Source organism: Actinorhabdospora filicis (assembly GCF_030269765.1).
GTDB lineage: Bacteria > Actinomycetota > Actinomycetes > Mycobacteriales > Micromonosporaceae > Actinorhabdospora > Actinorhabdospora filicis.
Window position 1 is genome coordinate 971,412 of sequence record NZ_BSTX01000003.1, and the last position, 42,965, is coordinate 1,014,376.

Below are 42,965 nucleotides of genomic sequence, written 5' to 3' on the forward strand. Positions count from 1 at the left end.
CCTCACCGCTCCAGGCGAAGTACGGTGCCGAGATCGACCGCGAGTCGGCCTACGAGATCCTGGCCGCGCGGGTCGCCGCGCCCGCCCCCGTCGCACCCGAGGCGGCCCCGTCGGAGGCGGCCCCGTCGAAGGTTCTGCGCTACGAGCCGATCCCGCCGCTCGACCCGCCGAAGAAGACCAGGGCGGCGGCGAAGAAGACGAAGGAACCCGACAGCGTCGTGGACACCTTCCTGACCAGCGCCGCCCGCACCTTCGGCCGCGAGATCACCCGGACCCTGTTCGGCACCGCCAAGCGGCGCTGAGACCACGCCGTCCGGTGTGACGGCGCCCGGCCGGCCGTACGCCCGAAAGATCCGTTCGGGACGGCCCGCCGCTCCGCTTGACTCCACGGGCCACCCTGCACGGTGGGCCGTCGCCGACGCGTCCGCATTAGTCCTTGTCCGATGTGCGGTCGGAGTTCCACCCGGGCGTACGTGATCTCGTCCACAGCACGTGGTCCGCCCATGTCCGAAGGCGGCATAGTGATCAAAGCCTGCCATCGAGAGCCGTCAATCTCGATACCCGTGCGTGGAGAGCCGTCATTCTCGATGCCCGGGACCCTTTCGGCCCGCCCGCGAGGGTCGTCCGGCCGACGTTCTGAGAGGTATGTCCGTGACCAATCCGTTTGAGGACGCCGACCGCTCGTACCGGGTGCTGGTCAACGCCGAGGGGCAGCATTCGCTGTGGCCCGCGGGCCTGGACGTGCCGCCCGGCTGGTCGGTTCGCTTCGAAGGCTCACGCGAGGACTGCGTCGCCCACGTCGAGGCGAACTGGACGGACATGCGTCCCGCCGGCCTGGCCGCGCTCGACAACTGATCACGCACCGCGGCATTCCTGGGGAGGAAATGTGGACCGCACGCTGCCCGCGTTGTTCGAGGCGCAGGTCCGCCGGACGCCCGGGGCGACCGCCCTGGTGTACGGCGGCGAGCGGCTGAGCTACGCCGAGCTCGACGCGCGCGCCGGCCGGCTCGCCGACCGCCTGCTGGACGCCGGTGTGGGCCCGGAGGACGTGGTGGCCGTCGGCCTGCCGCGCACCCCGGCGATGATGGCGGCGATCCTGGCGGTGGTCAAGGCGGGCGCGGCTTTCCTGCCGCTGGACATCGCCTACCCGGCCGAACGGCTCGCCTACATCCTCGGCGACGCGCGCGCGAAGATGCTGATCACCGACGAGGCGACCGGGGGCGTCCTCCCCGCCGGTACCGAGCGGCTGCTCGTCGACGCCGTCGCGCAAGCGCCCGCGGGGGAGCGCGTCGCGCCCTCCCCGGCGCACCCGGCCTACGTGATCTACACGTCCGGTTCCACGGGACGGCCGAAGGGCGTCGTGGTCACCCACGCCGGTGTCCCGCACCTCCTCGCCGATCAGCGGGAGCGGCTGGAGCTCGGGCCCGGCGCGCGCGTCCTCCAGTTCGCCTCGCCGAGCTTCGACGCCTTCGTGTGGGACCTGTTCATGTCGGTCTTCTCGGGTGCCGCGCTCATCCTGCCGCCCCCGGGACGCCCGATCGTCGAGGTCCTCACCGAGGTCGCCGTTACCTACGAGGCCACCCACGCGTGCCTGCCCCCGGCCGTCCTCGCGATCACCGACCCCGCCTCGGTACCGGGCCTGCGCACCGTCATCTCCGGCGGTGAGGCGCTGCCCGCCGAGGTCGCCGCGCGCTGGTCGGCGGACCGCCGCCTCATCAACGCCTACGGCCCCACCGAGTCCACGATCTGCGCGACCATGACCGGCCCGCTCTCCGGCGCGGCCACCCCGCCGATCGGGCGGACCGTCACCGGCACCACCGCACACGTCCTCGACGCCGGGCTGCGGCCGGTCGCGCCGGGCGAGACCGGCGAGCTGTACCTGTCCGGGCCCGGCCTCGCGCGCGGCTACCTGGGACGTCCCGGGCTCACCGCCGAACGCTTCGTGGCGTGCCCCTTCGGCGAGCCCGGCGGGCGCATGTACCGCACCGGCGACCTCGTGCGCCTGGGCGACGACGGAGAATTCCACTACCTCGGGCGCTCCGACGACCAGGTGAAGATCCGCGGCTTCCGCATCGAGCCCGGCGAGATCGCCGCCGTGCTGGCCGAGGCGCCCGGAGTCGCGCAGTCGGTGGTCACCGTCGTCGAGGACCGTCCCGGTGAGAAGCGGCTCGTCGGCTACGTCGTCCCCGCCGGGGACGCCGTGATCGAGCCCGCGGCTACCCTCGCGGCCGTCGCCGCGACCCTGCCCGCGCACATGGTCCCCTCCGCGCTGGTCGTGCTCGACGCCTGGCCGCTCACCCCCAACGGCAAGATCGACCGCGCCGCCCTGCCCGCCCCCGACCGCGGCGCCGGGGGCCGTGCCGCGCGGACCGGCGCCGAGGCCGTCCTGTGCGGACTGTTCGCCGAGCTCTTCGGCCTCGCCGAGGTCGGCGTCGACGCCGACTTCTTCGCCCTCGGCGGCCACTCCCTCCTCGCCACACGCCTCGCCGGCCGCGTGCGCGGCGTCCTCGGCGTGGAACTGCCGGTCTCGGCCCTGTTCGAAGCCCCGACCCCGGCCGCGCTCGCACCGCTCGTGGAATCGGCGGCGGGCAGCCCCCGGCCGCGACTGGAACCCAACGGCGACCCCAGCGACGGTCCGCTGTCGGCGGCGCAGCGGCGGCTGTGGTTCCTGCACCGCCTCGACCCGCGCAGCGCCGCCTACAACCAGCCCATCCGGCTGGACCTGACCGGCGCGCCCGACCGCGCCGCCCTCCGCGCGGCCCTCGGCGACCTGACCGCCCGGCACGCCGCGCTGCGCACGGTCTACCTCGACGACGACGGTGAACCCCGCCAGCACGCCGCTGGGCCCGCCGACGTCCTCACCCTCGCCACCGTCGCCCCGGACGCGCTCGACGACGCCGTCGCCACCGTCGCCGCCCGCCCGTTCGACCTCGCCGCCGAACCGCCGTTCCGGGCAGCCCTGCTCACCACCGCCCCCGACCGGCACACCCTGCTCCTCGTCCTGCACCACATCGCCGCCGACGGCTGGTCCCTCGCGCCGCTGGCCGCCGACCTCGCCACCGCCTACGCCGCCCGCCGCGCGGGCCACGCGCCCGCCTGGACGCCGCTGCCCGTCGGCTACCTCGACTACACCCGCTGGCAGGAGCGGCTGCTGACCGAAGGCGGCCTCGGCGAACGCCAGCTCGACCACTGGCGGACCGCGCTCGCCGGGCTCCCCGAGGAACTGGCGCTGCCCTACGACGGCCCGCGCGCACCGGGCGCGGCCGAGGGCGCGCGCCTGGAGTTCACCGTCCCGGCGGGCCTGCACCGCGATCTCGCCGACCTGGCCATGCGCCACGGCGCCACGCTGTTCATGGTCCTCCAGGCCGGTCTGGCGACCCTCCTGCACCGGCTCGGAGCGGGCGCCGACATCCCGATCGGCACGCCCGTCGCGGGCCGCCTCGACGAGGCCATGGACGGGCTCGTCGGCTTCTTCGTCAACACGCTCGTGCTGCGCGCCGACCTGTCCGGCGATCCGGAGTTCGCCGCGCTGCTGGCGCGCGTCCGCGACGCCGACCTGGCCGCCTACGCCCACCAGGACGTCCCCTTCGACCGGATCGTGGAGGACCTCGACCCGGCGCGCTCGGCGGGACGGCACCCCCTCTTCCAGGTCATGCTCGCCCTCCAGAACAACAGTGCCGCCGCCTTCCGCCTCGACGGGCTGGACGTGCGGGCCCGCCACATCGGCACCGGCACCGCGAAGTTCGACCTGTTCGTCGAACTGACCGAACGCGACGGCGGCGAAGGGCTCGACGGGGTCGTCGAGTACGCCACCGGGCTGTTCGACGCGAGCACCGTCGCAGCCTTCACCGGACGCTTCCTGGAGGTCCTCGCCCGGGTCGCCGCCGACGAGCGCGTCCGCGTCGGGCGCCTCGACGTCATCACCGCCCGCGAGACCGCCGAGGTCCTCACCGGCTGGAACGACACCGCCGCGCCCCTCGGCGCCATCGACGTCGCCGCCCGCGTCGCCGCGCGTGCCGCCGCCGGGCCGCGCGCGCTCGCGGTCGCCACCGACACCGACCGTCTCGACTACGGCGCCCTCGACGCCGCCGCCGACCGCCTCGCCCGCCACCTGATCGGCCTGGGCGTGGGCCCGGAGAGCATCGCCGCGGTGGCGATGCCGCGTTCGGCGGCGATGTTCCCGGCCGTCCTGGCGGTGTTCAAGACCGGCGCGGCCTACCTGCCGATCGACGTCACCCACCCCGCCGAGCGGATCGCGTCGCTTCTGGAGGACGCCCGTCCCGCCGTCGTGCTCACCGCCGGGGGCGCGATCCCCGCCGGGCCGGGCGTCGTCGACCTCGACGCCCTCGACCTCGGCGGCACCCCCGCCACGCCCGTCACCGACGCCGACCGCACCCGCCGCCTCGACCCGCGCCACCCCGCCTACGTCATCTACACCTCCGGCTCCACCGGCCGCCCCAAGGCCGTCGTCATGCCCTACGAGGGACTCAGCCGCATCCTCGACTGGCACGAGCGGGCCCTGCCCCTGGCCCCCGGCAGCCGGATCGCGCAGTTCACCGCGGTCGGCTTCGACGTGTCCGTCCAGGAGATCCTGACGACCCTCACCGGCGGGGGCGCGCTGTACGTCCCCGACGAGGCGACCCGCAAGGACGCCGCCGCGCTCACCGCGTGGCTCGCGCGGCACGCGATCACCGGGCTCTTCGCGCCCAACCTGGTCATCGAGGCCGTCGCGGTCGCCGCGGCCGAGGCGGGGGAGAGCCTGCCCGCGCTCACCGAGATCGCCCAGGCGGGCGAGGCCCTGCGGCTCGGGGCCCCGGTCCGTGCGCTGCTGGCCGCCGCGCCCAGGAGCCTGCACAACCACTACGGCCCCGCCGAGACCCACGTCGTCACCGCCGCCACCGTCCCGGCCGGCGCGCCGGACCTGCCGGGCATCGGCCGTCCCGTGGAGAACACGCGCGTCTACGTCCTCGACGCCGGACTGCGGCCGGTCCCGCCCGGCGTCACCGGCGAGCTCTACCTCGCGGGCGTCAACCTCGCCCGCGGCTACCTCGGGCGTCCCGGGCTCACCGCCGAGCGCTTCGTGGCCTGCCCCTTCGGGGAGCCGGGCGAGCGGATGTACCGCACCGGCGACCTGGCGCGCTGGACCCGCGAGGGCGAACTGGAGTTCCTGGGCCGCGCCGACCGGCAGGTGAAGGTCCGCGGCTTCCGCATCGAGCCCGGCGAGATCGAGGCCGCGCTGGCCGCGCGGCCGGGCGTGGAGGGCGCGGCGGTCGTCGCGGTGCCCGACCGGCACGGGCAGGCGCGCCTCATCGGCTACCTCGTCGCCGACGCCAGCCTCGACACCGCCGCCGTGCGCGCGGCCCTGGCCGAGCGGCTGCCGGACTACTGCGTCCCCTCCGCGCTGGTGGTGCTCGACGCGCTCCCGCTGACCCCCAACGGGAAGCTGGACCGGGCCGCGCTGCCCGAGCCCGCGCCCGCCGGGCCGTCCCGGGCGCCCCGCCTGCCGGGCGAGGAGATCATGTGCGGGCTGTTCGCCGACGTGCTGGGCCTGGCCGCCGTCGGTCCCGAGGACGACTTCTTCGCCCTCGGCGGGCACTCGCTGCTGGCCACGCGCCTCGTCGGGCGGATCCGCTCGCTGCTGGAGGCCGACCTCGACGTCGGCGACCTGTTCGGCGCCCCGACCCCGGCGGGCCTCGCCGCCCGGCTGGCCGCCGCCGACGCCCGCGCGGTGCGGCCGTCCGTCCGGCCGGTCGCGCGTCCCGAGCCCGTGCCGCTGTCGGCGGCCCAGCGGCGCCTGTGGTTCCTGCACCGCCTGGACGGCCCCAACGCCGCCTACAACCTCCCCCTGGCCACCCGCCTGAGCGGTGAGCTGGACCCGGCGGCGCTGCGCGCGGCCGTCGGCGACCTCGTCGCCCGCCACGCCGTCCTGCGCACCCGCTTCGCCGAGAGCGGCGACGAACCGCGCCAGGTCATCGCCGACGAGACGGTCCCGTCGTTCCACGTCGTGGCCACCTCGCCCGGCGCGCTGCCCGCCGCGCTCCACACGGCGGCCTCGCACGCCTTCGACCTGGCCGGTGAGGACCCGCTGCGGGTGACGCTCTTCGAGCTCTCCCCGCGCGAGCACGTCCTGCTGCTGCTCGTCCACCACATCGCCGCCGACGGCTGGTCCATGCCGATCCTGGCCACCGAACTCGCCGAGGCCTACGCGGCCCGGCTCACCGGCGAGGCCCCGGACTGGAGGCCGCTGCCCGTCGACTACGTCGACTACACCCTCTGGCAGCGCGACCTCCTCGGCGAGGCCACGGAGGCCGCGCTCGGGCACTGGCGGCAGAACCTGCGGGGGCTCCCCGAGGAACTGAACCTGCCCTACGACCGGCACCGCACCACCGGCGACCTCCGCGGCGCCCTGCACGAGTTCACCGTGGACGCCGGACTCCACCGCGACCTCACCGCCCTCGCCCGCGGCCACGGCGCCACCCTGTTCATGGTGCTCCAGGCCGGGCTGGCGGCCACGCTGTCGCGTTTCGGCGCGGGCACCGACATCCCCCTCGGCGCGCCGATCGCCGGGCGCCTCGACCCGGCGCTGGAGAACCTCGTCGGGTTCTTCGTCAACACCCTCGTCCTGCGCGCCGACCTGTCCGGCGACCCGAGCTTCGCCGAGCTGCTCACCCGCGTCCGGCGGACCGCGCTGGCCGCCTACGCCCACCAGGACGCGCCCTTCGAGAAGATCGTGGAGACCGTCGACCCGCCGCGCGTCCTCGGCCGCCACCCGCTCTTCCAGGTCCTGCTGTCCCTGGGCGCGCCGGGCGCCGAACTCGCGCTGCCCGGCCTCGACGCCCGGCCCGAACCCGTCGCGTGGAGCACCTCCCGCTTCGACCTGAGCTGGAACGTCGAGGAACACCACGACGCCGACGGCACCCCGGCCGGTCTGACCGTCCAGCTCGAATACGCCACGTCCCTCTTCGACGCGAGCACCGTCGCCCGGCTCGCCGCGGGGCTCGTCCGCGTGCTCGGCGGAGCCGCAGCCGCCCCATCACGGCCGGTCACCGAGCTCAGCCCGCTCGGCGAGGACGAGCGGCGCGCGGTCCTGTCGGACTGGAACGGCACCGCCGTCGAACTGCCCGCGCGCACCTGGCCGCGGCTCCTCGAAGCCGCGCCCGGCACCGCGACCGCGATCGTTTCCGACGCCGGCGAGGTCAGCTACGCCGAACTGCGCGAGCGCGCCGCGGGTCTCGCCCGGCGGCTCATCGCCGCAGGCGTCGGACCCGAGGACGTCGTGGCGGTGGCGCTGCCGCGCTCGGCGCGCCAGGTCGCCGCGATCTGCGCCGTCCTCGCCGCCGGGGCGGCCTTCCTGCCGGTCGACGTCGCCTACCCGGCCGAGCGGATCGCCTACCTGCTCGAAGACTCCGGCGCGAAACTCGTCATCACCGACGCCGCCGGGGACGCCGCGCTGCCCGCCGGCGTGCCGCGCCTCATCCCCACCGGGACCGAGGCCAGCGCCGACCCGGTCACCGACGCCGAGCGCGTCCGGCCCCTGTCGCCCTCGCACCCGGCCTACGTCATCTACACCTCCGGGTCCACCGGCCGCCCCAAGGGCGTCGTCGTCACCCACACCGGCCTGACCTCGCTCCTGAACGCGCAACGCGAACGCCTCGCCATCGAGCCGTCCAGCCGCGTGCTCCAGTTCGCCTCGCCGAGCTTCGACGCCTCGGTCTGGGACCTGGTCATGACGCTGCTGTCCGGCGCGACGCTGGTACTGCCCCCCGAGGGCCGCCCGGTCATGGAGACCCTGGCCGAGACCGTCACCCGGCACCGCGTCACCCACGCCACCCTGGCGCCCTCCGTCCTGGCCGTCACCGACCCGGCGAGCCTGCCCGGCCTCGGCACCGTCATCTCCGGCGGCGAGGCGCTCCCCGCCGAGACCGCCGCGCGCTGGTCGCGGGGCCGCCGCCTCATCAACGCCTACGGCCCCACCGAGTCGACGATCTGCGCGACCATGACCGGCCCGCTCGTCCCCGGCGAGCCCATCACCATCGGGCGCCCGATCACCAACACCCGCGCCTACATCCTCGACACCGCGCTGCGGCCCGTCCCCGTCGGCGTCACCGGCGAGCTCTACATCGCCGGGCCCGGCCTCGCCCGCGGCTACCTCGGCCGCGCCGCGCTCACCGCCGGGCGGTTCGTGGCCTGCCCCTTCGGTGAACCCGGCGAGCGCATGTACCGCACCGGCGACCTGGTGTCCTGGACCCCCGAGGGCACCATCGCATACCACGGCCGCACCGACCACCAGGTCAAGATCCGCGGCTTCCGCATCGAACCCGGCGAGATCGAGGCCGTCCTCACCGCCCTCCCGGGCGTCGAGCAGGCACTCGTCCTCGCCCGCGAGGTCGCCGGTGGCCCCCGGCTCATCGGCTACCTCGTGTCCGGCGGCGAACTCGACACCGCCGCCGTGCGGGCCGCGCTCGCCGCGGAGCTTCCCGCGCACATGCTCCCCTCGGCCCTCGTCGTCCTCGACGCGTTCCCGGTGACCCCGAACGGGAAGATCGACCGGGCCGCGCTGCCCGAACCCGTGGCCGAGCCTGAGGCGGCCCTCCGGGCGCCCGTCACCGACGCCGAGCGCGCCATCGCCGGCTGCTTCGCCGAGGTCCTGGGCCTGGACCGGGTCGCCGCCGACGAGGACTTCTTCGCCGCCGGCGGGCACTCGCTGCTCGCGATCCGCCTCATCGGCGCGATCCGCGACCGCCTCGGCGCCGAGGTCGAGCTGCGCACCGTCTTCGAGGCCCGCACGGTCGAGGCCATCGCCCTCGCCGTCGCGGCCACCGTCGGCACCGGCGCGCCCGTCGCCGAGCGGATGCGCGCCGACGCCGTCCTCGACCCCGCCTTCACCGTCCCCGCGCCCGGCGGCGACGGACATCCGCCGCGCAGGCTGCTGCTCACCGGCGCGACCGGCTTCCTCGGCTCCTTCCTGATCGCCGCGCTCCTCGAAGCCGACGAGAAGACCGAGATCACCTGCCTCGTCCGCGCCGCCGACGAGGAGAGCGCCACCGCGCGGCTCGCCGCGAGCCTGCGCCACTACCGCGTCGGCGCCGAGCACGTCACCGACCGGATCACCGCCCTCCCCGGCGACCTGGAAGAGCCCCGCTTCGGGCTGTCCGAACGGCGCTTCGCCGAACTGGCCGACTGGACCGAGGCCGTCTACCACAACGGCGCCCGCGTCCACCTCGTCGACCCGTACGCGAGCCTGCGGGCGGCCAACGTGGCCGGCACCGTCGAGGCGCTGCGGCTGGCCGCGCTGGCCGGTGGCGTGCCGCTGCACTACATCTCGACCGGGAGCGTGATGGTTCCGGCCGACGGCGCCGAGGGACCGGTCGGCGAGGACGGCGTCCTGGCGCCGGAACTGCTGCCCGACAGCGGATACGTGCGCAGCAAGTGGGTCGCCGAGCGCCTGGTGGCCGAGGCCGGGCGGCGCGGCCTGCCCGTGGCGATCTACCGTCCGGGCCGCATCAGCGGGCACACCGTGACCGGCGCCGCCAACGAGACCGACGCCTACTGGCAGGTCATCCGCACCTGCGTGGAGATCGGCGCCGCGCCCGCCGGGGACGACCTGACGCGCGCCTACCTGACGCCCGTCGACTACGTCGCCGCCGCGATCGCGCACATCTCCCGGACCGCGATCGCCGACGGCTCGGCCTACCACCTGGCGAGCCCGCACGCCGTCAGCACCGAACGGATCCTGGCCGCCCTGAACCGGCTCGGCCACCGCGTCGACACGGTCTCGCCGGAGGCCTGGGTGGAGCGCGTCCTCGGCCTGGCCGCGACGGCCGGGCCGGGCAGTTCACTGCCGGGCACGGCGGCGCTGATCGGGGCGGGCGGCGCGCCCGAACCCGTCTTCGGCGACGCCAACACCCGCCGGGCGCTGGCCGGGTCGGGGATCGTGTGCCGCCAGGTCGACGCCGGGATCGCCGAGCGCTATGTCCGCTTCATGCTGGACCGGGAGGCCCCGGCGAGCTGACGGCGCGGGTACCACCGGCCCCCGGGTGAGTGCGGCCATCGGCATTCCGCCCGGGCGGCGGGACGGCCGGAACGGGCCGCCGGCCGTTGCGTGGAACCCGACGCCTGACCCCGGATGGGCTTCCGGAAGAGACGATCGCCGCAGTTCGGGAAGCCCGTGCTCGCGGGCACGATGACCGTCCCCAGAGGACAATGACACCGTCATTCTCGTTCGGTGGGGGAAAAGGGTGACATGGTGGTTGACGAAGCGATTTTCCGGGCTTCACCATCCATCAGAGAGAAGCTCATGTCGCGCACGATGGTTTCCCTGCTCACGGCCGTATCGGCCGTCATCGCGGTGATGATCCCCGCGCACGCCGCAGCGCACGACCCGCCACCGGCCGGTGGCGAGGCTCTCGCCTACGCGCGAGAGGTGGGCATCCCACCCGCCGAGGCGGCCCGCCGTCTCGACCGTCAGGCGCTCGCGCCGGGCTTCGCGTCGGCGGCCGAGAACTACCTGGGCACGGCGTTCGGCGGTGTCTGGATCGACCGGGAGTCCGTTCTCAACGTCGGCGTCGCCGGCTCGATGACCGCCGCCCGCACCGAGGCGGTCGGCACGGCCGCGCGCGCCGCGGGTCTCGACGGCGGCTACCGGCCGGTTCGCGTCGGCTACGCCATGGCCGACCTGAACCGCGCCAACGCGCTGCTCGCCGACCGGCTCGGCCCGGCCAACGAGGGCGCTTCCACGAGCCTCACGGCGGGACTGCGCACCGACATCAACGCCGTCGAGCTCCAGCTCCCGGCGGGCGCCACGCTGACCGCGGCTCAGGACGCACTGATCTCCGACGCGGTCAAGGCCCTCGGCGGGCTGCTCGTCGTCGGGGAGTACACCGGCCGTGCGGAGGCCCGCGCTTGCGTCTACCCCTACTGCGATCCGCCGCTGCGAGGCGGGATCCGGATCGCCAACTCCGGTGCGGGCTGCACCGGCTCATTCATCGCGCGTTCCAAGGATGACGCGCTACTCTACCAGTTCACCGCCGGGCACTGCGCCGTCGGCAACACCGACGACTGGTCGACGCGCTTCCCCGACCAGTCGGAGCACGTCATCGGCCCGATCCACAACTCGCGCTTCGCGTCCAACGGCGACATGGCGATCATGCGGGTCCTCAATGTCACCGGTTGGGCACCTCGCGGGTGGCTGAAGGTGACCGACGGGCCCGACACCTTCGCCGATGACACCTACAACCTGTCGTCGGACTCCACGAGTGTCATCGGAATGCGCATCTGCACCGCCGGCGCCTTCTACGGCCGCGGCGACTGCGGCACGGTCACCCACCTGGGCGTGACCGCCAGTTACAACGGCCGCACCGTCACCAACCTGGGACGGGGGACCTTCTGCGGGACCGGCGGGGACAGCGGGGCGCCGATGTACGCCTCGCACGTCGCCTACGGCCTGCAGGTCGCCGGTTACAGCGAATGCGACAGCCTCTACCAGGGCATCGCGGCGGCGGAGTCGGCGATGAATGTGAACGTCCTGCACGCCTTGGCGTGACACGCCGGAGCCCGGGCCCGTGAGGGGCCCGGGCGATGGACGCGGGCGCCGCGCCCGGCGACACGACCCCGGGATGGGGACTTTCGCATCTGTCGGGTCACCGATCGCGGCGTGCACGCTCAGCTTGCCCGCACCGCCGCGAAGGGAGAACCGTCCATGACCATCCTGTGGTTCATCGTCTGGCTGATCGCGAACAACGTGAACGACCCGGAGCCGCTGCGCTTCGACCCCGTCAACGTGTGGGCGGGCACGCTGATCCTGGCCGTCGCGCTCGACCTGGCCGCCGGGCACGCGACCGGCTCGGCCCGGCGGCGGCGCTGACGGCGTCAGTGCCGCTCCAGTAGCGCCCGGCCGAGATCGGTCGCGTGGTGCAGGACGGCCTTGCCCGCGCGGACGGTCACCAGCAGCCCGGCCTCGCGGAGGGTCCGGGCGTGCTGGCTGGCGGTGGGTGGGCTGATGCCGAGCCGCGCGGCCAGTCCGGTGGTGGTCGCCGACTCGCCGGCCAGCGCGTACAGCGCGGCGGCCCGGGTGGCGCCCAGGAGCTCGCCCAGCCCGGCGGCGGGCCCGGTCTCGGTGAGCCAGCCGGGACGCGGGTTGGCCGGGTAGGCCAGCACCGGCGGGTGCTCGGGATCGAGGAGCCGGGTCGGGTGCTTCAGGCAGAAGAAGGTGGGCGTGAGCGTCAGGCCCCGGCCGTCGAGGTACAGGTCGTCGTCGAGCGGGAACGGCACCTGCCACACCGGCGGGGTCCACGTCGCGCCCGGCACCACCGTGCGCAGCAGCCGGTCCACGCCGCCGGACATCAGGTCGGCGGCGCGCCGGTTGCGGTCGGCGGCGACCGTGGCGTTGATCTGCGGCCAGTGCGGGGCCAGGACGGCGTCGTGGAAGCCGGTGATGGCCGCGCCCAGGCGGCGCAGCGTGGCCGGATCGCCCTCGGCGAGCAGCGCGGCCGAACCGGGCAGCCGCCCGGCCCCGCCGAGCCGGGTCAGCTCGTGCGCGATGCGTGTCTTCGGCGCCGACATCACCGCCTCCACGCCCTCGCGCAAGTGGACGGTGCCCGTCGCGGGGGTGAGGAAGTCGGGGCAGTAGCCGTAGGGCGGCATGAGCCGCAGCAGGCCGCCGAAGGCGGCGGCCTCACCGCGCGCCCGCCGTCGCCACCGGCCGAAGAGCACCTCCGCGTCGGACTTCTGCAGCAGATGCGCCGCCAGCAGCGTCTCCCACAGGGGATCGACGGCCGCCGACACGCGCACCCGGGTCAGGTCCTCGGCCGTGAAATGCACACGCAGCACTGTTCCCCCTCTACGGCCCCGACCGCTCCCCACGGTCCCGGCGGCTCCCCAAGATAGAGCGGGCCCGCCAGATCGCGCGGGGTCTCAGAAGGTCAGGTGCGCGATCGCGGCCAGGTCGATGCCGTGGCGGCGGTAGACCTCGACGGTGTTCTCGCCGGTGAGCGCGGCCGGGTCGACGCCCAGGAGCCGGGCGGCGCGATGGACGGTCCCGGCGTCGTGGGCCTCGATCTCCAGGTAGGGCGGGATCAGCGGCCAGGAGTCGATCTCCAGCGCGGCGCCGCCCAGGGTGAAGGAGGCGCGACGGTTCTCCTGGTAGGAGCGGGCGGTGTGCCCGAGCTTGGCGAGCAGGACGCGGGTGGTGTCGAAGTCGCCGACCACGACCTCGGTCTCGGTGGTTCCGTCGATGCCGTCGTGGGCGATCTCCTTGACCGCCAGGGTGACCGTGGTCCCGTCGTCACGCAGCCGCAGCCACCGGCCGGGATCGCCCGGGGTGATGTCGTAGACGAGCCGCCGCTGGAGCGCCTCGCCGACGCGGTGCCCGCCCCGGTCGAGGATCAGCGCGGCCATCGCCTCGGGATCGACGTCGAGGAGCTTCGCCTCGTACTCGATGCCGGAACCCATGTGACGTCCGCCTTCCGCTCGACTGCCGGGATGACGGTACCCGCCCACTGAAACGTTCGGTTGACCAAATAGAAACCTTTCAATACAGTCGAGCGGTCCACAAAGGACTCTCCGTGCCGCGGGGGTGCGGAGGCAGCGAGGAGACGCGCATGTAGAAGTTCGCCGACCGCTTACTGAACCGTCTCGTTCCCCGGACGCGCGCCAAGGGCGCCTGCAACAGCTACCTGAAGTGCGACGCCTGCATGTCCGACGGCTGGCAGTACTGCCGCCGGTGCTACATGGCCGGCGGCTCCTGCTCCGCGCCCTACTGCGAGGGAGCCTGGCGCCGCCAGTGCATCCAGCGGCCCTCGCCCGAACCCGTGATCACGCGCCCGGCGGTGAGCCGCCGGGCGCGTCCTCGGCTTCGGGCAGTTCCACCACGAACATCCCGCCGGGTCCCGCCCCGGCGCGGACGGTGCCCCGGTAGCCGGTCACCATGCCGCGCACGATCGCCAGGCCCAGCCCGCTGCCGCCGTCATCGCGGGCGCGGGCGTCGTCGAGGCGGATGAAGCGGTCGAAGACGCGCTCGCGGTCCTCCGGCGCGATGCCGGGGCCGTCGTCGGTGACGGTCAGGATCACCGTGCCGTGGCGGACCTCCACGCGCGCCGAGACCGCCGAGGCGGCGTGCCGGGCGGCGTTGTCGAGGAGGTTGCGCAGGACGCGCGCCAGCCCGTGCTCGTCGCCGCCGACCAGGGCGGGCCCGTCGGTGGCGGCCGTCCAGGTCGTGCCGGGGTCGAGGTGCTCGCGTTCGGCGATCTGCTCCTCGGCGAGCCCGGCGAGGTCGACGGTTCCGTGCACGGCGCGGACGCCGCCGTCCAGCCGCGCCAGCAGCAGCAGGTCGTCGGAGAGGGCCTGGAGCCGCACGGTCTCGGCGAGGACGCCCTCGGCGACCTCGCGCCAGTCGACGTCGTGCCCGAAGCGCATCTGCACCTCGATGGAGTTGCGCAGCGTCGCCAGCGGGCTGCGCAGCTCGTGTGAGGCGTCGGCGACGAACTCCCGCTGCCGGGACAGCGCGGCGGCCAGCCGGGCGAGGGTCGCGTTGGTCGTCTCGGCCAGCCGCCCGATCTCGTCGCGGGCCTTGGGGACGGGGACGCGCAGGTCGGGGTCGGAGTCGCTGATCTCGGCCATCCGCAGGCGGATGCGCTCGACCGGGCGCAGCGCGCGCCCGGTGATCCACCAGGCGATCCCGGCCACGAACAGGACCGCCACGGGCACGCCCAGGCCGAGGGCCTGGCGCATGGTGGCGGCGACGGCGTCGGCCTCCTGCGGCATGGCCAGCACGAAGACGGCGAACTTGGCGGGTTCCTGCCGGTAGACCTCGCCGGCGGGCAGCATCTCGGGTTGGATGTTGTCGGCGACGGTGACGGCGGCGTCGTAGACGCGGGGTGTGCCGCCCGAGCCGAGGAACACGTCGGAGCGGTCGGTCCACACCGCTACCTCGGCCCGCCAGTAGCCGGGCCCGTAGCTGCGCATGACCGGCGGCGTCGGGTCACCGCGGCCCATGGTCAGGGGCGTGGTCAGGTCGTTCCGGTCGAAGTAGAGGACTTCCTCCTTGCCCGACAGGGGCGCGCCGGTGAGCGAGGGCGCGAACAGCGGCGACGCGGCGAACCAGCGTCCGTCGCCGTCGAGGGCGATCCACCACACGTCGCCCTGGCCGGGGACGGCCTGGCTGACGGGCGTGTCGATCCCGCCGATGGCGGCGGCGATGGCGCGCGAGTCGTCCATGGCGCGGGCGACCTCGTCGTCCATGCGCTTGTCGCGGGCGTAGACGGTCAGCCACCAGCCGCCCGCGCCGAACACGATCGCGGCGGCCAGCGCGGTGCTCAGGAACGCCCGGACGCGCACCGACAGCGAGCGCCTGGCCTCAGGCATCGGCGACCAGGCGGTACCCGCCACCCCGCACGGTCTCGATGCTGGCGCGCCCGAAGGGCAGGTCCAGTTTGCGGCGCAGGGCCCGGATGTAGACCTCCACGATGTTGACGTCGCCGCTGAAGGCGTGGTCCCACACCTCGTCGAGGATGTCCACCTTGGACACCACCTCGCCCTGGCGGCGGGCCAGGCACTCCACGACGGCGAACTCCTTGGCGGTCAGTCGCACCTCCTCGCCGGCGCGGCGGCAGCGGCGCGCGGCCGGGTCCAGCCACAGGTCGCCGACCCGCAGCGCCACCGGGCGGGTGGCGCCGCCGCGGCGCAGCAGCGCCCGCAGCCGCGCCGCCAGGACCACGTAGGAGAAGGGCTTGGAGAGGTAGTCGTCGGCGCCGGTGTCGAGGGCCTCGGCCTCGTCGTACTCGCCGTTCTTGGCCGTCAGCATCAGGATCGGCACGGTGCTGCCGGAGCGGCGGATGTGGTCGCAGACGACATAGCCGTTCATGCCCGGCAGCATGATGTCCAGGATCACCGCCGCGTAGGGGTAGGCGGTGGCCGCCGTCAGCCCCTCGCGGCCGTCGTGGACGACGTCGACGGCGTAGCCCTCACCGCGCAGCCCGGTGGCCAGGGTGCGGGCCAGGCGGACCTCGTCCTCCACGATCAACAAGCGCATCGCACCAGTATCCCGCGCGCGTCCCGGCGGCCCTGAAAACCGGTTCAGCCGCCTTCAGCCGATCCTCAGTGCCCGCTGGACAGCCTCGCGGCCATGCCCACCCCTCTCCGGCGCCTGCTGGTACGCCTGCCGGTCCCGCTGACGCTGTTCGCGCTCTACACGGCCGTCTCGGTCAACCGGCACCGGTCCATGCTGACCTCCGGCTTCGACCTGGGCATCTTCACCCAGGCCGTGCGCGGCTACGCCGAGCTGCGCGCGCCCGTGGCCGAACTCAAGAGCCCCGGCTTCGCGCTCCTCGGCGACCACTTCCACCCCGTCCTGGCGCTGCTGGCGCCCCTGTACCGGCTGTGGCCGAGCCCGGTGACGCTGCTGGTGGCGCAGGCGGCGCTGCTGGCGCTGTCCGCCGTCCCCGTCACCACGCTGGCCACCGAGCGCCTCGGCCGCCTCGCCGGGACCTCCCTCGGCCTCGCCTACGGGCTGTCGTGGGGGATCCAGGGCGCGGTCGGCTTCGACTTCCACGAGATCGCCTTCGCCGTGCCGCTGCTGGCGATGAGCCTCACGCGCCTGGCCCGCGGCCACCACCTCGCCACCGCCCTGTGGGCGCTGCCGCTGCTGCTGGTCAAGGAGGACCAGGCGGCCACCGTGGCCGCCATCGGCGTCCTGCTGCTCCTGCGCGGATCCCGCCGCCTGGGCGCCGCGCTGACCGCCGTCGCCGCCCTCGCCGGGTTCCTGCTCATCACCGTGGTCATCCCCGCGATGAACCCGCTGGGAACCTACGAGTACCTCCATTCCGCGCGCGGACACGGCGAGAACCCCTTCGCGCGCCTCCTCCTGCCGCTGGACAAGGCGTGGCTGCCGCTGGCGCTGCTCGCGCCCACCCTCCTGCTCGCCGCGCGCTCGTCCATCGCGCTCATCGCCGTCCCCACGCTGCTGCTGCGGATGTGGTCGGCCAACGAGTCCTACTGGGGCACCGGCTTCCACTACAGCGCGGTGCTGATGCCGGTGGTGTTCACCGCGATGCTGGACGCGCGCGTCCGCCACCGCCTCATCGCCCACGCCGCCCTCGCCGTGGCCCTCGCCTGGACCGCGACCGGCCTGCCCCTGCGCGAAGCCGTCACCCCGGACGCCTGGCGCGTCCCCTCGCCGGTCACCACCACCGAGACCGTCCTCGCGCTCATCCCCGAAGGCACCGCGGTCGCCGCCGACAACCGCTTCGCCGCCGCCCTCACCGCCCGCCACACCGTCTACCTGTTCCCCACCCACCCCTCGCAGGGAATCCGCCCGGAATGGGTGGCCGTCTCCGACCCGCCCGGGCGCTCACCCCTGCCCGCCGCCGAGAACCTCGCCGCCCGCGAGGCCCTGCCCGGACGCGGATACCTCCTGGTCGCCGGGGCACCGGGGATCCGCCTGTACCGCCTGCCGCCGCCGGGATAGTCTTCGCCACCGATCCCGAGGAGCCCCATGCGCGTCACACCCCTGGCCGATCCCGCCCGCACCGAGTGGTCCCACCGGCTCGCCTGGCTCGCCGACGAGGACGGCGTACCCGTCGGCTCGGCGTTCCTGCGCTACTCGGCCCACACCGACGACGCCCACCGGGCCGAACTGGAACTCACCGTCCACCCCGCGCACCGCCGCGCCGGTATCGGCACCACGCTGCTGGACGCCGTCCTGGACACCGCGCGGGCCGACGGTGTCCGCGTCCTGCGCGTCGTGACCGGCGACGAGGCCCCGGGACCGGACTTCCTCGCCGCGCGCGGCTTCCGGCGCGTGCTGGCCCTCACCTTCGGCCGCCTCGACCTGCGCACCGCCGACCTCGCGCCCGTGCGCGCCCTCGCCGAGCAGGCACACCCCGGCTACCGCCTCGTCGACTGGGCCGGGACCGTGCCCGGCGAGCTCGCCGAGACCTACGCCGCCTCCCGCCGCGCCATGGACGACATGCCCATGGACGACGCCGACCACACCCCCGAGGTCTGGGACGTCGCCCGCCTCCACGCCGTCGCCAAGATCGTCGCCGACCGCGGCGAGCACCTGCACACCGTCGCCGCGCTCGCCGCCGACGGCTCGATCGCCGGGTTCAGCGAGCTGGTGACCGGCGCCGACGGCGACGGCGACGCCCAGCACTACGGCACCGCCGTCCTGCCCGCCCATCGCGGGCACGGCCTGGGCGCGTGGATGAAGGCCGCCTCGGTCGTGCGCGCCGCCGCGCACTTCCCGAAGCTGGAGGGGCTGCTCACCGACACCGCCGAGAGCAACACCGCCATGCGCGCGATCAACGACCGCTTCGGCTACGCGCCCACACACCGGCTCCTGTACTTCGAACGTTCGGTGTGAGACAGACCGGCCGGGTCCGCCGCTGGTACCACCACGCGGCGATCCCGGCCGTCACGCCGAAACCGCCGAACCCGAGCGCCGCCGCGCCCACGATCCACCACGGCGCCTCGTAGCCCAGGCCGCCCCAGAACGGCAGGATCGCCGCCATGCCCAGCCCGTACGGGCCGAGCGTGACCGCGCCCAGCCACGCCGGGACCAGCGGGATCCAGCGCGGCACCGGACGCCCGGCGAGCACGAGCGTCCAGCGCGGGAAACGCTGCCCCCACCGCGCCACCAGCGCCAGGTTCAGGACCCCCGCCAGGACCCCCAGGACCGCCGTCAGGTCGATCCCGCCCGCGCCGAGCGCGCCCATCGCGCCATCGCCGTGCAGGTCCGGTCCCGCGAAGCCGCCGATCGGCACGCCCAGGGCCCACAGCGTCTTGATCGCCGCGTACGGCAGGAACGACGCCGCGCCCAGCCACGCGGCCACCCGCACCCACCGCGGCGGGTCCGAGGGCTCCGGCGCGGCCTTCCGCGTCCGCTCCGGCGGATGCGCGTCCCCGCAGCGCACGCACCGCCCGCGCCGGCGCCGCCGCGTCGCGGTCGCCGCCACCGCCAGCAGCACCGCGCCCACCGCGCAGCCCAGCCCGTTCAGCAGCCGCGGCCAGTCCTCCACCCGGCCCGCACCGGCGGTCGCCACCAGGTCGATCACCAGCCCGAAGGACCCCGCCGCGCCCGCGGCGGCCGCCGCCCACATCGCCGGCACCCACCGCAGCAGCGTCACCAGCGCGGCGGCCAGGCCGATCACGGCGAACCACGGGCGTCCCAGGAACGGCGCCAGAACCGAGTAGAGGACCGCCCAGGAGGCGGCGAGCACGTGCGATCGAAGCATGGGCGCAAGACTGCGGCCGCGCCCGCCGCGCGCCCTCACCCCAAGGAGCCGGAGGCATCCCCCTCGTGGGGGAGTCAGGACTCGCGCGCCACCGTGGCCAGCAGCCCCCGCAGGTCGGCGGCCGTCCCACTGGCCCGCAGGTTCTCCACGTGCCCGTCACCGGTGCGCCGGTGGTACTCCAGATGCAGCTTCCCGCCCGCGTCCAGCGCGTCGACCAGCGCCGACACCGCGCCCGCCGCGCGCTCGCCGGGCACCGGGTCCTCGAACCGCAGGACCGGCAGCCACACGTCCTCGTCCATCGCCACGAACTTCGGGACGGCGTCGGCGAACTCCACCCGCCACCCCGCGCGCTCCAGCGCCTCGGCGACCGCGCGCGCCTCGACCGGGTAGATCCCGGCGTCGCGGGGAACACGGTCCAGGCCGGGGAAACCCGACCGGACGATGACGAGGCTCCCCATCACCTGAACTGCTCCGCCACCAGCTCCATGGTCCGCCGCCGCAGCTCGACCACGCTCATCTCGGGATGGTCCAGCCAGTGCTGGCTGGCGATGCGCAGGGCCATCAGGAACGACGCCGCCAGGATCCGCGCGCGCAGCTCGTCGCCGTCGCCGGTGCGCGCCGCCAGGTCCACCGTCAGGTCCCGCTCGACCGCCGCGTACAGCGCCGCCGAGTGCGTGGCCAGGCTCATCGTCCGGCGCACGATCCGCATCCGCTCCAGCCACACCGGGTCGTAGGACGTCTCGGCGGACAGCTCGTCGGCCGCGCGGGACAGCGCCTCCCACGGGCTCTCCTCGGCCGGGCGCGCCCGCACGAGCTCGACCACACGCAGCAGGCGGACGCGGTCGCCGTACAGCAGCGCCTCCTCCTTGCCCGCGAAGTGGTTGGAGAAGGTGCGGCGGGAGACGTCGGCGGCCTCGCAGATCGCCTCGACGGTCAGCCGCTCCAGGCCGAGCTCGACGGCCAGACGCAGCGCCGCCTCGTGGAGGGCCTCGCGCGTCGCCAGCTTCTTGCGCTCGCGCAGGCCCATGGGTGCGGTGGTCATCGTGATCAGCGTACGTGATCCGCAGCTCATTTCCCGCTGGGCATTGTTTCCCAATGGGCAACGAGTGGATGATTGGGTGCGTCATGCAACTACCCCCGGACGACGGCGCGCTCGCCGATGACCTCCGCGACGGACTGCGCGGGCTGCTCAAGACCATGCGGCTCCTGCGCGGACTCTCGGCGTTCAAGCACGTCGGCGGCCACGCCGGCATGGTCGCGCTCCTCTCCGCCATCGGAGAGGCGCCGAACGGCTCACACGTCAAGGACCTGGCCGCCGACCTCGTTCTGGACGCGTCCACCGTGAGCCGTTCGGTGAGCGCGGCCGTCGCCTTCGGCTTCGTCGAACGCGCCGCCGACCCCGCCGACAAGCGCGCCTGCGTCCTGCGCCTGACCGATGCCGGGCGCGCGGCCCTCGACGCGACCCACGACTGGTACGAGGACCTGTTCGCCAGCGCCCTCGGCACCTGGGACCGGGCCGAGCTGACCGCCCTCGCGCGCTCGCTCAACCGCCTCACCGGCGACCTCACGAACCACCTCGAAAGGCAACGCACACCGTGACCCAGAAACCGATGACGCATCGTCAGATATTGGAGGCCCTCAGCGGGCTCCTCCTGGTCCTGTTCGTGGCGATGCTCTCCGGCACCGTCGTCTCCACCGCGCTGCCCAAGATCATCGGCGCGCTGAACGGGACGCAGGGGCAGTACACCTGGGTCGTGACCGCCACCCTGCTGGCCGCCACCGCCTCCACGCCCATCTGGGGCAAGCTCGCCGACCTGTTCAGCAAGAAGACCCTCATCCAGACCGCCATCGTGGTCTTCGCCGTCGGCTCGGTGGTCGCCGGGCTCGCGCAGAACACCGGCCAGCTCATCGCCGCCCGCGCCTTCCAGGGCCTGGGCGTCGGCGGTCTCCAGGCCCTCGTCCAGGTCGCCATCGCGGCGATGATCCCGCCGCGCGAGCGCGGACGCTACAACGGCTACCTGGGCGGCGTCATGGCCCTGGCCACCGTCGGCGGCCCGCTGCTGGGCGGCCTGATCGTGGACTCCTCGCTCGGCTGGCGCTGGTGCTTCTTCGTGGGCGTGCCGGTCGCGGTGATCGCCTTCTTCCTGCTGCAGAAGACCCTGCGCCTGCCCGTCATGCGCCGCGAGGCCAAGATCGACTACCTGGGCGCCACCCTCATCGCCGCCGGGGTCAGCCTGCTGCTGATCTGGGTGTCGTTCGTGGACAAGGACTTCGGCTGGATCTCCTGGCAGAGCCTGGCCATGGCCGGCGGCTCGGTCCTGCTGCTGGTGCTGGCCACCGTGGTGGAGGCGCGCGCGCCCGAACCGGTCGTCCCGCTGCCCATCGTCAAGCGGCGCACCACCGCGCTGGCGATCGTGGCGAGCCTGGCGGTGGGCATGGCGATGTTCGGCGGCTCGGTCTTCCTGGGCCAGTACTTCCAGATCGGGCGCGGCTACAGCCCCACCGAGGCCGGGCTGCTGACCATCCCGATGATGGCCGGCGTCCTGGGCGCCTCCATCATCGGCGGGCGGCTGGTCACCAAGACCGGCAAGGTCAAGCCGTTCATCGTCGGCGGGACCATCGTGCTGGTCATCGGCCTGGCCGCGCTCAGCGTCATCGACCACGAGACCTCGCTGGTCTACATCGGCGCGGCGATGTTCCTGGTCGGCGCGGGCGTGGGCGCCTCGATGCAGAACCTCGTCCTGGCCGTGCAGAACACCGTGGCCCTGCGCGACATCGGCGCCGCCAGCGCCACCGTGGCCTTCTTCCGCTCCCTGGGCGGCGCGGTCGGCGTCTCGGTGCTGGGCGCGGTCCTGGCCAACCGGGTCTCCGACAGCATCACCGCGCACCTGGCCGAGGCGGGCATCCCGGCCGGCGGGAAGTCCGCCGGTTCCTCGCTCAACCTGAACGAGCTGCCGCCGGTCGTCCAGCACATCGTGCGCGCCGCCTACGGCGACGCCACCGGGCGCATCTTCCTGATCGCGGCGGCCATCGCCGTGATCGGTGTGATCGCCTCGCTGTTCCTCAAGCCCGCGCCACTGCGGAGCAGCCTCGACGCGGGCCCGCCCGCCACCGCTGCCGCGACGGCCGCCGCCGCGGCCGACGCGGTCCCGGACGCCGACGTGGAGATCCTTCCCCGGCGGTTAACGCCTTCTCCCGTCCGCGCCCGATGACGCGCCCCGGCCCCCGCGATCAGGAGGCCGGGGCGCGCCGTAATCGCTTTGCGCGCCCCGAAGCGCCGCCCGCACCATGGCGGGCATGGAACAACGACAGATCCGCGCGGCGCACACCGGCACGACCGTCACGGTGTACCAGGCCTACCACCCGCGCATCGGGCTCCCGGCGGCCCGCGACGGGCGCTTCCCGGCGGAGTGGAAGCGCGAGCGCATGACCTGGATCAAACCCAGCTTCCTGTGGATGATGTACCGCTGCGGCTGGGGGCTGAAGCCCGACCAGGAGACGGTGCTGGCCATTGAGATCGGCCGCGACGGCTTCGACTGGGCGCTGGCCAGCGCGTGCCTGTCGCATCACGTCCCGGAGGTCCACGGCGCCTTCGGTGAATGGCGCGAGGCGCTGCGGGCCGCGCCCGCCCGTGTCCAGTGGGACCCCGAACGCGATCTGCGGCTCAACCCGCTGCCCTACCGCTCGCTGCAACTGGGCCTGTCGGGCGAGGCGTCGCGCCGCTACGCCGACGAGTGGACCGTCGCGATCACCGACGTCACGCCGCTGGCGCGCGAGGTCCACGCGCTGGTCTCGGCGGGTGACCTGGACGCCGCCGCGCGCCTGCTCCCGGCCGAAAAGGCTTATCCCGCACCGGATCTGGCGCACCTGGGGGCTTGATCCGGAAAAACCTCGGTGGATCCCTTCTTGCGGCTTGGGAGTAGAGTCCCCGATGGACCCACGGTAGGGGAGTGCTGACCGCGGGTCCGCAGAACTCAGGACCGACCGGGGAGGTGCGGTGACGGGCCCCAACCCGCCCAGCGCGCAGATCGACCAGCTGATGACCGGGCTGCGCGAGACCCTCGCCCAGGCGCGCGCCGGACGGCCCGCCGAAGACCCCGGTACGGCCGGCCTGCAAGGGAAGCACGGCGAGGACGACGCCCAGATCAAGGCCGTGGTCGGCCCCAACCGGATCGTGTCGCTGGAGCTGGACCCGCGCGTCCGGCGGATGGACTCCGACGAGCTGGCGGCCGCGATCGTGGCCGCGATCAACGGCGCCTTCGAGGATCTGGGCGGCCGGGCCCGCGAGGCCGCCGGGGAAGAGTCGCCCGATGTGGACACCGAGGCCCTGTCGGAGAAGCTCGACAAGCTCCAGGACGCCTCCGTGCGGCAGATGGCGATGTTCGAGCAGGCCATGTCGGAGGTCGTCGCGCGCCTGATGGGCGGCCGCTCGTGAGCGAGGGCTTCGAGACGCTGCCCGCCTCCCTCCGCGACGCCGGCGGCCTCATGGGCAAGGCCGCCGAGGCCCTGGAGAAGGAGTGGACGGCGCTGGACGCCAAGGTCCAGGGCATGGGCGACATCTTCGGCGACGACGATGTCGGCGGGCTGATCGGCATGTCCTACCAGGCCGCGCACGAGATCGCCCAGGAGAACCTGAGCTCGGTCATGGAGGCCCTCGGCGGTTTCGGCGAGGGCCTGACCGACATGGCGCAGAACTACGAGGACGCCGAGAGCGCGCTCACCGAGACCTTCAGGAAGTTCGAGCGATGAGGGGGCGATGTGGGGATCAACATCCCCGGCGAGCTGGCCGACCTGCTGAACGAGCTGGGCTACACGTGGCCGAAGTCGGATGAGTCGAAGCTGTTCGAGCTCGGTCGGGACTGGCTGGACTTCGCCGGAAAGCTGACCCCCATCGCCGGTGAGGCCGCCGCCGCGGCCGACAAGGCGCGCTCGGGCAACAAGGGCGCGGCGATCGAGGCCTTCGGCAAGGCCTGGGACCACGAGGATTCCGCCGTCACCGTCCTCAACCGCGCGGTCGTGGGCGGGCAGATGGTCGGCGGCGCGCTGTTCGTGTGCGCGGCGGTCGTCCTCGCCTTGAAGATCAACGTGATCGTGCAGCTGACGATCCTGCTCATCGAGATCATCCAGGCGATCGCCACGGCCGCGGTGACCTTCGGGGCGTCGCTGGCCGAGATCCCGATCTTCAAGAAGCTCGCCGACATCGCCATCGACCTCATCATCGACAAGGCCCTGGAGGCGGTCCTTGGCTAGGGTGCGGAAGGGCACGAAGGCCGCCAAGGGCGTGGTGGCCAAGGTCGCCAAGTCGGGCATGGGCAACCCCGCCAAGAAGGTCGGCAAACGCGTCCGGCTCAACCCGAAGAAGATGAGCGGCCCCGGCAAGCCCGACTTCAAGGACAGCAGGGGCCGCCTGCGCGACGGGCAGACCGGCAAGATCAAGCACGACCCGAACCGTCCCAAGCCGCGCTACAGCCGCAACAGCGAGTACCCGCACGGGTACAGCGACAAGACGCACGGCGAGATGGCGAAGAAGTGGTCGAAGGAGGGCCGCGATCCGGCCCACCCCAAGGACGCGCACGGCTGGCCGCTGGACGCCAGTGGCAACAAGATCCCGCGCGACAACCTGACCTGGTACGACAAGCGAGGTCGTAAAGTCCAGCCGCCGGTCACCTACGATCACGACCCGGCGATCGTGGAGCACTGGAACAAGACCGGCAGCAACACCGACCGTGCCACGCGCAACACATACTATGACAATCACCAGATCATGGAGCCGATGAACGGCCCGACGAACTCCTCCAAGGGCGCCAAGCTCCAGGGCACCGGCGTCGGTTTCACCCAGAACACCGGCCCCAACTACACACCGTAGGACGGAGACGCGCACGTGCCGATCGACATCGCCGGCGAGATCGCCCGCATCGAGGACGTCAACCCGTTCCCGGGGCTGGACGGGGTCTGGTTCTGGGGCGTGGGCGGAGGCTGGTTCACCTACACCATCGCGCTCTCCGGCGACCGCACCGCCGCCTTCCAGGTGACCTGCCGCGACGTGTACCCCGCCGAGACCGTCAAGGACGTCATCGCCTTCGCCCGCGCCAACGAGGCCGCCCTCCTCGGCGCCGCGCCCCTCGTCCACGTCGAGGGCTTCACCGGCCACGGCTTCGACTCGGTGGCCGCCGCCATCCCCTCCGTCGCCGACGTCAACGACGAGATGCCGGAGCTGAACGCGGTCACCTACGCGCTCTTCCCCGCCTGGCGCTGCGAGTTCTCCGGCGCCGAGACCGAACCCGAGGCCTACAGCCGGCTGGACATGATGGACATCGCCGACCTGCGCCGCGAACCCCTCCCGTTCCTGAAGATGCGCTTCAAGAACCCCAAGACCGGCGTCCACACCCTCGGCGACGAACGCCTGCTCACCTACCCCCGCCAGCTCGACGACGAGATCGAGAGCCTGGACGGCGTCACCGGCGGCTGGATCGAGACGGAGAACTTCACCGGCGCCGTCCACCGCCTCACCTGGTCCGACGGCTTCGCCCTCGATGACGGCGAGCAGCGCATGTCCCTTCAGGACACTCTCTCCTGGGCCCGCCGCCACCTCACCGAGGGCACCGGCTGATGCTGCTCACCGCCGGTCCCGACACCTCCATCGCCCAGCCCACCCCGGGCCGCGTGGAACAGGTCCTGCGCTCCCTCGTGGCCTCCGGCGACGACTTCGCCATCCTCGCCACCGGCGACCAGCACTACGTCCAGACCGCCGTCGTCCCCGGCCAGGACGTCTACTTCGACCTCGAATACCGCGACGGCTCGTCCGACCTCCACTACGTGGCAGCCGACTCCCGCCCCATCGACGAGGTCGTCGACGTGTTCCTGAGCTACCTGCGCGGCGACAACACCTGGCGCACCCGCGTGGAATGGAAGCGGGTGAGGCAACCGTGATCCTCCTCAGCGACCGCTCCTACGACCGCGAGATCCTCACCGCCGACCTCCCCGTCCTGCTCGCCTTCGGCGCCCCCGACGACGGCCCCAGCCGCGCCCTCGGCGGCGTCATGGCCGAAGTCGAGCACACCCTCGCCGGCAAGATCGAAGTCGCCGTGGTGAACGTCCCCGACTGCCCCGGCATCGTCGCGCGCTGGGGCGTGACCAGGCTCCCCACGCTGCTCCTGCTGCGCGAGGGGATCCTGGAGCGGGTGTTCCTGGGGGTGCGCCCGGCGAAGCGCATCGTGGCGGATCTGGAGCCTTACCTGGCGGGTTGACGGGGGCGTTAGGGTGCCCGCCATGACGACCCCGGACGACCTCCGCGCCGCCCTGTCCGCCGCGACGGCCGCACTGTCCACCGTGGACGACTGGACGGCTCCCGCCGGAACCCTGTCCTGGACGCGCTGGGAGACCGCCGAGCATCTGGCGAGCGATCTGCTGTACTACGCGACCCAGCTCGCCACCGGTGAGCGGTCCCTCGGTCAGCCCACCGCTTACGACCAGCTCGCCCGCCCGGGCAGCGACTGCGCCCAGATGGTCGCCCTCAAGCCTGAGACCGGCACCCCCGGTGTTCTGCGCGCGATCGGCGGCGGTGGCGTCCTCCTCCTGGCGATCCTGGCCGCGACGACTCCCGCCACCCGGGCCCGCCACCCCTGGGGCGACGGCGATCCGGGCGGCTTCACCGCCATGGCGATCGTGGAACTGCTGCTGCACGCCTGGGACATCGCGGGCGCGGTCGACGCTCCCGTCGGCGTGACCGCCCGCGCGCTGGCGCGGCTGTTCCCCGGCGCCCCGGCCGACGCCGACCCGTGGGCGGCGCTGCTGTGGTCGACCGGGCGGGGCGAACTGGCCGGGCGGGCGCGGGTGGCGAAGTGGCGGTGGTTCGCGGAGGTGCGGGACTGACGTCGCCCTCACACCCTCCGCTGCACCCGCAGCAGATACTCCTTCCAGCTGAGCGGGTTCGCGTCCGTCCGCCGCCGTTCCGGCGTCGCTCCGCGCACGCGCCGGTGGCGCTCGAAGCCGCTCTCCATCAGCCCTTCGCCGCGCGTCATCCCGGGCAGGCGGCGTTCGAGTTCGTGGACGCGCGCGGCGGGGATCTCGCCGTGCAGGACGGCGAGGTCGCCGCGGACGTCGGTGGACTCGGGGACCGCGCCCAGCCGGTTGAGCAGGGGGAGCAGTGCGCTGAGGGTGTCGGCGGGGGCTTCCAGGCGGAGGTGGTGCATGGGTTCCAGGACGTGGGTTCCGGCTTGTTTGAGCGCGTCCATCAGGACCAGCGGGGTGAGGTTGCGGAAGTCGCCGGCGGTGCTGGACATGCTCGCGTCGAAGGTGCCGTGCGCGTGGCTCTGGCGGGCCCAGTAGCCGGAGTGGGTCATGGTGACGGCGATGTCGGTGACGCGCCAGCCGTGCAGGCCCTGGGTGAGGGCGTTGTGGACGGTCTCCTCGACGGCCTTGAAGAAGGAGTACGGCATCGAGCCGAGTTCCACGCCGAGGCCGAAGGTGACGCCTTCGCCGGGTTCCACGCGCAGGCCGATGGTGGCCAGGAACGGGTTGGGGCCGGTGTTGATGCGCTGGAACGCCTCACCGGTGCCGACGGGTTTCTCCACGTGGATGGTGGTGGTCTCGTGGAATTCGACCCGCAGTCCGTGCTCTTCGGCGAGGGTCGTCTCGATGACCTCCTTCTGGACCTCGCCGTACAGCGAGACCGACAGGTCGTCGCCGTCCATGCGCAGGTCGATGAGGGGGTCCTGTTCGGCGAGCAGCGTCAGTGCGGCGTGCAGGCGGGCGCGGTCGGGTGAGGTGACGACGGTCTCCAGGCTCGGCGGGGCGAAGAAGCGGGTGCCGCGGGAGGCGGGCGGGACGCCGATGGGGTCGCCGACGCGGACCTCGCCCAGCCCCCACAGGCGCACGATGCGCCCGGCGGTGGCGGTGTCGGACGGCCCGTAGACCTCGACGCCGGTGACCTTGCCCTCGACGCCGTCGAAGCCGTAGGGGAGCTTGTCGCGGGTGGCGATGGTGCCGGAGAACAGGCGCGCGCAGGCGATCTTCTCCCCGGCGGGGCCGCGGTCCACTTTGAACACGGTGCCCGAGACCGGACCGGCGGGGTCGCCGGCGGAGGCGGGCAGGAACTCGGCGATGCCGTCCATCAGCTCCGCCACGCCCGCGCCGGTGATGGCCGAGCCGAAGTAGAGCGGGTGCGCCGTGGCCGAGGCGGTGCGTTCGGCCAGGCCGCGGCGCAGGTCGGCGGCGGCGACCGCCCGGTCCTCCACATAGGACGCCAGGACGCCGTCGTCGGTCTCGGCGAGCAGCTCGGTGGCCGCCGCGCCGAAGTCGGCGGGTGTCACCGAGGCCACCGGGGTGCCCGGGGACGCCACGTCGTTCATCGCCACGATCCGCGGTGTCAGCCGCCGCGCGATCCCGTCCAGCAGCGCCGAGGGCGAGGCGCCGGAGCGGTCGATCTTGTTGGCGAACAGCAGGGTGGGTATCCGCAGCCGCCGCAGGGTCCGCATCAGGACGCGCGTCTGCGCCTGGACGCCCTCGACGGCCGAGACCACCAGGACGGCGCCGTCGAGCACCGCGAGGGACCGCGAGACCTCCGCGATGAAGTCGGGGTGGCCGGGGGTGTCGATGAGGTTGACGGTGATGTCGCCCAGCTGGAACGACACCACGGCGGCTTTGATGGTGATGCCCCGGCGGCGTTCGAGCGCGAGCGTGTCGGTCTGGGTGCTGCCGTCATCGACGCTGCCGACGGCGTCGATGACACCGGCGGCGTGCAGGAGCCGCTCGGTGAGGCTGGTCTTACCGGCGTCGACGTGGGCGAGGATTCCGAGGTTCAAGGTGCGCACGGGCTGGCATGTCCTTCGGGTAGGCGAAAACGACCTGGTGGGACATGACGGCAGGTCGCATCTCTTCTCCTAACCCGTTGGACAGACGACGCGAGTTGATCACACCGCCGGGACCTGCGGCAACCGAATATTCACTCCGCTCCGGGGTCTGGTGGGCACCTCCGACCAGCGGTACCGCAGGTCCTGCGGCGGAACCTCGAAACCCGACGCCGCCAGCCGCGTCACCGCGTCGGCCAGCAGGGTCACGGTGAACGCCTCCCCGGGGCACTTGTGCCCGGTGTGCGGATCGCCGCCGCCCTGCGCCAGCACCTCGAAGGGCCCCGGCTCGCGCCCGAGGAAGCGCGCGGGGTCGAAGCGGCGCGGTGAGTCCCACGCCACCGGGTCCATGTCGCTGCCGTACAGGTCGAGGACGACGAGCCCGCCGGTCCGCACGCGATGCCCGCGCCAGGTGAACTCGATCCGCGAGCGCGCCGCCAGCAGCGGCGCGAACGGGAACCGCCGCCGCACCTCGTGCGCGAAGGCGCGCGCCGCCTCCGGATCGCCCACGCGGGCGCGCCACTCCGGGTGCCGGTGCAGCGCCAGGCCCGCGAAGGCGACGAACCACGCCACCGCCACCGTCGGCCGCAGGACGTTGATCAGCTCGTCGGCGGCCACCGGCGCCGGGAGCGGCTCGCCGTCCTCGTCGACGTGCCCGGCGATCACCGCCAGCGCGCCCTCGGCGGGGACGCGTCCGGCGCGCACGCGCTCCACCAGCCGCGTCGCCCACCCCGTGGACCGCCGCCGCGCCAGCCGCGCCCGCAGATGCCGCGGCCCCACCGAACCGAAACCGTCCACGATGGACGCCAGGTCGCCGATCCGGCCCGGCTCCACCGGCACCCCCGCCCACATGCACACCGCCCCGCCCAGGACCGCCACGGCCGCGTCGAACAGCACCACCTCACGGCCCGGCGCCAGCAGGACCCGCCAGCCCGTCGCGGCGATCTCGGTGATGTCGGCGGCGGCCTTCTCGCCCAGCAGCGACGTGAACATCGCCTTGCGGTGCCGGTGGGCGGCGCCGTCGAGGCCGTGGACGGTGCCGCGCCCGAACAGCGTCCGCGCCACCGCCGGGGGAATCGCGCCCTCGCGGGTCAGGAGCGCGTCGTCGTAGAACAGGCGCGCGCCCTCGGGCCCGCGCAGGAAGAGGGTGGGCCGCCCGAGCAGGCGGGCCGTGTGCGCCTCCGGCAGACCGGACAGCGCCCGGTAGCCGTTCAGGAACAGGGGGAGCGTCAGGTCTCGCATACCCGCTGATACCCGCGCGACACGCGTTCCAACCCCGGGTTATGGTCGCCTTTCGACCACGGCGAACGGAGCGAAACGGTGACGGATCACGTGTCCCTGCGGGTCTCGGCGGAACGGGCGGTGGCCGCGGCCATGACGCGCGTCCTGCCTTCGGCGCTGGCCGGAAGCGACCCGCTGGTGCGACGATCCGAGCACGCCGACTTCCAGAGCAACGCCGCGATGTCCCTGGCCAAGAAGGCCGGTACGAACCCGCGCGAGCTCGCCGCGAACCTGGCCGCTCAGATCCCCGGCGCCACCGTCTCCGGCCCCGGCTTCATCAACCTCGGCCTCGCGCCGGACGCGGTGTGGCGCCGCGCGGCCGAACTCGCCGCCGACGAGCGCCTGGGCGTCCCCCGGTCGCGGACGGGCTCCCGCACGGTCATCGACTACTCCGCGCCGAACGTGGCCAAGGAGATGCACGTCGGCCACCTGCGGACCACCATCATCGGCGACGCCCTCGTGCGCGTCGGCGAGTTCCTCGGCGCGGAGATGATCCGCCAGAACCACCTCGGCGACTGGGGCACCCAGTTCGGGATGCTCACCCAGTTCATCGACGAGCACCCCGAGGTCGACTGGCGCCACTCCGGCGACGTGTCGGTCCTCGACGCCCTCTACCGGCGGGCGAGCGCGCTGTTCAAGGAGGACCCGGACTTCGCCGAGCGCGCCCGCGCCCGGGTGGTGGTCTTCCAGTCCGGCGACGAGGCGACCCTGGCGCTGTGGCGGGAGCTGGTCGAGGTCTCCGCCGAGGCCTTCCAGAAGATCTACGACCGCCTCGGGGTCCGCCTCGAACCCGGCGACATCGCCGGTGAGTCCTTCTACAACCCGCGCCTGGACGGCGTGGTCGCCGAGCTGCTCGACAAGGGCGTCGCGGTGGAGTCCGACGGGGCCATCTGCGTCTTCTTCGACGACGTCTTGGGCCCCGAGGGCGACCCGGTGCCGCTGATCGTGCGCAAGACCGATGGCGGCTACGGCTACGGCGCCACCGACCTGGCCACCATCCGGTACCGCGTCGAGGAGCTGAAGGCCGACCGGCTGCTCTACGTCATCGACGTCCGGCAGTCGCTGCACCTGAAGATGGTGTGGGACACCGCCCGCCGCGCCGGATGGCTGCCCGCCGACGTCGAGGTCGTCCACGTCTCCTTCGGCACGGTCCTCGGGCCCGACGGCAAGCCCTTCAAGACCCGCTCGGGCGATACCGTCCGCCTCGCCGAGCTGCTGGACGCCGCCGTCGCCCGCGCCCGCGAGGTCATCGCCGAACGCGAGCACGACCTGGGCCCGGCCGAGCTCGAAGAGGTCGTCCAGGCCGCCGGGATCGGCGCGGTCAAGTACGCCGACCTGTCGACCTCGCGCACCCGCGACTACGTCTTCGACGTCGAGCGCATGGTCGCCCTCCAGGGCAACACCGCCGTCTACATGCAGTACGCGCTGGCCCGGGTCCGCTCGATCCTGCGGAAGCTGCCCGCCGGCGCCACCGGCGAGATCGACCCGGCCCTGCCGCTGCACGAGGCCGAGAAGGACCTCGTGATGCGCCTCGACGAGTTCGGCGCGGTCCTCGCCGAGGTCGACGAGCTGCACGAGCCGCACCGCCTGTGCGCCTACCTCTACGAGACCGCCGGGGCGTTCTCGGTGTTCTTCGAGCGCTGCCCGGTGCTGCGCGCCGAGAGTGACGCCGTCCGCGCCAGCCGGGTGGCCCTCGTCCGGCTCACCGGGAACGTCCTCGCCCGGGGCCTGGACCTGCTCGGGCTGCGCGCGCCGGAGCGGATGTAGGTTCCGCCGGCACGGCCGGGCCTCTACGGTGGGACCGTCCACTTGAGAGGAGCCGGCCGTGTCCGTCCGCTACCGAGCCGCCGTGGCCCGAGGACTCTTAGGCCTCGGCGGCCTCACCGTCGTCCTCATCGCCTGGGCGGTGCTCCTGGGCGCCTACACCGCGCTCTCCGGGCTGCTCGCCACCGCGATGCTGCTGTTCCTCGCCCAGCGTGCGCGCGGGGAGTACCTGCGCTATCACCCGCGCGTCAACGCGATCGTGGTCGGGGAACGCCGCTACCCCGACGACCGGCACGGCAAGCTCATCGCCCACCGGGGACGCCTGTACGTCATCCGCCCCGGCGCGCCGCGCCGCCGTGTGCCGGTCTCCGGGCGCCTCGCCGACCCCGGCGACTGGCGGACGCTGCTGGAGCGCGTGGGCCCCTAGCGCGAGTGGTGCCCGACGCGCTGCGAGGTGAACGCGAAGCCGTTCCACTCGTAGAACGGCACGAGGTCCGGGCCGCAGAACAGCGACACCACCGCGCCGGGCGCGAGGGTGGCGTCCAGGCGCTCGCGGAGGGCCTCCATCAGGCGCCGCCCGAGGCTGCTGCCGCGCATCGGGCCGGTGACGATGACGTCTTCGATGTAGGCGCGGCACACCCCGTCGGTGACGGCCCGCGCGAAACCCACCAGCCGGTCGCCGTCCCACGCGCCGACCGACGGACCGGCGGCCAGCAGCCGCCCGACCTGCTCACCGGTGCGTTCGGGCCACCAGCCCTCCTCGGCGTACAGCGCGAGCACGGACGCGGGCTCGATGGGACGGGTGTCGGCGTGCGCGATCAACGGCATCCGCCGACTCTAGGTCAAGGCGACGATCGCCTCACCGGTGTAGACGGCGAAGGTCACCGTCTCCTCGAAGTACAGCTCGACGGACTCGGCGTCGTGCGAGGCGTACCCGATCGACACGTCCTGCCCCAGGTGCAGCTCGAAGTCGCCGCCCCGGGTGGACAGCAGGTAGCCGCCCTCGATCGCCGGGGCCCAGATGATCTCGCCGTCCACGACCCGCGACAGGTGCTCCCGGATCGGGTAGCCCTCGTCGCTGGTCTCGCTCACCGCCGTGTACGCCTCGGCGCTCAGCAGCAGCGAGTACGGCCCGTTCACCCCGGCCAGCCGCAGCGTCGTCGCCGCCTTGCTGACCGCCTCGGGGTAGTCGCGGGCGTCCTGCGGCAGCGGGATCGCCGGGTTGGACGCCCCGTCGCGCAGCCCGGTGATCCCGGCGGCGGCGTAACCGCCGCAGATCAGCCCGTCCTCGATGAACGCCAGCTTGCGCGCGGCGTCCTTCACCGGCTGCCAGTCGGAGTCCCGCGAGCCGCGCGCGACGTCGTCGACCGCCTCGCGCGACACCGTGAACGGCACCCGCAGCTCCACCAGGTGCAGGGCCTCGCGCGCACGCGCCCGCACGCCCTCGGCGGGCGGGTCGATGCCGCGCGTGTGGCCGGTGCCCACGGCGGCCAGCTCCAGCCCGCCCGGGCCGCTCACGTCCACGACCCGCCGCCCGGCCAGGTGCCGCTCGAAGGTCCGCTTCGCCTCGGCCTCCAGGTCCGCCCACGCCGCCGCCGAGATCGGCGCCAGGTTCCGGTGCAGGTTGTCGCCGCTCATGCCGCGCTCGCCTTCAGATCGCCCACGCCCAGGCCCCGGTCGCTGACCAGGACCATCGGCGGCCCCGGCGGATCGTCCAGGAAGTCGGCGGTGGGTGCGTAGAACAGGCCGCCGGTGACGGCCGTGGAGAAGTCGAGGAGCCGGTCGGTGTTGCCCGCCGGCTCGCCGATGAACATGTTCCGCAGCATCGTCTCGGTCACCGAGGCGCTGGCGGCGTAGCCGATGAAGAACGTGCCGAACTCGCCGGTGCCCAGGGTCCCGAAGGGCATGTTGAAGCGCATGATCTGGCGCTCCTCGCCGTTCTCGTCGGTGACCACGGTCAGCGCGACGTGGGAGTTGGCGGGCTTGACCTCGTCGGCGAGCTCGACGTCGGACAGCTTCGTGCGCCCCACGGCGCCCTCCTGCTGCTCGGTGGTGAGCCGGTTCCAGGCGGGCAGGTCGTGGAGGTACTTCTGCACGATGACGTAGGACCCGCCGGCGAAGCCGGGGTCCTCGTCGCCGACGATCGCGGCGGTGACCGAGCCGGGTCCCTCGGGGTTCTCGGTGCCGTCGACGAAGCCGAGGAGGTCGCGGCGGTCGAAGTAGCGGAATCCGTGGGTCTCGTCGACGACGGTGGCCACGCCCGCCAGGCGGGCCAGGATCAGCGAGGCCAGCTCGAAGCACAGGTCGAGGCGCGAGGCGCGCAGGTGGAGCATCAGGTCGCCGGGGGTGCTGGGCGCGCGGTGGCGGTCGCCGACCAGTTCCCGGAACGGGTGCAGTTCGGCGGGGCGGGCGCCGCCGAAGAGGCGGTCCCAGAGGTCGGAGCCGATGCCGGTGACCAGCGAGAGGCTGTCTTCGGGGTCGCGGAAGCCCACCGAGCGGCGCAGCCCGGACAGGTCGGGCAGCAGGTCGCGGACGACGGGCTCGCCACCCCGATGGACGGTCAGGACCAGGATGATCGCCGCGCTGCTCAAGGGGGTCAGGATCGGCTGCGCCGTGTGCTCGCCCATGCGCACAGAGTAACGATCGTGGTGGTGCCGTGTGGGGAACGCCGCGATGTCGGCGATGTGTGCTGCGCCTCAAAGATCGGCGACATCGCGGCGTCGCCTCAGTCCACCGGTTCGGGCATGGTCCGCAGGCGTGTGACGGGGGAGACGAGCAGGCCCGCGACGACGGCCGCCGAGCCGATCGCGGCGGCGGTCAGCGCGCCCTTGGCGCCGATCGCGCCGGTGAGCAGCCCGGCGGTGAGCCCGCCGAGGGCGCCGCCGCCGAACAGCAGGGTCCGGAACACCGCCGTCATGCGGCCCATCATCGCCCGGGGCGTGCTCGTCTGCCGCAGGCCCACGATGATGACCCCGGCGACGCCGAGGCCCAGGTATGTGGTGAAGAACGACGCGATGAACATCCCGACCAGCACCGGCCGCGGCCCGCCGGCCGCGACGATGAGGGACGGCCCGAGCAGCAGCATCGTCTGCGCCACCAGGTACACGCGCCCGACGGGGAAGCGGGCGATGACGCGCCGGGAGACCAGCGCGCCGGTGAGCCCGCCGACCGAGGCGGTGGCGAAGACGAACCCGATGGTCCCGGCGGGCAGGCCCAGGTCGCGGGTGCCGTAGAGCAGGAACATCGTCCACACCGCGATCATGGAGAAGTTGCAGCAGAACCCCACCACCGCCAGCGCCCGCAGGACGGGGCTGCGCAGCACCCACGCCAGCCCCTCGCGCAGTTCGGCGCCCACCCGGCGGCGCTTCGCGCGGTCCGGCACCGGCTCCTCGGCGCCGATCATCAGCAGCGAGACCACCGACACCGCGAAACCGCCGACGTTGGCCAGCAGCGCCACCGGCGCCGACAGCCACCCGATCAGCAGTCCCGCCAGGCCCGGCCCGGCCACATCGGCCGCCGAGGACGACGCGGCGGTCTTCGCCCCCGCCTCCACGTACCCGGCTGGGTCCTTCACCAGCGTCGGGACGTAGGACATCCAGCTCACGTCGAACAGCACCGAGGCCACACCGACCGCGCACGCGATCGCCATGAACGGCACCGGCCCCAGCCACCCCGCCCAGTACAGCAACGGAATGAGCGCCAGCAGCGCCATGCGCGCCAGGTTCGCCCCCAGCATCACCCGCTTGCGGCGGACCCGGTCCACCCACACCCCGAACACCAAGGCCAGCCCCAGGTACGGGACCAGCTGCAGGAACCGCAGCAGGCCCACCTGCTCGTCGCTGGCGCCGAAGGCGTCGATCGCGGTCAGCGGCAGCGCCAGGTTCGCCACCTGCGTGCCCATCAGCGACACGGTCTCGCCGAACCAGAAGCGCAGGAAATCGGGATTGCGCCACAGGCTCGGGCGCGTCTCCAGCAGCGTCATCGCGCCAGCTCCGCCACGGCGGCGATGACGGCGTCGACCTCGTCCTCGGTGTTGTAGTAGTGCGGGGACAGCCGGATCGCCCAGTCGACGTCCTTGTCGCCGAAGTCGAAGACGGCGAACTCGCGGTAGGACAGCGCGGAGTTGATCCGCCGCGCGTCCAGCGCCGCCTTGAACGGCACCGGCTCCCACCCGTCGACCGCGGCGGTCACCATCGCGCTCAGCCGCTCGCCCCGGTCCAGGACCCGCACGCCCGGCAGCGCGGCCAGCCCGTCGCGCAGACGCGCGCCGAGCATCGGCGAGCGCACGGCGATGGCGTCCACACCGACGCCCATCGCGTAGCGCGCGGCCTCGGCGCAGCCCAGCAGCACGGCGTAGGGGAACTCCCAGTCCTCGAAGCGCCCGGCCCCGGCGATCGGCTCGAAGGTCTCCGGGCCGGTCCAGCGCGCGCCGCGCATGTCCACGAACAGCGGGGTGTACCCGGCGTCCAGGACCCGCTCGGACGCGTACAGCACACCCGAGCCGCGCGGGCCGCGCAGGTACTTGCGGCACGTGGTGGTCAGGAAGTCGCAGCCGATCTCCTCGACGTCGATCGGGTACTGCCCCAGCGACTGGCAGGCGTCGACGATGTAGAGCAGGTCCAGCTCCCGGCAGTGCCGCCCGATCGCGGCCACCGGCTGCACCAGGCCGGAGTTGGTGGGGATGTCGGTGGCGGCCACCAGGCGCGGACGCCGCGCCCGCATCATCGCCGCCATCGCCTCCACGTCGACCCCGCCGCCGGGCAGGTCCGGGGCGTGCGCGATCTCCACCCCGAAGCGCTTGCGCAGCGACAGGAACTGGATCTGGTTGGACACGAAGTCGTTGCGGGTGGTCAGGATGAGGTCGCCGGGCGAGAACGCGATCGCCGACAAGGCCGTCGCGTAGGCCTGGGTGGCGCTGCCCGCGAAGGCGATCTCGTGCGGACGGGCGCCGATCAGCGCGGCGGTCGCGGAGTAGAAGCCCGCGACGGCGTCCTCGCGCAGGGCCGCGGCCTCGTAGCCGCCGACCCGGGCCTCCAGCTCCAGGTGCTCCAGCGAGGCCGCCAGCACCGGGCGCGGCACCAGGCCCGCGCCGGAGTTGTTGAAGTGGACGACCTCGGTGACACCGGGGGTGTCGGCCCGCAGGCCCGCGAGCGCTTTCGCGAAATACTCAGTAGCGCTATCATGATCCTTCATGTTTGAGAGTAGCAGTATCGAGCGGCTCGCCGACACCCTCCGCGCCGAGATCGCCGCCCTGCCACCCGGCGCGCGCCTCCCCGCCAGCCGCGACCTCGTCCGCCGCCACGGCGTCGGGCCCGTCACCGTCAGCCGCGCCATCGCCCTCCTCGCCGGCGAGGGCGCCGTCGTCACCCGCCCCGGCGCCGGGACCTACGTCGCCCCCCGCCGCGCACCCGCCACCGCGCCCGCCGACACCGCCTGGCAATCGGTCGCCCTCGCCGGACGCCACCTCGACCCCCACGCCGTCGGCGACGCCCTCGACCCGCCCCCACCCGGCGCCATCACCATGTCCGGCGGCTACACCCACCGCTCACTCCAGCCCACCCGCGCCCTGTCCGCCGCCCTCGCCCGCGCCGCCCGCCGCCCCGACGCCTTCGACCGCGCCTCCACCCTCGGCCTCGAAGCCCTCCGCGCCCACTTCGCCCGCCTCGCCGGAACCGGTGACCCCGCCGACGTCCTCATCACCGCCGGCGGCCAGAGCGCCATCTCGATGATCTTCCGCGCCGTCGCCGAACCCGGCGCGCCCGTCCTCGTCGAATCACCCACGTTCCCCGGCGCTCTCGCCGCCGCCCGCACCGCCGGACTGCGGCCCGTCCCCGTCCCCATCGACGACGACGGCGTCCGCCCCGACCTGCTCGCCGACGCCTTCGCCATGACCGGCGCCCGGCTCTTCTACTGCCAGCCCACCTTCCACAACCCCACCGGCGCCGTGCTCAGCCCCGAACGCCGCCGCCAGGTCGCCGACGTCACCCGCGCCGCCGGGGCCTTCCTCGTCGAAGACGACTGGGCCCGCGACCTCGGCCACGGCGGCCCCGTCCCCGGCACCCTCGCCGCCGACGACCGCGACGGCACCGTCATCCACCTCACCTCCCTCACCAAACCCGCCGCCCCGTCCCTGCGCGTCGGCGCCGTCATCGCCCGCGGACCCGTCAAGGCCCGCCTGCGTGCCCTGCGCCTCGTCGACGACTTCTTCCTCGCCCGCCCCCTCCAGGAGGCCGCCGTCGAACTCCTCGCCGCGCCCGCCTGGAACCGGCACCTGCGCGCCCTGTCCACCGCCCTGCGCGAACGCCGCGACCTGCTGGCCAACCTCATCGCCGAACGGCTACCCGACTGGACCCTCACCCGCGTCCCCGCCGGCGGACTTCACCTCTGGCTGCGCGTCCCACCCGGCCACGCCACCGCCGTCGCCACCGCACGCGACGTCACCACCGGACCCGGGCACTTCTTCTACGCCGCCGAACCCCCCGCGCCCCACATCCGCCTCGGCTTCGCCGCCCCCGCCGGGCCCGAGGAGCTCGCCGAAGGCGTCCGCAGGCTCCATGACGCCACAGTCGGGGCAAACCGGTAGGACATCCTCCGTTCACCGATAAGATGCCGAACGGGAGGAATAGGGCACGTTCACGTGCCGTCATAAGGGGGGTGCGGTGCGGAAACCCGATCGTGGTGTGCCCGGAATCGGCCGGAGGGTCGCGCTCGGCCTCTTCGGCGCCATCGCGCTGGCCGGAGCCGGCGGACGCGCCCTCGGCTACGTCGCCGCCCCCGGACCGCCCGCCCGGCGCCCGGCGCTGACCTGGTCCAACGCCCTCGTCGCCGAGAACGCCCAGCCCGGCTCCGACGCCTGGCGCGTGGGCGCCGACGGCACCGTCGGCGTCAACGACATCGCCCGCCAGATCCAGGGCTACGCCTCGGCGACCTCGGTGAGCCCCGGCGAGGACATCGCCTTCCACGTCTCGGTCGCCACCGCGCCCGGCTTCACCGTCGACGTCTACCGCGTCGGCCACTACGGCGGCGCCGGGGCGCGCAAGATGACGTCCAGCCCCGTCCTGCCCGGGACACCGCAACCCGTCCCGCGACCCGACCGCGACGGCCTCATCGCCTGCCGCTGGCCGGTCTCCTGGACCCTCACCGTGCCCGCCGACTGGCGCTCCGGCATCTACCTCGCCGTCTTCACCACCACCGCCGGGAACCGCGGCTTCACCACCTTCGTCGTCCGCGAACTCGACCGCGACGCCGACATCCTCGCCATCGTCCCGGTCACCACCTACCAGGCGTACAACGTGTGGCCCATGGACAAGACCACCGGCAAGAGCCTCTACCGCGGCTACACGCCCACCGGCGTGCTCACCGGCCTCGAACAACGCGCCCACCGCGTCTCCTTCGACCGCCCCTACGCCCGCTCCGGCCTGCCCATCCTCTTCGGCCTCGACACCGCCTTCGCCCGCTGGGCCGAAGGCGAGGGCCACGACATCACCTACGCCACCGGCATCGACCTCGACGAAGGACGCGTCGACCCCCAGCGCTACAGCGCCATCGTCTTCCCCGGCCACGACGAGTACTGGACCACCACCATGCGCGAACGCGCCGAGGCCGCCCACCGGCAGGGCACCCACCAGGCCTACCTCGCCGCCAACAGCATCTACTGGCACATCCGCCTCGACCCGTCCACGGTGGACGGACGGCCCCGCCGCGTGGTCACCTGCTACAAGGAACGCGACGTACCCGACCCCAACCCCGGCCGCGGCGGGCCCACCGTCCGCTGGCGCAGCCTCGGCGACGGGCACCGCCACGCCGAACAGGGCTTCCTCGGCGTCCAGTACAACGGCATCCCCACCAAGGCCGTGCCGCTCATCGTCCGCGAGAGCCGCCACTGGTTCTGGCAGGGCACCGGCGTCAAGGACGGCGACGCCGTCCCCGGCCTCGTCGACGGCGAAGCCGACGGCTTCAACCCCGAGATGCCCTCACCCAAGAAGGCCGAGCGCACACTCCTGTCCGCCTCGCCCTACACCGACTCCCTCGGCCGCGGCCGCCTCGTCCAGAACACCAGCCTGCTCACCGGACGCGACCAGACCGTCATCTTCGTCGCCGGGACCTACAACTGGTCCACCGCGCTCGGCCAGTCCGGCCGCACCGGCGACGTCGTCCGCACCGCCACCCGCAACCTCTTCGGCCGGATGCTCACACCACGCGAATGAACCCTCCGGCTACCGTCACCCCATGAACCTCGCCGGTCACCTCGCGGGCAACCTCGACGCCGCACTCGCCCTCGCCGAGGCCTACGGCCCCGAGCACCGGCGCGGCCGCCCCCGCGAGGAACCCGGCCCCGGCGCCATCACCGAGGCCCTCCGCCTCGCCACCAACACCGCCCCCCACGTCGGCGACCGCTCACGCGCCGTCCTCGCCGAAGGCGGCGCCGCGCTCCACACCGCCTTCACCCACCTCGTCGACGGCGAACTCGACGCCGGCACCGCCGTCATCAACCGCATCCTCCGCGACACACACGCCGCGCCCGCCCTCGTCCGCCACAACGGCGGACCCTGGCACCTGCACTTCTCACCCCACGACGGCAACGAGGCCGGCGACTGGCTCGCCGACCTCGCCACCGCCACCGCCGTCCTGGCCGGCGGCCACGACCTCACCCGGCTGCGCGTCTGCCAGGCCGAGCGCTGCGACGTCGTCTTCCTCGACGCCACCCGCAGCGCCACCCGCCGCTTCTGCTCCACCGCCTGCCAGAACCGCACCAAGGTCGCCGCCCACCGCGCTAGGGAAGCCGCGCGCTGACCACCGTCGCCAGCACGTCCCACCCCAGCGACGTGTAGAGCCGCTCACCGTCGGCCGAGGCGATCAGGACCCCCACCGACGCGCCCGCGCCCACCGCCGCCCCCGACAGCGCCGCCATCACCACGCTCCCCAGCCCACGCCGCCGATGCGCCGGATCCGTCGCGATCGTGTGCGCGACACCCGTCGCGCCGACCACCGCCATCACACCGCTCGCGGCGAGCTCGCCGTCCCGCGTGACCTCGGCCCGCACCAGCCCGCCCGCGCCCCCGCGGTCCTCGACCGTCACGGCGACCGCGTAGCCCTCGGGAGCCTCCCGGCGCGGATGCCCGCCCAGGCCCGTGGTCATGAAGGTCTCGGTCTCCGCGAACGGCGCCAGGCCCTCAGCCCGCATGAGGGCCACCGTCCGGTCCAGATCCCCGGTCATCACCGTCAGCCACGACGGCTCGGCGCCGGTGGCGACCTCACGCGCGAGACCGGTGACCACGGACGGCTCGTCGCCCAGCGCGATGTACTCGTGCGCCCGGCCGGGCAGGCCGAGGGTGGCCTTCAGCCCACCCGGGACATCGGCGGCGGGGGAGAGGGACCGCGCCAAACCCCACCCGGCCTGCCAGTCGCGGATGAGGGGGGAGAGGACGACGGTGGAGGGGGCGTTGGAGGAGGTGCTGGAAGAGGGAGGGGAGGACGGAGGGGCGAAGGGTGCGCTGGTCGTGATCGTCATGCCATGAGCGTAACCGACTAGAGTGAGTTAGTCAGTTACGAAGTCGGTGACGTGGCTCGCAGGCCGTGCCCGGTGGGTGGTCTCGACGGCCCGCAAGCGGCACGACGTGGCCCGCCCGGCTTCTGCACCGAGGTGCGCCGGCGCGTCCTGGCCCCGCCCAAGCGGCATCGCGCTGCCCGCCCGGCCCTGTTCACCCCGGCCCGGCGGAGCCTCATCCGCCCCGGTCGCGGCCGGGTCCAGCCCTGAACACGTTTGCCCTGTCCTGGGCTCGGCCCGGTCCTGCCCCAGGCGGTCGTGAGTGCCGGACTCGCCGGTGGTCCGAACAGCGGGCGGGGTGGGATCAGCCGGGCCATGAAGGCGAGGCGGCATCTCCCGACCTGATTCGGCCCGGCCCGGTACGTGGTCGGGCCGCACGCCATCCGGCGCTCACCCGTCGGCGGTCGCGTCCACGTGGGGCCCGTCCACCTCCATCCACCGTTCCTGCGCCCCGATGTCTCCCCGTGCCCGTCTGAACGCCCCCGTGCGTGAATCGGCCGGTGCGTCACCCTCTTCATCGCGTTCCGTATGTCGCGCGAGTGGTGACGGCGGTCGCGTTCGTGCTCGCATTCGGTCCGCGCGCGGTCACTCATCGCCCGTTCGAGTGGTGCGGAGCCGGGTTAATACAAGGGATCGCGGGCCTTTCCGCAGGTGAGCGTGATCGTGGCTGAAGCGTGACCCAGAACTCCGCCCCCCGATTTGACGCTCCCGGAACGGCCGCGTAATGTTTGTCGAGCCAGCGGGGAACCGGGCGGGAACGGACCGAGATCAAATCGGGCCGGAGACCGGCTTGCTGGCCGCCCGACCGAGTGTCAGGACTACTTCGTAGGTCTGCTACGGTCGAACCTCCTCCACGATCACGGGTATGACACACGTGGCTCTGCTGATAGGGACACGGCGAATCATGCTGGGTTCGGACGGGGAAGCCGGCGAGAATGAAGCGAGAAACGCGGGAAGGCCCCGAAAGAGGCCGGAAAACGGATCTGGTAAAGTTCTCCAGGCAAGCGAGAAAGAGCAAGAAACGCAGACCGGAACGGAAACGACCGGGACGCGGAATCAGAGCCGGAAAACGGATCTGATAGAGTAAGACAGGCAAGACCGGAAAGAGCGGGTGAAAATGGGCCTGCTAGAGTAAGACGAGCAAGACGGTAAGACAGCGAGAACGAGTAAGACAAAGTGAATATACCCGCCAGTCGGGATCTGGTCCAGAGTGACTTGGTTCTTGGTGTGGGTGTGTTGTTTGAGAACTCAACAGGGTGTTTTTGGTCAGTTTGTGCAGGGCTCTTGCACACTGGC

General features: G+C 73.3%; 38 protein-coding genes (1 of these 38 only partly in view). 23 read left to right on the forward strand and 15 right to left on the reverse strand.

Annotated features, from left to right (window positions below):
* From QSK10_RS24775 to QSK10_RS24795, 5 genes are all read left to right on the forward strand, one after another.
* Nucleotides 1–302: the final stretch of a helicase HerA-like domain-containing protein gene (locus QSK10_RS24775; RefSeq protein WP_285665351.1), read on the forward strand. Its footprint begins 1,267 nt before the window's first position; only the last 302 of its 1,569 coding nucleotides appear in the window; its start codon lies beyond the left edge, outside the window; it ends in the stop codon at nucleotides 300–302.
* A gap of 349 nt (nucleotides 303–651) precedes the next feature.
* Entirely contained in the window at nucleotides 652–855 is a 204-nt protein-coding gene (locus QSK10_RS24780) for an MbtH family protein (protein ID WP_432705360.1), read from the forward strand.
* A gap of 31 nt (nucleotides 856–886) precedes the next feature.
* The gene (locus tag QSK10_RS24785) at nucleotides 887–10,012 is read left to right on the forward strand and encodes a non-ribosomal peptide synthetase (RefSeq protein ID WP_285665353.1); all 9,126 of its coding nucleotides are present in this window, start codon (nucleotides 887–889) and stop codon (nucleotides 10,010–10,012) included.
* A gap of 285 nt (nucleotides 10,013–10,297) precedes the next feature.
* Nucleotides 10,298–11,542, forward strand: coding sequence for a S1 family peptidase (locus QSK10_RS24790; protein ID WP_285665354.1), 1,245 nt, complete (start codon nucleotides 10,298–10,300; stop codon nucleotides 11,540–11,542).
* 156 nt (nucleotides 11,543–11,698) lie between these two features.
* Nucleotides 11,699–11,863, forward strand: coding sequence for a hypothetical protein (locus QSK10_RS24795; RefSeq protein ID WP_285665355.1), 165 nt, complete (start codon nucleotides 11,699–11,701; stop codon nucleotides 11,861–11,863).
* Nucleotides 11,864–11,868: 5 nt separating this feature from the next.
* On the opposite strand, the gene QSK10_RS24800 is transcribed toward QSK10_RS24795, so the two are convergent.
* From QSK10_RS24800 to QSK10_RS24815, 4 genes are all read right to left on the reverse strand, one after another.
* Nucleotides 11,869–12,828 (reverse strand): ArsR/SmtB family transcription factor, encoded by a 960-nt coding sequence (locus tag QSK10_RS24800; protein WP_285665356.1) that lies wholly within the window; start codon nucleotides 12,826–12,828, stop codon nucleotides 11,869–11,871.
* Nucleotides 12,829–12,912: 84 nt separating this feature from the next.
* Entirely contained in the window at nucleotides 12,913–13,449 is a 537-nt protein-coding gene (locus tag QSK10_RS24805; RefSeq protein WP_285665357.1) for a class IV adenylate cyclase, read from the reverse strand.
* Between the two features lie 363 nt (nucleotides 13,450–13,812).
* A complete protein-coding gene (locus QSK10_RS24810) occupies nucleotides 13,813–15,360 on the reverse strand; it encodes a sensor histidine kinase (RefSeq protein ID WP_285665358.1) in 1,548 nt (515 codons plus the stop codon).
* Entirely contained in the window at nucleotides 15,353–16,027 is a 675-nt protein-coding gene (locus QSK10_RS24815) for a response regulator transcription factor (RefSeq protein WP_285665359.1), read from the reverse strand. Before QSK10_RS24815 ends, QSK10_RS24810 begins: the two co-directional genes overlap by 8 nt.
* Nucleotides 16,028–16,120: 93 nt before the next feature.
* Between QSK10_RS24815 and QSK10_RS24820 the strand changes: the two genes are divergently transcribed.
* Both QSK10_RS24820 and QSK10_RS24825 read left to right on the forward strand, forming a co-directional pair.
* A complete protein-coding gene (locus QSK10_RS24820; RefSeq protein WP_285665360.1) occupies nucleotides 16,121–17,461 on the forward strand; it encodes a DUF2079 domain-containing protein in 1,341 nt (446 codons plus the stop codon).
* Nucleotides 17,462–17,488: 27 nt separating this feature from the next.
* On the forward strand, nucleotides 17,489–18,358 hold the full coding sequence (locus QSK10_RS24825; protein ID WP_285665361.1) for a GNAT family N-acetyltransferase: 870 nt from the start codon (nucleotides 17,489–17,491) through the stop codon (nucleotides 18,356–18,358).
* Here QSK10_RS24825 and QSK10_RS24830 read toward each other — a convergent pair.
* From QSK10_RS24830 to QSK10_RS24840, 3 genes are all read right to left on the reverse strand, one after another.
* Complete coding sequence (locus QSK10_RS24830) at nucleotides 18,297–19,229, reverse strand: hypothetical protein (RefSeq protein ID WP_285665362.1); 933 nt, start codon at nucleotides 19,227–19,229, stop codon at nucleotides 18,297–18,299. The two genes, QSK10_RS24825 and QSK10_RS24830, sit on opposite strands and share 62 nt — an antisense overlap.
* A 74-nt stretch (nucleotides 19,230–19,303) precedes the next feature.
* On the reverse strand, nucleotides 19,304–19,687 hold the full coding sequence (locus tag QSK10_RS24835) for a hypothetical protein (RefSeq protein ID WP_285665363.1): 384 nt from the start codon (nucleotides 19,685–19,687) through the stop codon (nucleotides 19,304–19,306).
* On the reverse strand, nucleotides 19,687–20,271 hold the full coding sequence (locus tag QSK10_RS24840; RefSeq protein ID WP_285665364.1) for a TetR/AcrR family transcriptional regulator: 585 nt from the start codon (nucleotides 20,269–20,271) through the stop codon (nucleotides 19,687–19,689). Before QSK10_RS24840 ends, QSK10_RS24835 begins: the two co-directional genes overlap by 1 nt.
* 83 nt (nucleotides 20,272–20,354) lie before the next feature.
* Between QSK10_RS24840 and QSK10_RS24845 the strand changes: the two genes are divergently transcribed.
* The 11 genes from QSK10_RS24845 to QSK10_RS24895 all read left to right on the forward strand — a co-directional run bounded on the left by QSK10_RS24845 (nucleotide 20,355) and on the right by QSK10_RS24895 (nucleotide 27,101).
* A complete protein-coding gene (locus tag QSK10_RS24845) occupies nucleotides 20,355–20,828 on the forward strand; it encodes a MarR family winged helix-turn-helix transcriptional regulator (protein WP_285665365.1) in 474 nt (157 codons plus the stop codon).
* Nucleotides 20,829–20,839: 11 nt separating this feature from the next.
* Nucleotides 20,840–22,441: an MDR family MFS transporter gene (locus QSK10_RS24850; RefSeq protein WP_285665366.1), complete on the forward strand. Its 1,602-nt coding sequence runs from the start codon at nucleotides 20,840–20,842 to the stop codon at nucleotides 22,439–22,441.
* A gap of 85 nt (nucleotides 22,442–22,526) precedes the next feature.
* The gene (locus QSK10_RS24855; RefSeq protein WP_285665367.1) at nucleotides 22,527–23,108 is read left to right on the forward strand and encodes a DUF4291 domain-containing protein; all 582 of its coding nucleotides are present in this window, start codon (nucleotides 22,527–22,529) and stop codon (nucleotides 23,106–23,108) included.
* A 118-nt stretch (nucleotides 23,109–23,226) separates the two neighbouring features.
* On the forward strand, nucleotides 23,227–23,664 hold the full coding sequence (locus tag QSK10_RS24860) for a hypothetical protein (RefSeq protein ID WP_285665368.1): 438 nt from the start codon (nucleotides 23,227–23,229) through the stop codon (nucleotides 23,662–23,664).
* Nucleotides 23,661–23,978, forward strand: a complete 318-nt coding sequence (locus QSK10_RS24865) for a WXG100 family type VII secretion target (protein ID WP_285665369.1) — start codon at nucleotides 23,661–23,663, stop codon at nucleotides 23,976–23,978. Before QSK10_RS24860 ends, QSK10_RS24865 begins: the two co-directional genes overlap by 4 nt.
* A 9-nt stretch (nucleotides 23,979–23,987) precedes the next feature.
* A complete protein-coding gene (locus tag QSK10_RS24870) occupies nucleotides 23,988–24,479 on the forward strand; it encodes a WXG100-like domain-containing protein (RefSeq protein ID WP_285665370.1) in 492 nt (163 codons plus the stop codon).
* Nucleotides 24,472–25,095: a hypothetical protein gene (locus tag QSK10_RS24875; RefSeq protein ID WP_285665371.1), complete on the forward strand. Its 624-nt coding sequence runs from the start codon at nucleotides 24,472–24,474 to the stop codon at nucleotides 25,093–25,095. Before QSK10_RS24870 ends, QSK10_RS24875 begins: the two co-directional genes overlap by 8 nt.
* Before the next feature lie 15 nt (nucleotides 25,096–25,110).
* Nucleotides 25,111–25,839 (forward strand): hypothetical protein, encoded by a 729-nt coding sequence (locus QSK10_RS24880; protein WP_285665372.1) that lies wholly within the window; start codon nucleotides 25,111–25,113, stop codon nucleotides 25,837–25,839.
* Complete coding sequence (locus tag QSK10_RS24885) at nucleotides 25,839–26,159, forward strand: hypothetical protein (protein WP_285665373.1); 321 nt, start codon at nucleotides 25,839–25,841, stop codon at nucleotides 26,157–26,159. The genes QSK10_RS24880 and QSK10_RS24885 overlap by 1 nt, the downstream gene beginning before the upstream one ends.
* Nucleotides 26,156–26,476 (forward strand): thioredoxin family protein, encoded by a 321-nt coding sequence (locus QSK10_RS24890; protein ID WP_285665374.1) that lies wholly within the window; start codon nucleotides 26,156–26,158, stop codon nucleotides 26,474–26,476. The genes QSK10_RS24885 and QSK10_RS24890 overlap by 4 nt, the downstream gene beginning before the upstream one ends.
* 22 nt (nucleotides 26,477–26,498) lie before the next feature.
* Nucleotides 26,499–27,101, forward strand: a complete 603-nt coding sequence (locus QSK10_RS24895) for a maleylpyruvate isomerase N-terminal domain-containing protein (RefSeq protein WP_285665375.1) — start codon at nucleotides 26,499–26,501, stop codon at nucleotides 27,099–27,101.
* An 8-nt stretch (nucleotides 27,102–27,109) separates the two neighbouring features.
* Here the strand turns inward: QSK10_RS24895 and QSK10_RS24900 are convergent, their stop codons facing one another.
* Together QSK10_RS24900 and QSK10_RS24905 are read right to left on the reverse strand one after the other, a co-directional pair.
* Nucleotides 27,110–29,041: an elongation factor G gene (locus QSK10_RS24900; RefSeq protein WP_285665376.1), complete on the reverse strand. Its 1,932-nt coding sequence runs from the start codon at nucleotides 29,039–29,041 to the stop codon at nucleotides 27,110–27,112.
* 99 nt (nucleotides 29,042–29,140) lie between these two features.
* Nucleotides 29,141–30,319: a cytochrome P450 gene (locus QSK10_RS24905; RefSeq protein ID WP_285665377.1), complete on the reverse strand. Its 1,179-nt coding sequence runs from the start codon at nucleotides 30,317–30,319 to the stop codon at nucleotides 29,141–29,143.
* Between the two features lie 78 nt (nucleotides 30,320–30,397).
* Between QSK10_RS24905 and argS the strand changes: the two genes are divergently transcribed.
* Entirely contained in the window at nucleotides 30,398–32,125 is a 1,728-nt protein-coding gene (gene argS, locus QSK10_RS24910) for an arginine--tRNA ligase (RefSeq protein ID WP_349497701.1), read from the forward strand.
* A gap of 58 nt (nucleotides 32,126–32,183) precedes the next feature.
* Nucleotides 32,184–32,549: a hypothetical protein gene (locus QSK10_RS24915; RefSeq protein WP_285665378.1), complete on the forward strand. Its 366-nt coding sequence runs from the start codon at nucleotides 32,184–32,186 to the stop codon at nucleotides 32,547–32,549.
* Here the strand turns inward: QSK10_RS24915 and QSK10_RS24920 are convergent.
* The 5 genes from QSK10_RS24920 to QSK10_RS24940 all read right to left on the reverse strand — a co-directional run bounded on the left by QSK10_RS24920 (nucleotide 32,546) and on the right by QSK10_RS24940 (nucleotide 37,315).
* The gene (locus QSK10_RS24920; RefSeq protein WP_285665379.1) at nucleotides 32,546–32,950 is read right to left on the reverse strand and encodes a GNAT family N-acetyltransferase; all 405 of its coding nucleotides are present in this window, start codon (nucleotides 32,948–32,950) and stop codon (nucleotides 32,546–32,548) included. The two genes, QSK10_RS24915 and QSK10_RS24920, sit on opposite strands and share 4 nt — an antisense overlap.
* A 9-nt stretch (nucleotides 32,951–32,959) precedes the next feature.
* Nucleotides 32,960–33,760, reverse strand: a complete 801-nt coding sequence (locus QSK10_RS24925; RefSeq protein WP_285665380.1) for a family 1 encapsulin nanocompartment shell protein — start codon at nucleotides 33,758–33,760, stop codon at nucleotides 32,960–32,962.
* A complete protein-coding gene (locus QSK10_RS24930; protein WP_285665381.1) occupies nucleotides 33,757–34,749 on the reverse strand; it encodes a Dyp-type peroxidase in 993 nt (330 codons plus the stop codon). Before QSK10_RS24930 ends, QSK10_RS24925 begins: the two co-directional genes overlap by 4 nt.
* A 98-nt stretch (nucleotides 34,750–34,847) precedes the next feature.
* On the reverse strand, nucleotides 34,848–36,104 hold the full coding sequence (locus QSK10_RS24935; RefSeq protein ID WP_285665382.1) for an MFS transporter: 1,257 nt from the start codon (nucleotides 36,102–36,104) through the stop codon (nucleotides 34,848–34,850).
* Entirely contained in the window at nucleotides 36,101–37,315 is a 1,215-nt protein-coding gene (locus tag QSK10_RS24940) for an aminotransferase class V-fold PLP-dependent enzyme (protein ID WP_285665383.1), read from the reverse strand. Before QSK10_RS24940 ends, QSK10_RS24935 begins: the two co-directional genes overlap by 4 nt.
* On the opposite strand from QSK10_RS24940, the gene QSK10_RS24945 reads away from it, so the two are divergent.
* The 3 genes from QSK10_RS24945 (at nucleotide 37,314) to QSK10_RS24955 (ending at nucleotide 40,915) form a co-directional block, all read left to right on the forward strand.
* A complete protein-coding gene (locus tag QSK10_RS24945; RefSeq protein ID WP_285665384.1) occupies nucleotides 37,314–38,705 on the forward strand; it encodes an aminotransferase-like domain-containing protein in 1,392 nt (463 codons plus the stop codon). The genes QSK10_RS24940 and QSK10_RS24945 overlap by 2 nt on opposite strands.
* A 76-nt stretch (nucleotides 38,706–38,781) precedes the next feature.
* Entirely contained in the window at nucleotides 38,782–40,329 is a 1,548-nt protein-coding gene (locus tag QSK10_RS24950) for a N,N-dimethylformamidase beta subunit family domain-containing protein (protein ID WP_285665385.1), read from the forward strand.
* A 22-nt stretch (nucleotides 40,330–40,351) separates the two neighbouring features.
* Nucleotides 40,352–40,915, forward strand: coding sequence for a CGNR zinc finger domain-containing protein (locus QSK10_RS24955; RefSeq protein ID WP_285665386.1), 564 nt, complete (start codon nucleotides 40,352–40,354; stop codon nucleotides 40,913–40,915).
* Here QSK10_RS24955 and QSK10_RS24960 read toward each other — a convergent pair.
* Complete coding sequence (locus QSK10_RS24960) at nucleotides 40,896–41,633, reverse strand: GNAT family N-acetyltransferase (RefSeq protein ID WP_285665387.1); 738 nt, start codon at nucleotides 41,631–41,633, stop codon at nucleotides 40,896–40,898. The genes QSK10_RS24955 and QSK10_RS24960 overlap by 20 nt on opposite strands.
* Nucleotides 41,634–42,965 lie beyond the last annotated feature (1,332 nt).

Excerpts from the sequence above, each read along its gene's own strand:
- QSK10_RS24790 (WP_285665354.1), top strand. The coding sequence starts at position 10,298 with ATGTCGCGCACGATGGTTTCCCTGCTCACGGCCGTATCGGCCGTCATC.
- QSK10_RS24795 (WP_285665355.1), top strand. The coding sequence starts at position 11,699 with ATGACCATCCTGTGGTTCATCGTCTGGCTGATCGCGAACAACGTGAAC.
- QSK10_RS24805 (WP_285665357.1), bottom strand. The coding sequence starts at position 13,449 with ATGGGTTCCGGCATCGAGTACGAGGCGAAGCTCCTCGACGTCGATCCC.
- QSK10_RS24810 (WP_285665358.1), bottom strand. The coding sequence starts at position 15,360 with ATGCCTGAGGCCAGGCGCTCGCTGTCGGTGCGCGTCCGGGCGTTCCTG.
- QSK10_RS24815 (WP_285665359.1), bottom strand. The coding sequence starts at position 16,027 with ATGCGCTTGTTGATCGTGGAGGACGAGGTCCGCCTGGCCCGCACCCTG.
- QSK10_RS24820 (WP_285665360.1), top strand. The coding sequence starts at position 16,121 with ATGCCCACCCCTCTCCGGCGCCTGCTGGTACGCCTGCCGGTCCCGCTG.
- QSK10_RS24825 (WP_285665361.1), top strand. The coding sequence starts at position 17,489 with ATGCGCGTCACACCCCTGGCCGATCCCGCCCGCACCGAGTGGTCCCAC.
- QSK10_RS24830 (WP_285665362.1), bottom strand. The coding sequence starts at position 19,229 with ATGCTTCGATCGCACGTGCTCGCCGCCTCCTGGGCGGTCCTCTACTCG.
- QSK10_RS24835 (WP_285665363.1), bottom strand. The coding sequence starts at position 19,687 with ATGGGGAGCCTCGTCATCGTCCGGTCGGGTTTCCCCGGCCTGGACCGT.
- QSK10_RS24840 (WP_285665364.1), bottom strand. The coding sequence starts at position 20,271 with ATGACCACCGCACCCATGGGCCTGCGCGAGCGCAAGAAGCTGGCGACG.
- QSK10_RS24845 (WP_285665365.1), top strand. The coding sequence starts at position 20,355 with ATGCAACTACCCCCGGACGACGGCGCGCTCGCCGATGACCTCCGCGAC.
- QSK10_RS24850 (WP_285665366.1), top strand. The coding sequence starts at position 20,840 with ATGACGCATCGTCAGATATTGGAGGCCCTCAGCGGGCTCCTCCTGGTC.
- QSK10_RS24855 (WP_285665367.1), top strand. The coding sequence starts at position 22,527 with ATGGAACAACGACAGATCCGCGCGGCGCACACCGGCACGACCGTCACG.
- QSK10_RS24885 (WP_285665373.1), top strand. The coding sequence starts at position 25,839 with ATGCTGCTCACCGCCGGTCCCGACACCTCCATCGCCCAGCCCACCCCG.
- QSK10_RS24895 (WP_285665375.1), top strand. The coding sequence starts at position 26,499 with ATGACGACCCCGGACGACCTCCGCGCCGCCCTGTCCGCCGCGACGGCC.
- QSK10_RS24905 (WP_285665377.1), bottom strand. The coding sequence starts at position 30,319 with ATGCGAGACCTGACGCTCCCCCTGTTCCTGAACGGCTACCGGGCGCTG.
- QSK10_RS24920 (WP_285665379.1), bottom strand. The coding sequence starts at position 32,950 with ATGCCGTTGATCGCGCACGCCGACACCCGTCCCATCGAGCCCGCGTCC.
- QSK10_RS24925 (WP_285665380.1), bottom strand. The coding sequence starts at position 33,760 with ATGAGCGGCGACAACCTGCACCGGAACCTGGCGCCGATCTCGGCGGCG.
- QSK10_RS24930 (WP_285665381.1), bottom strand. The coding sequence starts at position 34,749 with ATGGGCGAGCACACGGCGCAGCCGATCCTGACCCCCTTGAGCAGCGCG.
- QSK10_RS24935 (WP_285665382.1), bottom strand. The coding sequence starts at position 36,104 with ATGACGCTGCTGGAGACGCGCCCGAGCCTGTGGCGCAATCCCGATTTC.
- QSK10_RS24945 (WP_285665384.1), top strand. The coding sequence starts at position 37,314 with ATGTTTGAGAGTAGCAGTATCGAGCGGCTCGCCGACACCCTCCGCGCC.
- QSK10_RS24940 (WP_285665383.1), bottom strand. The coding sequence starts at position 37,315 with ATGAAGGATCATGATAGCGCTACTGAGTATTTCGCGAAAGCGCTCGCG.
- QSK10_RS24955 (WP_285665386.1), top strand. The coding sequence starts at position 40,352 with ATGAACCTCGCCGGTCACCTCGCGGGCAACCTCGACGCCGCACTCGCC.
- QSK10_RS24960 (WP_285665387.1), bottom strand. The coding sequence starts at position 41,633 with ATGACGATCACGACCAGCGCACCCTTCGCCCCTCCGTCCTCCCCTCCC.